This window comes from Bradyrhizobium sp. BLXBL-01 (assembly GCF_051853025.1).
GTDB lineage: Bacteria > Pseudomonadota > Alphaproteobacteria > Rhizobiales > Xanthobacteraceae > Bradyrhizobium.
This window is the reverse complement of record NZ_CP182471.1, coordinates 6,554,768-6,610,918: the sequence shown is the minus strand read 5'-3', so window position 1 is coordinate 6,610,918 and position 56,151 is coordinate 6,554,768. Positions and strand designations below refer to the sequence as shown.

The 56,151-nt window shown below is 61.2% G+C and carries 54 protein-coding genes, 1 tRNA gene and 2 pseudogenes (1 of these 57 running past the window's edge); 45 read left to right on the top strand and 12 right to left on the bottom strand.

Annotated features, from left to right (window positions below):
- From ACNJYA_RS30730 to ACNJYA_RS30715, 4 genes are all read left to right on the top strand, one after another.
- Window positions 1-92 carry the end of a 2-isopropylmalate synthase gene (locus ACNJYA_RS30730; RefSeq protein WP_439364251.1) on the top strand. 1,471 nt of this gene lie to the left of the window's left edge, so 92 of the gene's 1,563 nt are visible here — the last part of the coding sequence; the start codon falls outside the window, past its left edge; it ends in the stop codon at window positions 90-92.
- Between the two features lie 196 nt (window positions 93-288).
- Window positions 289-1,293 carry a TRAP transporter substrate-binding protein gene (locus ACNJYA_RS30725; protein WP_172787382.1) on the top strand — a complete coding sequence of 335 codons (1,005 nt, stop codon included), beginning with the start codon at window positions 289-291 and terminating at the stop codon, window positions 1,291-1,293.
- A gap of 195 nt (window positions 1,294-1,488) precedes the next feature.
- On the top strand, window positions 1,489-2,097 hold the full coding sequence (locus ACNJYA_RS30720) for a Spy/CpxP family protein refolding chaperone (RefSeq protein ID WP_439367537.1): 609 nt from the start codon (window positions 1,489-1,491) through the stop codon (window positions 2,095-2,097).
- Between the two features lie 166 nt (window positions 2,098-2,263).
- Window positions 2,264-2,339, top strand: a tRNA-Lys gene (locus ACNJYA_RS30715).
- A 312-nt stretch (window positions 2,340-2,651) separates the two neighbouring features.
- Here the strand turns inward: ACNJYA_RS30715 and ACNJYA_RS30710 are convergent.
- Entirely contained in the window at window positions 2,652-4,178 is a 1,527-nt protein-coding gene (locus ACNJYA_RS30710; protein WP_439401231.1) for a hypothetical protein, read from the bottom strand.
- Window positions 4,179-4,348: 170 nt separating this feature from the next.
- On the opposite strand from ACNJYA_RS30710, the gene ACNJYA_RS30705 reads away from it, so the two are divergent.
- The 4 genes from ACNJYA_RS30705 to ACNJYA_RS30690 all read left to right on the top strand — a co-directional run bounded on the left by ACNJYA_RS30705 (window position 4,349) and on the right by ACNJYA_RS30690 (window position 6,852).
- Window positions 4,349-4,672, top strand: a complete 324-nt coding sequence (locus tag ACNJYA_RS30705) for a hypothetical protein (protein WP_439401230.1) — start codon at window positions 4,349-4,351, stop codon at window positions 4,670-4,672.
- Window positions 4,673-4,994: 322 nt separating this feature from the next.
- On the top strand, window positions 4,995-5,774 hold the full coding sequence (locus ACNJYA_RS30700; RefSeq protein ID WP_439401229.1) for a patatin-like phospholipase family protein: 780 nt from the start codon (window positions 4,995-4,997) through the stop codon (window positions 5,772-5,774).
- A 1-nt stretch (window position 5,775) separates the two neighbouring features.
- A complete protein-coding gene (locus tag ACNJYA_RS30695; protein WP_439401228.1) occupies window positions 5,776-6,273 on the top strand; it encodes a hypothetical protein in 498 nt (165 codons plus the stop codon).
- A gap of 42 nt (window positions 6,274-6,315) precedes the next feature.
- The gene (locus tag ACNJYA_RS30690; RefSeq protein WP_439401227.1) at window positions 6,316-6,852 is read left to right on the top strand and encodes a hypothetical protein; all 537 of its coding nucleotides are present in this window, start codon (window positions 6,316-6,318) and stop codon (window positions 6,850-6,852) included.
- Here the strand turns inward: ACNJYA_RS30690 and ACNJYA_RS30685 are convergent.
- Window positions 6,818-7,120: a hypothetical protein gene (locus tag ACNJYA_RS30685; RefSeq protein ID WP_439401226.1), complete on the bottom strand. Its 303-nt coding sequence runs from the start codon at window positions 7,118-7,120 to the stop codon at window positions 6,818-6,820. The two genes, ACNJYA_RS30690 and ACNJYA_RS30685, sit on opposite strands and share 35 nt — an antisense overlap.
- Window positions 7,121-7,773: 653 nt before the next feature.
- Here ACNJYA_RS30685 and ACNJYA_RS30680 point away from each other — a divergent pair.
- Window positions 7,774-8,631 carry a hypothetical protein gene (locus ACNJYA_RS30680; RefSeq protein ID WP_439401225.1) on the top strand — a complete coding sequence of 286 codons (858 nt, stop codon included), beginning with the start codon at window positions 7,774-7,776 and terminating at the stop codon, window positions 8,629-8,631.
- Here the strand turns inward: ACNJYA_RS30680 and ACNJYA_RS30675 are convergent.
- From ACNJYA_RS30675 to ACNJYA_RS30665, 3 genes and pseudogenes are all read right to left on the bottom strand, one after another.
- A complete protein-coding gene (locus tag ACNJYA_RS30675) occupies window positions 8,628-8,867 on the bottom strand; it encodes a hypothetical protein (RefSeq protein WP_439401224.1) in 240 nt (79 codons plus the stop codon). The two genes, ACNJYA_RS30680 and ACNJYA_RS30675, sit on opposite strands and share 4 nt — an antisense overlap.
- Complete coding sequence (locus ACNJYA_RS30670) at window positions 8,848-9,198, bottom strand: hypothetical protein (protein ID WP_439401223.1); 351 nt, start codon at window positions 9,196-9,198, stop codon at window positions 8,848-8,850. The genes ACNJYA_RS30675 and ACNJYA_RS30670 overlap by 20 nt, the downstream gene beginning before the upstream one ends.
- Before the next feature lie 55 nt (window positions 9,199-9,253).
- Window positions 9,254-9,817: pseudogene (locus ACNJYA_RS30665) on the bottom strand (ATP-dependent DNA ligase); the annotation flags it as partial.
- Window positions 9,818-9,922: 105 nt separating this feature from the next.
- Here ACNJYA_RS30665 and ACNJYA_RS30660 point away from each other — a divergent pair.
- Complete coding sequence (locus ACNJYA_RS30660; protein ID WP_439401222.1) at window positions 9,923-10,111, top strand: DUF3606 domain-containing protein; 189 nt, start codon at window positions 9,923-9,925, stop codon at window positions 10,109-10,111.
- Window positions 10,112-10,136: 25 nt separating this feature from the next.
- Here the strand turns inward: ACNJYA_RS30660 and ACNJYA_RS30655 are convergent, their stop codons facing one another.
- Window positions 10,137-10,415: a hypothetical protein gene (locus tag ACNJYA_RS30655; RefSeq protein WP_439401221.1), complete on the bottom strand. Its 279-nt coding sequence runs from the start codon at window positions 10,413-10,415 to the stop codon at window positions 10,137-10,139.
- 1,400 nt (window positions 10,416-11,815) lie between these two features.
- Between ACNJYA_RS30655 and ACNJYA_RS30650 the strand changes: the two genes are divergently transcribed.
- From ACNJYA_RS30650 to ACNJYA_RS30615, 8 genes and pseudogenes are all read left to right on the top strand, one after another.
- Window positions 11,816-12,778, top strand: a complete 963-nt coding sequence (locus tag ACNJYA_RS30650) for an ArdC family protein (RefSeq protein ID WP_439401220.1) — start codon at window positions 11,816-11,818, stop codon at window positions 12,776-12,778.
- Between the two features lie 97 nt (window positions 12,779-12,875).
- The gene (locus ACNJYA_RS30645; RefSeq protein WP_439401219.1) at window positions 12,876-14,993 is read left to right on the top strand and encodes a ParB/RepB/Spo0J family partition protein; all 2,118 of its coding nucleotides are present in this window, start codon (window positions 12,876-12,878) and stop codon (window positions 14,991-14,993) included.
- A 181-nt stretch (window positions 14,994-15,174) separates the two neighbouring features.
- Window positions 15,175-18,201 (top strand): strawberry notch-like NTP hydrolase domain-containing protein, encoded by a 3,027-nt coding sequence (locus ACNJYA_RS30640; RefSeq protein WP_439401218.1) that lies wholly within the window; start codon window positions 15,175-15,177, stop codon window positions 18,199-18,201.
- Complete coding sequence (locus ACNJYA_RS30635; RefSeq protein WP_439401217.1) at window positions 18,201-19,262, top strand: DUF7146 domain-containing protein; 1,062 nt, start codon at window positions 18,201-18,203, stop codon at window positions 19,260-19,262. Before ACNJYA_RS30640 ends, ACNJYA_RS30635 begins: the two co-directional genes overlap by 1 nt.
- Window positions 19,263-19,591: 329 nt before the next feature.
- Window positions 19,592-20,515, top strand: coding sequence for a DUF2493 domain-containing protein (locus ACNJYA_RS30630; RefSeq protein WP_439403494.1), 924 nt, complete (start codon window positions 19,592-19,594; stop codon window positions 20,513-20,515).
- Between the two features lie 139 nt (window positions 20,516-20,654).
- Window positions 20,655-21,185 (top strand): hypothetical protein, encoded by a 531-nt coding sequence (locus tag ACNJYA_RS30625; protein WP_439401216.1) that lies wholly within the window; start codon window positions 20,655-20,657, stop codon window positions 21,183-21,185.
- A 501-nt stretch (window positions 21,186-21,686) separates the two neighbouring features.
- On the top strand, window positions 21,687-22,007 hold the full coding sequence (locus tag ACNJYA_RS30620; RefSeq protein ID WP_036006807.1) for a DUF736 domain-containing protein: 321 nt from the start codon (window positions 21,687-21,689) through the stop codon (window positions 22,005-22,007).
- A 71-nt stretch (window positions 22,008-22,078) separates the two neighbouring features.
- A pseudogene (locus ACNJYA_RS30615) lies at window positions 22,079-22,190 on the top strand (DUF736 family protein); the annotation flags it as partial.
- Window positions 22,191-22,257: 67 nt separating this feature from the next.
- Here ACNJYA_RS30615 and ACNJYA_RS30610 read toward each other — a convergent pair.
- Complete coding sequence (locus tag ACNJYA_RS30610) at window positions 22,258-22,422, bottom strand: helix-turn-helix domain-containing protein (protein WP_439403493.1); 165 nt, start codon at window positions 22,420-22,422, stop codon at window positions 22,258-22,260.
- A 729-nt stretch (window positions 22,423-23,151) separates the two neighbouring features.
- Between ACNJYA_RS30610 and ACNJYA_RS30605 the strand changes: the two genes are divergently transcribed.
- The 21 genes from ACNJYA_RS30605 (at window position 23,152) to ACNJYA_RS30505 (ending at window position 42,250) form a co-directional block, all read left to right on the top strand.
- The gene (locus ACNJYA_RS30605) at window positions 23,152-23,433 is read left to right on the top strand and encodes a helix-turn-helix transcriptional regulator (RefSeq protein ID WP_036006809.1); all 282 of its coding nucleotides are present in this window, start codon (window positions 23,152-23,154) and stop codon (window positions 23,431-23,433) included.
- A 22-nt stretch (window positions 23,434-23,455) separates the two neighbouring features.
- Window positions 23,456-24,337: a replication initiator protein A gene (locus ACNJYA_RS30600; RefSeq protein WP_439401215.1), complete on the top strand. Its 882-nt coding sequence runs from the start codon at window positions 23,456-23,458 to the stop codon at window positions 24,335-24,337.
- Between the two features lie 286 nt (window positions 24,338-24,623).
- Window positions 24,624-25,088: a DUF2840 domain-containing protein gene (locus tag ACNJYA_RS30595; RefSeq protein ID WP_439401214.1), complete on the top strand. Its 465-nt coding sequence runs from the start codon at window positions 24,624-24,626 to the stop codon at window positions 25,086-25,088.
- Window positions 25,085-25,597 (top strand): S26 family signal peptidase, encoded by a 513-nt coding sequence (locus tag ACNJYA_RS30590; protein WP_439401213.1) that lies wholly within the window; start codon window positions 25,085-25,087, stop codon window positions 25,595-25,597. The genes ACNJYA_RS30595 and ACNJYA_RS30590 overlap by 4 nt, the downstream gene beginning before the upstream one ends.
- Window positions 25,594-26,430 carry a lytic transglycosylase domain-containing protein gene (locus ACNJYA_RS30585; protein WP_439401212.1) on the top strand — a complete coding sequence of 279 codons (837 nt, stop codon included), beginning with the start codon at window positions 25,594-25,596 and terminating at the stop codon, window positions 26,428-26,430. The genes ACNJYA_RS30590 and ACNJYA_RS30585 overlap by 4 nt, the downstream gene beginning before the upstream one ends.
- Window positions 26,427-26,819, top strand: coding sequence for a hypothetical protein (locus ACNJYA_RS30580; protein WP_439401211.1), 393 nt, complete (start codon window positions 26,427-26,429; stop codon window positions 26,817-26,819). Before ACNJYA_RS30585 ends, ACNJYA_RS30580 begins: the two co-directional genes overlap by 4 nt.
- On the top strand, window positions 26,816-28,579 hold the full coding sequence (locus tag ACNJYA_RS30575; protein ID WP_439401210.1) for a relaxase/mobilization nuclease domain-containing protein: 1,764 nt from the start codon (window positions 26,816-26,818) through the stop codon (window positions 28,577-28,579). Before ACNJYA_RS30580 ends, ACNJYA_RS30575 begins: the two co-directional genes overlap by 4 nt.
- Before the next feature lie 36 nt (window positions 28,580-28,615).
- Window positions 28,616-30,604 carry a conjugal transfer protein TraG gene (locus ACNJYA_RS30570; protein WP_439401209.1) on the top strand — a complete coding sequence of 663 codons (1,989 nt, stop codon included), beginning with the start codon at window positions 28,616-28,618 and terminating at the stop codon, window positions 30,602-30,604.
- 6 nt (window positions 30,605-30,610) lie between these two features.
- The gene (locus ACNJYA_RS30565) at window positions 30,611-31,036 is read left to right on the top strand and encodes a CopG family transcriptional regulator (RefSeq protein WP_109144858.1); all 426 of its coding nucleotides are present in this window, start codon (window positions 30,611-30,613) and stop codon (window positions 31,034-31,036) included.
- 134 nt (window positions 31,037-31,170) lie between these two features.
- On the top strand, window positions 31,171-32,499 hold the full coding sequence (locus tag ACNJYA_RS30560) for an MFS transporter (protein WP_439403492.1): 1,329 nt from the start codon (window positions 31,171-31,173) through the stop codon (window positions 32,497-32,499).
- Between the two features lie 229 nt (window positions 32,500-32,728).
- Window positions 32,729-33,643 (top strand): P-type conjugative transfer ATPase TrbB, encoded by a 915-nt coding sequence (gene trbB / locus ACNJYA_RS30555; RefSeq protein WP_370143078.1) that lies wholly within the window; start codon window positions 32,729-32,731, stop codon window positions 33,641-33,643.
- 55 nt (window positions 33,644-33,698) lie between these two features.
- Window positions 33,699-33,968 carry a TrbC/VirB2 family protein gene (locus ACNJYA_RS30550; RefSeq protein ID WP_244609116.1) on the top strand — a complete coding sequence of 90 codons (270 nt, stop codon included), beginning with the start codon at window positions 33,699-33,701 and terminating at the stop codon, window positions 33,966-33,968.
- A complete protein-coding gene (locus ACNJYA_RS30545) occupies window positions 33,968-34,231 on the top strand; it encodes a VirB3 family type IV secretion system protein (RefSeq protein ID WP_092295110.1) in 264 nt (87 codons plus the stop codon). Before ACNJYA_RS30550 ends, ACNJYA_RS30545 begins: the two co-directional genes overlap by 1 nt.
- 10 nt (window positions 34,232-34,241) lie before the next feature.
- Window positions 34,242-36,683, top strand: a complete 2,442-nt coding sequence (gene trbE / locus ACNJYA_RS30540) for a conjugal transfer protein TrbE (protein WP_439401208.1) — start codon at window positions 34,242-34,244, stop codon at window positions 36,681-36,683.
- Window positions 36,680-37,408: a P-type conjugative transfer protein TrbJ gene (trbJ, locus tag ACNJYA_RS30535; protein WP_439401207.1), complete on the top strand. Its 729-nt coding sequence runs from the start codon at window positions 36,680-36,682 to the stop codon at window positions 37,406-37,408. The genes trbE and trbJ overlap by 4 nt, the downstream gene beginning before the upstream one ends.
- Complete coding sequence (gene trbK-alt, locus ACNJYA_RS30530) at window positions 37,408-37,776, top strand: putative entry exclusion protein TrbK-alt (protein ID WP_439401206.1); 369 nt, start codon at window positions 37,408-37,410, stop codon at window positions 37,774-37,776. The genes trbJ and trbK-alt overlap by 1 nt, the downstream gene beginning before the upstream one ends.
- Window positions 37,773-38,999 carry a P-type conjugative transfer protein TrbL gene (gene trbL / locus ACNJYA_RS30525; protein ID WP_439401205.1) on the top strand — a complete coding sequence of 409 codons (1,227 nt, stop codon included), beginning with the start codon at window positions 37,773-37,775 and terminating at the stop codon, window positions 38,997-38,999. Before trbK-alt ends, trbL begins: the two co-directional genes overlap by 4 nt.
- Before the next feature lie 93 nt (window positions 39,000-39,092).
- Window positions 39,093-39,776 (top strand): conjugal transfer protein TrbF, encoded by a 684-nt coding sequence (trbF, locus tag ACNJYA_RS30520; protein WP_439401204.1) that lies wholly within the window; start codon window positions 39,093-39,095, stop codon window positions 39,774-39,776.
- Entirely contained in the window at window positions 39,773-40,807 is a 1,035-nt protein-coding gene (trbG, locus tag ACNJYA_RS30515; protein WP_439401203.1) for a P-type conjugative transfer protein TrbG, read from the top strand. Before trbF ends, trbG begins: the two co-directional genes overlap by 4 nt.
- Window positions 40,804-42,015, top strand: coding sequence for a TrbI/VirB10 family protein (locus tag ACNJYA_RS30510; RefSeq protein ID WP_439401202.1), 1,212 nt, complete (start codon window positions 40,804-40,806; stop codon window positions 42,013-42,015). Before trbG ends, ACNJYA_RS30510 begins: the two co-directional genes overlap by 4 nt.
- A 4-nt stretch (window positions 42,016-42,019) precedes the next feature.
- Complete coding sequence (locus ACNJYA_RS30505) at window positions 42,020-42,250, top strand: DUF2274 domain-containing protein (RefSeq protein WP_036030461.1); 231 nt, start codon at window positions 42,020-42,022, stop codon at window positions 42,248-42,250.
- A gap of 189 nt (window positions 42,251-42,439) precedes the next feature.
- Here ACNJYA_RS30505 and ACNJYA_RS30500 read toward each other — a convergent pair whose 3' ends face one another.
- A complete protein-coding gene (locus ACNJYA_RS30500; protein WP_439403491.1) occupies window positions 42,440-43,345 on the bottom strand; it encodes a TauD/TfdA dioxygenase family protein in 906 nt (301 codons plus the stop codon).
- Between the two features lie 1,566 nt (window positions 43,346-44,911).
- A complete protein-coding gene (locus ACNJYA_RS30495) occupies window positions 44,912-45,298 on the bottom strand; it encodes a hypothetical protein (RefSeq protein WP_439401201.1) in 387 nt (128 codons plus the stop codon).
- Between the two features lie 694 nt (window positions 45,299-45,992).
- Between ACNJYA_RS30495 and ACNJYA_RS30490 the strand changes: the two genes are divergently transcribed.
- Window positions 45,993-46,445 (top strand): hypothetical protein, encoded by a 453-nt coding sequence (locus ACNJYA_RS30490; protein ID WP_439364190.1) that lies wholly within the window; start codon window positions 45,993-45,995, stop codon window positions 46,443-46,445.
- Between the two features lie 95 nt (window positions 46,446-46,540).
- Here the strand turns inward: ACNJYA_RS30490 and ACNJYA_RS30485 are convergent, their stop codons facing one another.
- Window positions 46,541-47,239: a hypothetical protein gene (locus tag ACNJYA_RS30485; protein ID WP_439364189.1), complete on the bottom strand. Its 699-nt coding sequence runs from the start codon at window positions 47,237-47,239 to the stop codon at window positions 46,541-46,543.
- Between the two features lie 866 nt (window positions 47,240-48,105).
- Entirely contained in the window at window positions 48,106-48,246 is a 141-nt protein-coding gene (locus ACNJYA_RS30480) for a hypothetical protein (protein ID WP_439364188.1), read from the bottom strand.
- 57 nt (window positions 48,247-48,303) lie between these two features.
- Here ACNJYA_RS30480 and ACNJYA_RS30475 point away from each other — a divergent pair, with 57 nt between their 5' ends.
- The 5 genes from ACNJYA_RS30475 (at window position 48,304) to ACNJYA_RS30455 (ending at window position 55,191) form a co-directional block, all read left to right on the top strand.
- A complete protein-coding gene (locus ACNJYA_RS30475) occupies window positions 48,304-49,854 on the top strand; it encodes a tetratricopeptide repeat protein (RefSeq protein ID WP_439364187.1) in 1,551 nt (516 codons plus the stop codon).
- 215 nt (window positions 49,855-50,069) lie between these two features.
- Window positions 50,070-51,575: a glucan biosynthesis protein G gene (locus ACNJYA_RS30470; protein ID WP_439364186.1), complete on the top strand. Its 1,506-nt coding sequence runs from the start codon at window positions 50,070-50,072 to the stop codon at window positions 51,573-51,575.
- A complete protein-coding gene (mdoH, locus tag ACNJYA_RS30465; protein WP_212254886.1) occupies window positions 51,563-53,683 on the top strand; it encodes a glucans biosynthesis glucosyltransferase MdoH in 2,121 nt (706 codons plus the stop codon). The genes ACNJYA_RS30470 and mdoH overlap by 13 nt, the downstream gene beginning before the upstream one ends.
- A 208-nt stretch (window positions 53,684-53,891) precedes the next feature.
- The gene (locus ACNJYA_RS30460) at window positions 53,892-54,200 is read left to right on the top strand and encodes a hypothetical protein (protein ID WP_212254354.1); all 309 of its coding nucleotides are present in this window, start codon (window positions 53,892-53,894) and stop codon (window positions 54,198-54,200) included.
- Window positions 54,201-54,600: 400 nt separating this feature from the next.
- Window positions 54,601-55,191 (top strand): hypothetical protein, encoded by a 591-nt coding sequence (locus tag ACNJYA_RS30455; protein ID WP_246570590.1) that lies wholly within the window; start codon window positions 54,601-54,603, stop codon window positions 55,189-55,191.
- Window positions 55,192-55,248: 57 nt separating this feature from the next.
- Here the strand turns inward: ACNJYA_RS30455 and ACNJYA_RS30450 are convergent, their stop codons facing one another.
- Window positions 55,249-55,971: a response regulator transcription factor gene (locus ACNJYA_RS30450; protein WP_212254355.1), complete on the bottom strand. Its 723-nt coding sequence runs from the start codon at window positions 55,969-55,971 to the stop codon at window positions 55,249-55,251.
- Window positions 55,972-56,151: the final 180 nt, after the last annotated feature.

The window sequence follows — 56,151 nt, the reverse complement described above, 5'->3', positions numbered from 1 at the left end:
TGGTGGCTTCGGCCAAGGCCTATCTCGGCGCGCTCAACAAGATCGTCATGAAGCGCCAGCGCGACACGGTGACGACGGCCGCGGCGAGCTGACGAACGAAGCTGCGAGTTGTTGCACCTCTCCCGCAAGCGGGAGAGGGGGCGCAGCGGTGCTCGCGGCGTGCACCATGAATGGCTGCCCTGCTAAGGGCCAATAGCGAGCGTGCAGGCGAGCCGCTATTGATGCAGCCGGCATAAGATTGGCTACCCGGCACCGCCGGGCGGCCCAAACAAACAACAGGGAGAAACTATGCGCACCTTGGCAATCGCTGCGTCCATCGCGGCTCTGGCACTTGGCTTGAGCGGGCCGGCACTGGCCCAATCACCGATCATCATCAAATTCAGCCACGTCGTCGCCACCGACACGCCGAAGGGCAAGGGCGCGGAGAAGTTCAAGGAGCTCGCCGAGAAGTACACCGGCGGCAAGGTCAAGGTCGAGGTCTATCCGAACTCGACGCTCTACAAGGACAAGGAAGAGCTCGAGGCGCTGCAGCTCGGCAGCGTGCAGATGCTGGCGCCGTCCAACTCCAAGTTCGGGCCGCTCGGCATCCGCGAGTTCGAGGTGTTCGATCTGCCCTACATCCTTCCGGACCTGAAGACGCTGCGAAAGGTGACGGAAGGGCCGCTCGGCACCAAGCTGCTCAAGCTGCTGGATGCCAAGGGCATCACCGGCCTTGCCTATTGGGACAACGGCTTCAAGCAGATGAGCGCGAACAAGAAGCTGATCACGCCCGCGGACTACCAGGGCGTCAAATTCCGCATCCAATCCTCGCGCGTGATCCAGGCCCAGTTCAAGGCGCTCGGCTCGCTGCCGCAGGTGATGGCATTCTCGGAAGTGTACCAGGCGCTGCAGACCGGCGTGGTCGACGGCCAGGAGAACACCTGGTCGAACATCTATACCCAGAAGATGCACGAGGTGCAGAAATACATCACCGAGACCAATCACGGCTACATCGGCTACGTCGTGATCGTGAACAAGAAGTTCTGGGACGATCTCCCGGCCGACATCCGTGGCCAGCTGTCGAAGGCGATGAAGGAAGCGACCGATTTCAGCAACGCGCAGTCGCAGAAGGAGAACGACGACGCGCTGGCCGAGATCAAGAAGAGCGGCAAGAGCGAGATCATCAAGCTCACGGCCGAGCAGGACGAGGCGATGCGCAAGGCGATGGAGCCGGTCTACAAGGATGCCGCCGGCCGCGTCGGCCAGGCGCTGATCGACGAGTTCGTGAAGGAAGCCAAAAGCACGACGAACTGACCGCCACCGGCGGCCAGGGAGGGCTTCCGCGCACCGCACGGAAGCCCTTTTTTGTTGCAAATCGTTTCAGTTTGCATCTGAACGGGCATTCACGGCGGTACATTTCTACAAGAGCGCGCTTCCTGTCCAAGTTGTAAGTTGCGCGACAGCCTGCTCGCGCTCATCCTCGCGGGCATCCTTCCGGAGGAGGCCAAGATGAAGAAATTCACCATTGCCGCCATCGCCGTGCTCAGCATCGCCGGCTCGGGCGCGGTCTATGCCCAATTTCATCGCCCGTGGATGGAGCACGTCCGCCACATCCGCATGAACCCCGAGGACCGCGCCGCCTTCGTCGATGCGCGGATTGCCGCCGTCCATGCCGGCTTGAGGCTCAACCCCGAACAGGAGAAGCTGTGGCCGCCGGTCGAGGCGGCCGTGCGGGAGTTCGCCAAGCTGCGCATCGACCGTGCCAATGCGCGGATGAATACCGCACCCGGCGACGCGTCGAGGGATGCCGATAGACCGGAGGATCCGATCGCCCGCCTGCGCCAGCGCGCCGAGGACATGGGGGCCAGCTCCGCCGCCTTGAAGAAGATCGCCGATGCCGCCGATCCGCTCTACAAGACCCTCGACGAGGGCCAGAAACGGCGCCTCGCCGTGCTGACCCGGCACCGCGGCCCGTTCGGCGGCGGCGAGGACGGCCCGCGCCACCACCACTTCATGGACCGCATGGACCGCATGATGGAACGGGGCGTGGACCATTTCCATCATGACCGCTTCGACCGTGACCGCGGTCCCGACCGGGACCGGGAGGGCCGGCTCTGAACGGACCGGCTCTCGCGCCGTGAACCCTGGCGAAGCCGCTGGAATTTAGCGGCTTTTCGCATTTCCGGTCCTCTGGACGAGACCTTGGAAAACTTGCGTCCGATCGCTTGCCAGACCCGGATCGCTTTGCTAAACGACCGGCCTCGCAAGGCTTTGACCGCCTTTCGGGCGCATAGCTCAGTTGGTAGAGCAGCTGACTCTTAATCAGCGGGTCCCAGGTTCGAGCCCTGGTGCGCCCACCACTCTCAAGGCATTGGCCCGCAAGGGCTTTTTTAATTTGCGCGACGGAACAAACGGGGGCTCGTGCGACGCTTTTGGTGGTCGTACGTCGCACGCCGTGCGACGAGTCGGATAATTGGGAGCGTTCTTGCAGGGCGCGGGCGATCGTAGATGGCAAACCCCGCGCGTTTCACAGATGACCCAGTGCCGAAGCGCTTGGCTCGTTGAAGGAATGAGTCGAAACACAGAATGCGAGATTGGCCGCGCGCTGCGCGACCTTAGGCCGGAGCCCATGCTCCGCTGAAACACCAGCCATGAGGTCTACTGGTCTCTGTTCAGCCTTTCATGCCTTCCTTACGCACTTGCAATTCAAGTCTGTCGATGCCGGAATCGGCGCGAGCCGCATTCCGGGCGCGGTAGTGCTTCACGATGGTCTGCGCGCTTCGGTATGAATGCCCAGTGATGTCGCAAATCGTCAGCAAGTCGCAGCCAGCTCGATCGAGAAGCATGACGCAGGTATCGCGCAGATCCTGGTCGTGCTTTTGGTCGAGTTCGCCGGCGCCGCTTACAAACATCAGCGCAGGACAGGGCTTCAGGCGCCATGCCGTCTCATCGCTATTGCTGTCGCGTGCGGTCTGCGCACCCAGCCATTCCGCTAATGCGCTCTTGCGCTGGTCGACTGCTCGAGCGCGCTGCGCCTTATTCTCCTCGTCGAGAGGAAAAGGGGCGAACAGCCTATCGACATCTTTAATCAGTTCGGCGCTCAGTCGCTCTGCGCGTACAACTGCCTGGCGCGCGCTGTCGCGCGCGAGAAAGCCAAAGATCGCGACGGCCCGGGCGGTCGACACCCAATGGCGATAGGTGCTCTCGTCATAAGGCTCGCCATTGTCCTCATTGACCACGAGTTCAGGTGGCACCTTATCCAGTTGAAGCCGAAGCTTGAGCTCTTTTACGCGTGCACGCGAGGCATTCAGCCGTGCGCTGAGTTGTGGCGCCTCTTTGATGTCGACAAGTTCGCCAGTCTTGCTCTGCCGGAACGCGTGACGGCCCTCAACGTCGCTCTCATTGCGCATAATTAGACGGTCAGTCTGGCGCTGCCCGGTGAACAACGCCAGATGAAAGCTATCGCCGACCGAATGCCGTTCGATCGCATCGGCTGCGGCGACCCATGCGGAGAATTCGGGCATCGTAACCTGCACTATGCGTCCCTCTGGATGATCGAACTCCATGCCTTCTCGCGGGTTGGGTCCGAGACGCCACAGGATGCTTTCTTGCCCCCAAGTGAACGCCGCTGAGAGCGTCGCTATCATCGAGAGCGCCATATGATGGCCGCGAGCCGATTTCGCATAGTTATAGAAGGCGCGGAATTCCGGTTTGCCGATTGACGTCGGAGTGGCAGTCGCGATCGCCTCGAGTTCTCGTACGGGCGCGGCCAAGCCGAGCAGCCTGGCGGCACGGATTTCGGCGCGCATCTTCGCCGCGGATTCGCGTGATTGCGGTCGGTACAAGATAGCGGAGATACACTTGCGATAGGAAGATTGCGAGGCGGCCGACAAGGATTTGAACTCAACCGACTTGCTCCAATCGTCCAGAAGATCTTCGATCGTACAACGCTTCCGGATGGTAATTTTCTTCGGTAGCTTGCCGGCGCGGCGCGCCGCCTCGATCTCCGACTTTCGCTTGTCTGAAAAGTCTGAGGCTTCTTGGAGATTGAACCAAGCACCGACCGGACGGCCTTTTTCATCGTACGGCGCATGGCGCAAGTCGGCATCGACAAAGCCGAGAGCTCTGGCATAAGAGCCGTGCGACGAGCGAGGACGGCCATTACGCCACTTCACATGGGGAAATTTGGGATCGGCCATAAAAAGCCTCAGTGCCAGTAAGAGATGGCACCCATTGGAATCTAGCGCGATCTAGTCTGTCAAGAGTCGTACTGGCCGTAAGCTCTCCGCAGCCGCTCGCGGTGATCCTCGTCACTTGCTGCTGGCGGCGGCGCGAATGCGTCATTAGCAATTGTCTTTGGGCGCATAGGATGATGTCGGGTAAGCCAAGCATCGAAGCCGGTGCGTTCCCATTTCAGCGGTCCTCGCTCGCTGATCGGCGAAGGCAGGCTATCACGCTCGTGCCTGAGGCGGCGCGTGCGATAGAACGTATCCAGAGAAACGCCAATCGCCGCGGCGACGTCGGTCGCAGAATAGGGTGGCTGTATGCTCTCAGCGCGCAAATGCATAATGCCTCGCCGCTCTTGGCCTTTTTGGCCAAAGATTTGATGAAGCAAAATGAGCAGACGGGAGTACAGACGGAAAGCATTCCCAACCTGCGTGTAGGGAATTTGGCTTCTTTGGAGTGCGAATAGGACGCCCGGGTGTTAACATGCCAGACGTTCGTCCGCCGCTCCAGCATCAGACGCTCTTTTCTGGACCTATTGACTCTTAATCAGCGGTTCCAGGTTCGAGCCCTGGGGCGCCCACCACTTTAAGACATTGGCCCTCCGAGGCTTTTTTAATTGCCTCGTTGCCCCAAGTCCGCCGCCCAAAGCGGGCGTGGCACCGATTTGGCACCTCCAACCTGCTGACAAAGTCCCTATTAGAAACTGCCGTCCATGCGCAGCTGGGGTTGCGCGAAACGTGGTGGAACCCCAACTTACAGAATGGAGAGCGCGCAAACCGGGGGCCAGAATGGCCGAATTTTCTGCGGCCAAGCCGTGCCGGATACTGAGCTTAGACGGCGGGGGTGCCAAGGGCTTCTACACCATCGGAGTGCTTAAAGGCCTCGAAGGCTTGCTGGGTGCGCCGCTGCACAAGCACTTTGACTTGGTCTTCGGCACCAGCACCGGCTCAATCATCGCCGCACTAATCTGCTTGGGTCACCCGGTCGACGAGGTGCATCAGCTCTATCGCGACCATGTAGTTAAGGTGATGAGCAAGTGGTTTCCTTGGACGAAGTCCAAGGCATTGCGCGAACTTGCCGTCGAGGTGTTCGGAGATAAAGACTTCTCTGCTATTCAAACCCACATCGGCATCGTTGCCACGCGATGGCATTTTGAGACCCCGATGATCTTCAAGACTGCGGTCTCTCAAGCGCACGGCGACCACGGTAACTTTGTTCCGGGATTTGGCTGCAAGATTGGGGATGCGGTCCAAGCCTCATGCTCGGCCTATCCGTTCTTTCAACGCAAGCTGATTGTTACCGCCGACAAGCAGAAGATACTTACGGCGGACGGCGGCTTCTGCGCCAACAATCCAACCCTGTATGCTCTCGCGGACGCGACCGAAGCTTTCAAGGTGTCGCGAGAGTATATCCGCGTTGTCAGCGTGGGCGTGGGTAATTACGCGATCGTGCCGCTCGCCCCGAGCCGAGATATGAAGCAGGCCTATCGCGTCGGTTGGCTGCGATCGTTTAGGGCGCGATACCAAGCGATGTTGGATGCTGCCTGGCCTGAGAAGGGCGCGGGCTAGCATGTGGCAGATGGTCGGGCTCATTCTGCTGCCGTTCGCGCTGCTCCTCCTAGCGGGGGTCAATAAGGCGCACAAGGAAGAGACCGGCGTATCGATGCCGTCTCGCGGCGCCCTCAAGTCGATGCGCCGTCGCGCGCGCAAGAATGGCGTCGGCGAAGCTGAGTATTACGCGGGCTGGGTGGAGCGGAAGCAGAAACGGGAAGGCGTGCTCCCTATGGCCCCGGCGAGCCCGATCTCAGCGGCGAGGCCGCCGCCTTTGATGCCGCCAAAGCTGCTGAAGCCCGAACGGCTCAGGGCTCCTCCCCATGAGCCCTTTGACGTTGAGCACTTGTCCATGATGGCGGCTGGGTTCGGATGGACGCTCCGGCGGCAGGCGTTCGGCATGTACTATCTGCTAGACGGAAAGGGGGCTGCGGTCGCCAATCCGTATGCAGCAGCTAACGACATCGGGACCGATTTCTCCCGCGAAGACCTGGAAGACTTCCTGCTTACTTGTTAGGGCGAATTGTAGCATCACTTTTGAGAGCGGAGATTGAAGCAAATGAAGGACAAAGACGCCCGCGGCGTCGTTCTCCGCGCCCTTTACGAAGTTCGCCATACGCAGCGACACCCCGGCATTCCGTCTGACGTTCCCGGGCTTGAGCAGTTGGAGCCTGCGGTCCTGATGAACATCCTCCGCCAGCTGAAAGAGCAGGGCCTCATCGACTTCACTCCCCTGTCCGGCGGCGATAGCTTTTTCGGGCGCGGTAATATCAGTTCCTATGGAGTGGACGTCGTCGAGGGTGAGAGCACCCCGCCGATCGCGATCACGGTCGACAACAGTGTAAACGTTCACGCGTCTCAGAACGTGATGGTCGGCGGTTCCAGCAATACCCAAACCGTTACTATGAATGTTGAGAAGCTCTTAAATGCGGTTGATCAAGCTCAGGCGAGCGCCACTGAGAAGGCTGAAGCGAAGTCGCTGTTGCAGAAGGTGTTTGATAACCCGCTGGCTAGAAAAATATTGGAATGGTTTACCAGGGGGAATTCGGGGGATGAGTCTGCTATTCGCGCGCTAACGCCGCTTCCTCCATCTTAGCGGCTTTTGCCTTCAAAGCGGCTTCGGCTTCGTTCATGAGCGGCGTGTTGAGAAAGCCAATGGGAAAGCAGGTCACTTCCGTAAGGTAGCTGTGTATCAGCTTAATCTCAGCCTCTAGCGGATGGCCATGCTGATTACCATACGAGGCGGCGCCGAGCGTATATCCGTTCGCATTTCCCAAAATGCGGACCGTTGTGTACGTGCGAGTATCGATGGCGAGGCAGATTTGGGTCGGGTCGTCGCGGTTAGGGCGCTTGCTGCGGGCCATTCTGTTTCCAAGCCAACTAGTCTTCATATGCTTGAGCGACGAACTGTACGGCTCCATTGGCCTTTTTCATACTTATCTTCATCTGTATCGGGCTTGGGCCAAGCATTGATTTCCCTGCGCATGCAGAAATAAAGTGGAAATGTGGCTCTTCCAGCATCGACCGTATTGATAGATTACCTAGAGTGTCAAAGTGCACATCCATCTCTGAGCCTTTCTCTCTGCAAGAACAAAGATGCGCTTGCACAGCCCTGTCAGAGTGTCGATCGTCATTTCACCCATGGGACAATAGATAGACCTAGCGGGGGCTGGGTACAAAGAAAGCCCACTTGCCCCCGCAGGAGGGCTTCTTTGTTGATGGGGGATTGCGTAGGAAGTTCGCAGCCTCTGGCTGCCGCGTATCTCCGACCTTGCTCTCGTCGCGCGCGTGGTTGTTGTAGAGCTTGAGGCGCCTGAGCTGCTTGTTGCGCCAGGCGGGGTCGTCGCAGAGCTTGCTCTCCCTCGACCTGCCGGAGGAGGTCTTCAAGGCGCTCGGCCTCGGCTTTGGTCTCTTCTTCGGTAGCAGTGGTGTCGGCGGCGCGGTCCTCAGTGGCGGCTTCCATATCCGGAATATAGCACCTATAAGTAGCGTACAGCCTCAATGTGTCGGAAACAGCATGTCCTACCAAGCCACAGTGTTCAACGTGATGATTGCTTCCCCGAGTGACGTGGACATCGAGCGCGGGCTCGCTCGCGAGATCATCCATGAATGGAATGCCGTTAATTCGTCGACGCGGAGCATCGCGCTGATGCCTATCGGATGGGAGACACATTCCCACCCATCTATGGAAGACCGCCCGCAAGGAGTATTGAACAAGCAGATTTTGGACGATGCGGACCTGCTTGTCGCGATATTTTGGACGCGCATCGGCACCCCGACAGGCGAGGCGGTCAGCGGATCGGTCGAAGAGATCGAGAGGCACGTCAATGCCGGCAAGCCCGCGATGATCTACTTCTCCTCGGCGCCCGTCCGGGCCGAAAGCGTCGTGGACGCGCAGTACAAGGCGCTCTTAGAATTCAAAGCCAAGCTGAAGGACCGCGGCCTGTACGTGCCTTACGAGTCCACGGGCGACTTTGCCGCCAAATTCCGGAACCAGCTGGCGCTGAAGATCAACAACGACATCTTCTTCCACGTCGAAGGCGTGGGCGCCGACCGCACGGCATTTGTCGACCAGACCCTCACGGAAGCCTTCGAGAAGGTCCCGCCGATGACCGACGAGGCGCGGACGCTGTTGCTGGAAGCCGCCTCGGACCCTGGCGGCCAAATCCTCCATATGAAGCTGATGGATGGGGAGCGTATCCAGACGAACGGAAAGCAGTTCATCGCGGACAATTCCGCGCGCACGGCCGCGATCTGGGGTGGCGCGCTGAACGAGCTTGTGGACTTGGGCTTAGTCCAGGGGACGGGGCTTAGACACCAGATCTATAAGGTCACTCGCGAGGGCTATGAAATGGCCGAGGCGATAAAGTCCTAGGCGTAGACGTCGAAGTCCTTCCGCTGCCCTTGGCTTACTGAGGTGTGGATATCCTCCTTGACGGGTTTCGGAGCGTGGTGGCGCATCTGCCACGCGATGGCTGCGGCGATGAGCAGATCAAAGTTCCTGGTGGTGAGCCGCACGTCCTCGTCCCGGTCCATCGGGTCGTCGCGGGTGTAGGCTCTCAGCTCCGCTATGAGGTCGGGGTCGGATAGCTCAAGGTGCCCGTCTTCCACCGCCTTGCGCAAGTCCATGAGCATGGTGGGCTTGGTGGCCGGTGGTCTGCCAGCCGTACGTCTTGTCCTTGCACTCCACGCGGTGCGCGGTGCCCGCGAACTGCTCCATGACGAAGATGTTCTCGTATATCTGCTTGAGCCGGCCGAGCGTCGCCGCGCCGTAGTTGTTGGCCTCGGGAGCGATCAGGCACTCGCCGAACATAGCGGCCTGCCGGGCTTTCTCGTCGCCGAAGATGTCAGGCTTGATGGTGCTGTTAGCGTAGGTCGCCACGACCTTGTTAGGCAGGGTGGCATAGTCGATAAAGACGGACGTTGAGCTATCCAGCCCCACGCCCCCGCCGATGTCGTGCCCCGAGCCGTAGCGATGGCTCGGGTTGAACTCTGGAATAGGCGCTGCCCCGGACCTTCGAGACGACGCCTTCGAGGCCGAGCTTGCAGGCGTGCGCGAACATCTCACGGCCGTCTATCTCGAAGCTTTCGCTGAACTGGATGTCGGTGCCGCTTAAAATCTTCTTGAGTTCGGCTTTGCGCTGAAGGAGCGGTAGCTTCCGGATATCTCGGCCGTTCAGATAGAGCAGATCGAACGCGACGAGCACGATGCTCTTCGACTTGCCCTTGAACTCGTTCTGCAGAACCGAGAAGTCGGTCGTGCCGTCGGCGGCAGGTACCACGATCTCGCCGTCCACCACCGCCGAGTTCGCCTTGATCCGCCAGGCGTCATGAGCGACCTTCTTGAAGCGATGCGTCCGATCGTGGCCGCGCCGAGTGAAGATCTTCGCCGTCTCGTTGGCCAGATGGGCCTGAACACGGTAGCCATCGAACTTGATTTCGTGAATCCAGCGCTCTCCGGATGGCACCTTCTCGATCGAGGTGGCCAGGGCCGGTTCGATAAAGCCGGGGAAGGGCGCCTTGACGCCGATAGCCGCCGGCATCTTACGCTGAAACGCCACTGAAGAACTCCACGCTACAGCCGATTCAAATTGGCACAGATCGAATGATTCCGGAACCGGCGAATCCTTGTTGCGTTGCCTCGCCGCCACGAACAGGAGGTATCCATGGCGGCAGCGAAGAAGTCGAAGACGTCCCGCGGACGCAAGCAGGACCGGGCACGGGTGGCCGGCGGGCAGGACTACGAGGTGCAGTACGAGGCGAAGAAGACCGGAAGGTCGACACCGGCGGTGAAAAAGGCTGTCAAAAAGGTCGGCAACGCGCGAAAGCGCGTGGAGAAACGGCTAGGCCGCTGAGCAGGAGACGGGCTGGCGTCGATGTTTAGCGTCGGTCCTCCTCGTCAGGGGCGCATTCGGGGCAGGTATCACCAATCGAGTCCAGCACGTCGCGAATTGCGGCCTCCGCTGCTTGAGGGGAGACGTCTGCTGGCGGGTCCTGACGGGCGATATCGAAGGCGCGCTCTCGTGCATGCGGATCGGCGCGGTCTTGCATCCAGCCGTGCTCCTGGCACTCGCGGATGGCGCCGGCTTCGTTCAGCACGTTGATCGCCCAATCGCGCAGGGTGCGGATCGCCGGCCGTCTCTGCTTGGTCATCAGCATTGAAAGGTTCTCCCACGCTGAGACGAATCGTTTTGTCCCGCAGACGTTCCCCGATCGCTAACACACGCCTGGGATTCGGGATCGCGGGATCTCGTGGTTTTTCGAAGGCTGAATTTTCCGCACGGCCAGGTGCTAGGGTGGGCAAGAACGAACTAGAGAAACCGTTTTCCGATCCTTCAGACGTCCGAGCTCAGGTGGTTGCTCCTTGTCCGTTTAGCGCATACGGCTGTCGCCGCACCGGGCTCTCGTGAACCGAGCCGCGCAGCGTCTCGGCCTTGCGGCTTCGATCCCTCGCGCACGAACAAATCACGCCCTCGCGGGGCAGAAATGAAAAACCGGACCTTTAAGCAGCCACCTGCACAAAGGTCCGGCCTTATCTCAGCGTGCCGCGATACCAAACGGCTGCAAAGGACGCTTCATATCCTTTGGGAGGTCTCGCTTTTTATCCGGGTTGCGACCCGAAGGCGGCAATAGATCAGTAGCCGATATGACTACTTCTTTTTCTTTGACGTCTTCTTTGCCACCTTCTTGGTAGCTGCCTTCGCGGTCTTCTTTGCCTTCTTCGCTTTCTTGGCCATGTCGTCCTCTGTAAGAATTGGCTCTCAGTGAACATGCCCACGCCGTGCATAGACATGCGCACGAGTGAGACGATATCACAAAAGCAAAATTGATACCAAGCAGACGTGAATCCGCATTGAGTCGCTCGCCGGAGGCACTCGCCCTCGGGCCCGCCGTCATTGCATTCCGGCGTTGCTATCACTGCCCTTCGGGTCGGGTGCCTTCTTAACCGGTCTCGCGACTGCACTCGGTCCCGGGTCCCGCCGCTACGCGTCGGCGCTATGCTGACCCTCCTGCGGGTGCCTCTTAGCCGGGTCTCGCGACCCTTGGTGGTCTCCGCTTCGCTGCGCCCACAGGCTCTCTTCCAGAATTGTGAGACTCTGTGAAAATGTCGGGCGGTTCTCGTATCATTGCCTGCATCACGTTCGCTCAGGTTTTGGCGCGTGCGGCCAGGGCCGCACCGGGCTCTCGTGGAACCGAGCCGCGCAGCGTCTCGGCCTTGCGGCTTCGATCACTCGCGCAAGAGCTTTGGTGCTCCTCGCCGGGGGCACTCGGGAAAGGGGCTCGCCTGCGGCGATCGCTATCACTGCCCCGTTCCCGGGTGCCGCTATTGAACCGGTCTCGTCGCTGCACTCGGACCCGCGTGCCCCTTCGGGTCGCTATGCTCACGCTCTCCGGGTGCCATTTTCCGTTGCCGCGATGCGCCCTTGGGCGCACGCCTGATCACGAATGAGGCTCTCGGTAGATGGCGCAAGGGCTGAGAGTAAGAGTGCAGGCTGGTTTTTCCGTGACGGGTTAGAAGTTGCGAGAGAGGCTCGCGGCGCCCGTCGCGGAGACCCGCGATGTCAAACACTACTGCTCGCGCGCGCGCCGGCCAGGACCGGGCAACCCTCTATAACGAAATTACCGACAAGATCATTGCCGAGCTTGAGGCCGGACGCATCCCCTGGGTTCAGCCCTGGGGTACGTCCGCGGCGAAAGCGCCGCTGGCCATGCCGAAAAATGCGTCGACTAACCGGCAATACAGCGGCGTTAACATCCTCATACTCTGGGGCACCGTGATTGAGCGCGGATTTGCCGTTCAAAGTTGGCTCACCTTCCGTCAGGCGCTCTCGCTTGGCGGCCACGTTCGAAAGGGAGAGCTCGGCACCACAGTTGTCTACGCGGATCGTTTTGTGCCGAATGACGAAAAGCGACGCGCAGCCGAGACCGGCGAAGATGCGCAGGCAATTACATTCCTCAAACGATTCACCGTCTTCAACACCGATCAGTGCGAGGAGCTGCCCGACGAGATCGCAAACGCGGCGCCGCCACCGCCGGCCGGCCTAATTGAACCCACGGTCGACGCTCTGATCAAGGGCAGCGGAATTCCATTTCGGATTGGTGGAGATCGTGCATTCTATGCAACCGCCGAAGACTACGTGCAGGTCCCGCCGCCGCAGGCCTATTTCGAACCCATCAACTGGCACCGCACGGCCTTGCATGAACTCGGTCATGCAACTGGGCATCCCTCGCGCCTCAACCGCGACCAGAGCGGATCCTACGGTACGAAGAAGTATGCCTTCGAAGAACTGGTCGCCGAGTTGAGTTCCGCGTTCAGCTGCGCGTCGCTCGGGATCGTCCCGACCGTGCGCCATGCCGACTATATCGGCTCCTGGCTTGAAGTCCTGCGCGAAGATAATCGGGCCATCGTGCGGGCCGCCTCGCAGGCGAGCAAGGCCGCAGACTATTTGCTCGACTTCATTCCCAAGTCCGTTGAGCCCGCGTCGCTGGATTCGGCTGTCGCCGATCCCGAGCCGGCGTGATGCTCGGCCTCGCGCGAGAGTGAGAGGAGGGAAGGCTGTTCGCGACGGGTTGGAAGCCGAGAGAGAGTCTCACGGCCGCCCGTCGTGGAGAGCCGAAATGACGAAAGCCGTACAAAAGATCACGCTGTCGCCTTCCCGGGACATTCCGTTTAACAAGCTCGTGCTCAGCCAGTCGAACGTTCGCCGCGTCGAGGCCGGTGTCTCGATCGAGCAGCTAGCCGAGAGCATCGCGCAGCGTACGCTCCTGCAAAGTCTGAGCGTCCGGGCCGTCGTTGATGCAGATGGCAACGAGACCGGCATGTTCGAGGTGCCGGCAGGCGGCAGGCGCTATCGGGCTCTCGAGCTCCTGGTGAAACAGAAGCGGATGTCCAAGACGCAGGCGGTGCCGTGCGTCGTCCGCGAAGGGGGCATCGCCGAGGATGACTCGGTGGCGGAGAACGACGAGCGGGTCGGTCTGCATCCGCTCGATCAGTTTCGGGCCTTCCAGACGCTCCGCGACCTCGGCATGAGCGAGGAAGACATCGCCGCCCGGCACTTCGTGAACCCTGCGATCGTGAAGCAGCGGCTGCGGCTGGCGTCGGTGTCGCCGAAGCTGCATGAGGTCTATGCCGAAGACGGCATGACGCTCGAGCAGCTCATGGCGTTCTCGGTCACAGCCGATCACGCCCACCAGGAGCAAGTCTGGCAGAACGTAAGCCGTTCCGGTTATGACGAGCCTTACCAGATCCGCCGGCTGCTCACTGAAAAGACCGTACGCGGGTCCGATCGCCGGGCGCAGTTTGTGGGCCTCGATACCTATCAGCACGCGGGTGGCGGCGTTCTGCGGGATTTGTTCGAGCACGACGACGGCGGCTGGCTTCAGGACGTCGTGTTGCTCGACCGCCTCGTGACCGAAAAGCTCAAGGCCGAAGCTGAGACGATCGGGGCCGAAGGCTGGAAGTGGATATCGGTCGCCGTAGAGTTCCCCTACGGTCACACTCAAGGGCTGCGAGAAATCGAGGGCAAACCTGTCGATCTCTCGCCTGAGGAGCAGGCCACCATCGATGCCCTGAACGCCGAGCAAGCCAAGCTGGAAACCGATTATCAGGATGTCGACGAGCTGCCCGACGAAATCGACCAGCGTCTCGGCGAAATCGAGGCGGCACTGTCGGCATTCGAAAACCGGCCGATGCACTACGATCCGACCGAGATCGCCCGAGCTGGTGTCTTCATCAGTATCGATTCCGAGGGGCGCCTCTCCGTGGACCGGGGTTACGTCCGGCCAGAGGACGAGGTGCCGGCAACTGATTGCGACGTCGGGCAGGACGCCGGTGCGTTGTCGACCGAAGGTCAAGAAGAGGGCGCTTCCGTTCAACGGACGGTGATCGCGGTCGCGGGTAGTGCTCCCGATGCTGAAGAAGATGATGAGGATGCGGCCAGGACTCTGCCGGATCGGCTGATCACCGAGCTGACGGCGCATCGAACGCTGGCATTGCGGGATGCACTGGCAGAAAATCCTGCGATCGCGTTCCAGGCGGTGCTGCATAATTTCGTGCTGACGGCTTTTTACCGGTTCGCGTCATCCGGAAGCTGTCTCGAGATCGGCCTTCGCACGCCGAACTTTCCAACTCAAGCTCCGGGGCTGAGAGAAAGCGTCTCCGCCAAGGCCGTCGAGGCGCGGCATGAGGCCTGGAAGGCACGGTTGCCGAAGAGCGAGAACGATCTCTGGGATGCGCTGACGGCGCTCGATGGTGGTGCACAGGCGTCGCTGTTCGCCCACTGTGCATCATTTGCGATCAATGCCGTCTATGAGCCGTCCAACCGCTACAATCAGGGCCGTGTCTCCGCTCACGGTGTCCGCACCCGTCTCGACCAAGCGGATGTGCTGGCGCGCGCGATCGGGCTCGACATGGTGCAGGCTGGCTGGCGGCCGACCGTCGACAACTATCTCGGCCGGGTCACCAAGCCGCGAATTCTGGAGGCGGTGCGGGAAGCCAAGGGCGAGTCGTCGGCGCAACTGATCGACCATCTGAAGAAGGCCGACATGGCCAAGGAGGCCGAGCGCCTTCTGGATGGCTCAGGCTGGCTGCCGGAGCCGCTGCGTCTCGTCGATCCCGATGCAGCGCCAATGGGGCAGGAGGGCGAAGCGGCCCAGCTGCCCGAATTCCTCGCCGACGATGAGGATCAGGAAAACGCCAGCGACGATGATCCGCAACAGCTCGACGGGGCTGAATGACATTAAGGTGCGGGACGGCACGGCCGTCCCGCTGTAGCGCGGGGACCGGCGTGCAGCGCCGGTCCCTATTTTTATGCCCGGTCTGAGAGGGAGAGCGGGCCGGGAAGGGTTTGAGCCGTCCAGGTCAGAGGAGAGCGCCTGGCGGTTCGACCCCTTCCTGCTCTCCGAAAGAATTCCTGCCATGACCGAATCTCTCCCCGGCGGCGCCGCCGCCGCGCCGCTCTCGATGCGTGCCGCTGCTACTCTCACCTCTGCTGCTATCAAGGCCGCCCGGCAGCTCCTAACCGAGCTCGAACGCGGCAGGCGCATCGATGCCGCTGTTCTGCGTAGCGCCATGGAGGCTGCCTTCGGTGCCTCCGATGCGGCCGGCGCCTGGAACTGGAAGACCGCCTATGACGTCTGCGAGGCGGCAACCGTTCTCTTCCTGCGCAAGTTCGGTCCGGCAATCCGGTCCAAGGCAGGCTCGGCGGCCGCCATGCTGCCGATGCTCGCGACAATCGCGAGCTGTCTGCCGACCCATACGCGGCGTTCCGAAGACAGTCAGGCGCTTCAGCAATTCTCGACGCCCATTCCGCTGGGACTGGTCGCATGCACTGCAGCCGGCATTACAGCAGTCGATCGCGTTCTGGAGCCTTCTGCGGGGACGGGCTTGCTCGCCGTCTTTGCAGAACTCGCCGGCGGCGCCTTGATATTGAATGAGTTGGCCGAGACCCGGGCAGGGCTGCTCGAGCATCTCTTCGCCAACGTTAAAGTCACGCGGCTTGACGCAGCTCAGATTGATGACCACCTCGATGCGAGTGTAGTACCCAGCGTCGTTCTGATGAACCCCCCGTTCTCCGCGGTGGCGAATGTCGATCGACGGATGGCAGACGCCGCTTTCCGGCACATCGCTTCGGCGCTCGCGCACCTTTGCGACGGTGGACGCCTCGTCGCCATCGCTGGCGCGGGCCTTGCGCCGGATAACCCAGCGTGGACCGGCTCCTTTGTTCGCCTCCAGGAGCGCGGACGGGTCGTGTTTTCTGCCGCGATCGACGGCGCCGTCTACGCCAAGCACGGCACTCAGACGGACACGCGGCTGCTTGTGATCGACAAGCTGCCTGCTGCCGATCCGAAGGCTTTTCCTGCCTCGCAAGGCATGGCCGGCGATGTCGGCACCTTGCTCAAGTGGGTGACGCAGTATGTGCCAGCGAGGCTGCCCGTCGCGGTGCCGGTCGTGGCCGACATCGTTAGGCGCCCTGCGATGCTCCAATCGGCCGGCACCATTGCACCAAGCCACTCGTCGACTTCGCGGAACGCGCCGGAAGGTGTGGAACTTGCGTACGAGACCGTCAAATGGTCGCCGCCGGAAGGCGTCCGCCTCACCGATGCGCTCTATGAGGAGTACGGATTGCAGTCGATCCGTATTCCCGGATCGTGCACACATCCGACCAAGCTCGTGCAGTCGGCGGCGATGGCATCCGTTGCGCCGCCGAAGCCGTCCTACCGTCCGCATCTGCCTTCAAGTCTGGTGGCAGATGAAGTTCTGTCGGACGCCCAGATCGAGAGCGTCATTTATGCCGGCGAGGCGCATTCCCAATTCCTGGCGGGCTCCTGGACGGTCGATACGACGTTTGATGTTGTGGCCGCCGCGCGCGACGAGGCCGAGAATGCCGTCCGCTTTCGCCGCGGCTGGTTCTTGGGCGATGGTACGGGCGCGGGCAAGGGACGGCAGGTCGCCGGGATCCTTCTCGACAATTGGCTCAAGGGCCGCCGCCGTGCGGTCTGGATCAGCAAATCCGACAAGCTGATCGAAGATGCCCAGCGCGACTGGTCCGCGCTCGGCATGGAGCGACTGCTCGTCACGCCTCTGTCCCGGTTTCGTCAGGGCACACCGATCCGGCTTTCGGAAGGCATCCTTTTTGCCACCTACGCCACGCTACGCACCGACGAGCGTGGCGAGAAGCTTTCACGCGTCAGGCAGATCGTTGAATGGTTGGGCTCCGACTTCGACGGAGTGATCGTCTTCGACGAGAGCCATGCCATGCAGAATGCGGCCGGCGGCAAAGGCGAGCGCGGCGACCAGGCGGCCTCCCAGCAGGGGCGCGCGGGCCTGAGGCTCCAGCATGCCTTGCCCAATTCTCGCGTGGTTTATGTGTCGGCGACGGGCGCCACCACGGTCCACAACCTCGCTTATGCGCAACGCCTTGGTCTATGGGCCGGCGCAGATGCCAATGGGCTCAGGGATGACCTGCCACCGATCACGACGTTCCTGAACAGGCTGTTGGCGCTCACCATCGGCCTGCAGAATGTCCTGTTCACTGCCTTCGAGCAGCTTTTGACCGCTCGGATCGAGGGCGCTGTTTCGTCCGGCACCTACGACCTCGGTCTGGAAACGCTTCGCGCCGAAAGCTTCGTCGTCACTGACCGGCGGACGATCTATGTCCATCCGCGCACAGGTGCCGAGACGCGGCTGCTCACCATCGTGCAGCGCGAGCGTAACCATCCTGTTGGTTTGGATGACGCCCTTGCTCGTCGTTCTAATCATGCTGTCCTGCTGATCAACGAGCGTTCGGGAAGGGCCGCCGTGCAGATTCCGGCCCCGAGCATCATGCTCGACAACGGCGAGATCGAGCGCCGCATCCGTCTGATCCGGCCTATGGAGCAGCACCAGGTCCCCTTGAACATGATGGCGGAGAGCCATTGGGTTGAAGCGGATCGCAAACGTTTTGCCGCGGCGTGGCTGGCGGAGCTTGCCGAGGTGCCCGAGTTCACGGAGAGCACGATCCACGTCGCTGCGGGATTGCTGTTACCCATCTGGAAACGGTTGCCGAACGAATCGACCCGCGTCTATCGGCTCCAGAACGATGCGGGCGAACGCGTCATCGGACGCAAGGTTTCTGCCACGTGGGTCGTAAACGTCCTTGCGGCGGACGCGCCTTCGCTCACGCCGGACGCTGCCTTTGCCGCGCTGATGGACGGACGAACCGTCCTCGACCTCGGGGAGGATCTCCAGCTTCGCCGCGTTAGGGTGATGGGGGCCTACCGCATCGAGCTGTCGGGCTTCAACGACACGATGCGCGATCGCCTGCGGGCTTACGGCCTCTTTGGGGAGATCATCTCTTGGAAGCTGCGCATGTTCGTGCCCACGGACACGAGCGGCGTGGAGGTCCTGTCCAGGGTGCTCGACACGTATCCGGTAGCGCGCATCAGCGAGCGGGAGGCCGCCTGATGTCCCGCGATGCTTCCGAACTGGCACGCCGCCTCTCGCGCGAGGCTGAGGCGGTGTGCCGACACTATCTCTCGAATGGCAAACGGGCGGGGCGGTACTGGCTGGTCGGCGACGTCCACAACACGCCGGGCCGCTCGTTGTTCGTACGGCTGCACGAATCGGCGAAGGGCGCCGCCGGCAAGTGGACCGATGCTGCAACCGGCGAACATGGTGATCTCCTCGACATCATCCGCGAAAGTATGACCTTGCGAGACTTTCGTGAGGTCGCCGAGGAAGCGAGGCGGTTTCTAAAGCTGCCTCGTTCAGAAAAGCAATTCGCTCAGAAACCCGTTCGTTCAGTCGCGCCGGTCGGATCGCGGGAAACCGCTCGTCGGCTCTTTGCGATATCCAGCCCGATTGAAGGGACATTAGCCGAAGCGTACTTGCAGCGTCGCGGAATTACTTGCATCAACCATGGTGGCAGCTTGCGCTTCCATCCTCGCTGCTACTATAGACCGGACGAGCATTCGTCGACCGAAACGTGGCCGGCGATGATAGCCTCTGTCACGGACCTCGATGGACGGATCACCGGCGTGCATCGCACCTGGCTAGATCCACACGGCTTTGATCGCGTGCGGCTCGGCAAGGCCCCGATCGATACGCCACGACGGGCCATGGGCGACCTGCTTGGTAACGCCGTTCGCTTCGGCGTGGTGGACGACGTGCTCGCTGCGGGCGAGGGGATCGAGACCATGCTTTCATTGCGCTACGTGCTGCCGACTATGCCCATGGCTGCGGCGCTCTCGGCCAATCACCTCTCAGCCATGTTGCTGCCGTCTGGCCTGCGTCGGCTCTATATCGCCCGCGACGCCGATGCGGCCGGAGATGCCGTACAGGCTATCCTCACCCAGCGCGCGCAAGAAGCCGGCGTTGAAGCGATCACATTGTCGCCCCGGCTGGGCGACTTCAACGAAGATCTGCACATCTTCGGTCTCGAGACCCTCCGAGCAGCATTGCGGCTTCAACTCGTGCCAGAGGACGTCGTCCGTTTCCTGCATTCGTCGATGGTCGCCGCAGAATAGGCTGGTGCTTCGATCGACGTTGATAGCTCGGTCATAACGAAGGCCATCGCCCGGAAGAGGCGCGACCTCGGCCTTCTAGAGGGCGATCGGACGGCAAGCGGACCGGGCCGGCAATGGCTACGCCCGGCTATTTTCCGCCGCGCGCCGGCGATAAGCATACGTAACAGCCATCAAACCGGCGCGCTTTGCATCGCGAAGCAAAATAGCCGGCCTCCGCCATCCTCCGCTGCCGCTACGGCCCTTGCGGGTTCTGGCCCGCTCCGCCCGCCGTCTGAGTGATCGCCACGAAGGCCGCGATGGGCGCGGCCGATCCGGCAAAGGGTCCTTCCATGACCGACCACGACGACATTGAACCGCAGCACGGCTCTTCTCCAACTGACCACGTCCTCACCGAACTACAGCTCTTCGGCTACCGTCCCTTCGACGATCAGCCCGATCCACGGCTACTTCCCGAGGCTAAGATCATCGCGGGCGCCGTCGCCGACATCTTCGACGCCCTGGTCGCAACACTGAGCGACACGCGGCTCGAGCCGGACCTGGGCGATCTGCTCTGGTCGACAGTCAACCTGTTCCATCGAGCCGTCGATCGCGTCGAGCGCGATCTCGACGACAACGAACAGGCGCAGCAAAAGAGCCAACGCGAGCAGAATGGCTCCGAGGTTCGATCAGTCGAACTCGAGCGCTTGACGGCCGAAGGCATCACCTTGATCGAGCGACGCAATTGCCTGGAGCTCTTCCGCGACCAGGCCATCGAACGCTTCGAGACGCACACCGGCTCGCCCTGGCGCCCTCGATCGGGATCGCTGGTGAATCACCGCACGCTGACCGCCGCGATGATCGACTCACGCGACTTCATCGCAGCCAAGCGTCGCGCTGAAACCGAGGTCTTGTTACCGGCAGGACCGAAAATCGCACTTACCGGCGGGCTCGACTTCAATGACCACCACCTCATCTGGGACCGCCTCGACAAGGTCTACGCCAAGCATCCCGACATGGTCCTGCTCCATGGCGGCTCGCCCAAAGGTGCGGAGCTTATCGCCTCGAAATGGGCAAGCAACCGCAAGGTGCCTCAGATCGCATTCAAGCCTGACTGGACAAAGCACGCCAAGGCAGCCCCATTCAAGCGCAACGACGCCATGCTCGAACTCCTGCCGATCGGCGTCATGCACTTCCCGGGCACGGGAATCCAGGACAACCTGGCAGACAAAGCGAAGCGGCTCGGCATCCCCGTCTGGAGGTTCGGCGGCGCGTGAGCGCTGCCTTCTCGCCTCCGGCGTGAACGCGGAGTTGCATGCGCCGCAACTCTGCCTCGTTTCGGCTCCATATCGAAAATTGCGCCGTGGTGGTGGTGGAAGGCGCGACTGTCAGATCTATGCATATGGAGCCACCACTATGCTTGCCCTTGGGCTTGTTCTCAACACACTCGGCATCGGCTTCTTCTGCTGGGCGATCTTTGCGCTCGCTGTGTATGCCCTGCCGTTTTTCGTCGCTCTCAGTATCGGAATAACAGCGTTTCAGAATGGTGCCGGCGTGGTCGGTGCGCTGCTTATCGGAACGGCCGGTGGGGCGTTGACGCTTGCCTTCGGTCAGGCCGCCGTCGCGATTACCCGGTCCTTGGCTTTGCGCATCGCGATCGCAACAGCATTTGCTGTTCCCGCCGCCGTGGCCGGCTATCATGTGGTGTTCGCCGTGTCCCAGATCGGGGGGCCTTCGTTGGCTTGGCGTGAGGTCTTCGTTTGCCTGGGCGCGGTTTGCATTGGGGTCACGTCATGGACGCGCTTGATCGTTCTGGCGAAGACCCGCCCGCTCGAGCCGGGTGGAGTGATGGAGAGTCCGTCTAACCAGTTCTTACGGCCGGAAGGCCCGAGGGATGACCGTTTACCGCCTTCGTCGTCGACAGGTTCGCATAAATCGGCGCGCTGAACGGGGGATGATCGAGCCCTGAGCGCGGGAGAGGCAGTCCTCCTCGGAACTACTCGATCAAAGCCGCCGGCATTTGGGTCTGGCCCACGCAGCCGCGGCGGAGCCGTGTTGCCTAGCTCCGTTGCTGGGAGACGATACCGCCCTTTGCAGCAAATTGTTTCTCTATCTGCGCTGAATCGTTCCAACCTCTTGTTCAGCAAAACCGAGATAAGCCATGTCTTCTCCCGAGATTGCGGTTCAGCACGCGGACGCACGTGGCCTCGTTGATGGCTTGATCTGGCCGAAGACCGGCTTCGCCTCGATCGTCTGAGCCGCAACGCCGTTGATGCGACTTTCTTCCCCTGGGCTTCGCCCATTCCTCGCGAGACAAGAAAGTCGCCACAACGGCGTCCTCCGCTCCGCTCCGGCCCGCGAGCGGGTGCGTCGCCGATCGTCTTCGGCCTGCAGATCGCCATCGAGGCCGCGGTGGTCGCGGGCTCGAAACACAACAGGAGAAGTGACATGGCTAACATCGGTTCCTTCAAGAAGGTCGGCAACGATTTCCAGGGCGAGATCGTCACCCTGAGCCTGCAGGCCAAGGGCGTCCGCATCGTCGCCGAGACCAACCGCTCCAACGACAACGCTCCCAGCCACCGCATCTATGTGGGTCGCGCGGAGATCGGCGCGGCCTGGTCGAAGCGCTCCGAGGAGGGCCGGGACTACCTCTCACTCAAGCTCGACGATCCTTCCTTCAACGCTCCGATCTACGCCAACCTGTTCGATGACGAGAGCGGTGAAGGTTACACCCTCCTCTGGTCGCGGCCGCGCAAGAGCGGCGAGTAAGAGCGCCTCACCAAGCCCCGTCCGGTCCGCCGGGCGGGGTCTTCGCGGCTGGCCTGAGGCAGCTTGCGATTTACCTCTCAGTCAGGCTCAACGATCCGAACCTACCGGCCCCCAATCTACGCCTCGCTCGTCAAGATCGAAGGCCACGAGGGCTTCACCCTGATTTGGTCCCGCCGCAGCGGCGTCTGGTCCCTCCGGGATCATCAGCCCGCCTCCCGGAGGCGAGGCCGGAATCCAGCGAGTATGAGTTTTACTCTCCGATCTTAGCCGAGAATCTCACGGTACTCAGATCTCGGCCCGGCGGCTGCCCCATATACTTCTTGAACATTGCCGAGAAGGCAGCGGCGGATTCATATCCAAGTTTATCGGCCAAAGCTTTGATAGGACGCCCGGATCGCAATTCCCTCGACGCCATGCCAACTGGAACTGTCGGACCCATCTGCCGAACATTCCTGTCTCACGCTCAACATGGCGATTCAAACCGTGGTTGCTCATCACGACGACCTCTGCTCAATCGGTAGAGCGCAGCGAAACCCATCGTATCCCCGCGCGAACGGAATTGATCCTCGTCAAATAGACCTATCTAAAAAGGAAGCCCGACCATGCCGCGTGTGTTCGCCGGTTTCCGGGGGCTTCGAGCACGATGTAGGCGATCCGTTTCAGCTGCGGATCCGCCGCCAGTTGCCATATAGAGGCGATCCATTATCGCCTCGCTCAATTCCTCAATCAGCAAGTCGGCAACGCGGCAATGTCGAGTCCCCGCCGCGTAGTCACCTCCAAGATCGTGAAGATGAACCAAAAGAGAAGTCTGTCGATCAGTCCAGCCGTTTACTCTCGATGAAATGGGCTTCAGGATAGGCTCAAATTCGGCGAACCTCGTGTCACCAATTGCAAATCCGCGCAAATTTTCCTGCACGATTTCCTTGCCGAGTAGTTCTCGAATTCGCTTCTCCAATCCTCAAGGCAAAAGCAGAAGCAAGTGCTGCTCCTGGGCCGGCGCAGGGATGACTAGCGCTGTCCCCGAGGGTGCCGAAAATCGCACCCCCAACATTCGGCATCCCCCTCCGAGGTCTTGCTCCTCCATGATGACCGCACACACGCCGGCCTAGCCAAGCGTAGTGCGCTGTCCTCCTGGAGTTCTCAAATGCCCGATCCGATGGCCGGTCTTCCCCCGCGCTTCCTGCGTACGCCTGAGGCCGCCCGCTATCTTGGCCTGTCCGGTCGCACGCTCGAGAAGCACCGCACGTACGGTACGGGACCGACGTATCGGAAGATCGGCGGACGTGTTGTCTACGCCGTCGATGACCTGAAAGCGTGGGCCGATCTCGGCGCCAAGACGTCGACATCGGATCCCGGCAAGGGGACCGTGCTGCCCGCCAAGAAGCATCCGGCCCTGCGTCCCTATGCAGGTCAGGAACGTCGCTGATAGCCGCGTGAGAGCAGTGACTATGCGGCGCAAACACCATGCAGAGCGCGAGCTGCTTGAGCTCTGTCGGGCGCTGCCCGGCGATCTCGCGCCGCGCGATGCGCAGGATCTGATGGCCTATCCGTTCTTCTCGCTCTCAAAGACCAAGCGGATTGTGCCGATCGATTTTCGTGCCGGTGCGATCTCAATTCTTGTCGAAGCTGTTCCGGAACACGGCATGGCGACCATTTGGGATGCAGACGTTCTGATTTGGGCCGCGTCCCAGATCGTCGAAGCACGTGACGCCGGCTTGAAGACATCGCGCCTGATGGCTGCAACGCCTTACGAGATTCTGACGTTCGTCGGCCGGGGCACCAGCGCGCGCGATTATGACCGGCTGAAGGCTGGTCTCGACAGACTTCAGTCAACAACTGTGCTGACATCGATCCGCCAGCCGGCAGAACGGCGACGGCATCGCTTCTCCTGGATCAATGAGTGGAAGGAGACGGCCGATGCAAATGGCCGTCCATTTGGGATCGAGCTGATCCTGCCGGATTGGTTCTACGCGGGCGTCATCGATGACGCGCTCGTGCTGACGATTGATCGAGCCTATTTCGATCTGACCGGCGGGCTTGAACGGTGGCTCTACCGCCTAGTGCGCAAGCACGGTGGGCGCCAGGACGGCGGCTGGAGTTTTGACCTTGTGCACCTCCATGCCAAGTCCGGCATCCTCTCGCCGCTCAAGCATTTTGCCTACGACGTACGTCAGATCGTTCAGCGCCAGACATTGCCCGGCTATCAGCTCGTGCTCACACGGGATCCTGATGGCACCGAGCGGCTGAACTTCGCGCCAACGCCTGTTGATCCCTTAACGGCACGCCTGCGCCGGCGCGGTCTCATTCCATATTCGGAGGACAACCTGTGAATCAGCCCGTGCTATCGAGGACCGCAACCCTCGTGCTATCGGGGACCGGATCCTCGTGCTATCGGGGACCGGAATCGAGCTTAAGAGCTTGTTTCTCCGCGCTTTCCGGCCGCTCTAACTTTACTAACCAGAAATCCTTCGGATTTCTTCTAACGGATCAGGCCGCAAAGTGCGTTGGAGGCGACCGGCCGCAGGTTGCCAGTCCTGTTTGGCCTTCCAAGTCGCATACGCTTTTCGCCGGACTCCATGCTCACGGCTGCCACCCCCAGCGTCAGGGAGCCGCGGCATGAGCGATCTCACGGAAGTGGAAGTTCTGTGGCTCGAGAAGCGTATCGAAAACCGCATTCGGTTCGGTCGTATCGTCAAGGAGCGGAAGCTTGATCGCCATCGGCGCGTCCTGTCATTTGCGCCCGGCAGCATCTTTGCTTTCGTCCGTTGGACCTCCAACGACTTTGGCACAATCATTTCGCGTATCGACATCTTGCGCGCGGTCGCTCCGGGACAGCGCTGCTCGACCGTCCCTTATGTGACACCCGGCGGAGAGATTTTGCTGCGTCTGTCCGGCTGGCCGAAGGTCGAGGGCGTGCTGCAAATGACCGATGCCGTTGAGGCACTCGGCATCGATCCAGCTGATGTCGCTCCTGATCATTGGCATCACGTTCATAACCGCCTGTCCGTCAACGAAAGCCCGCGCTCGTATACGAAAGCGCGCCATCAGGCCTGGCTTCATCGCCAAAAGGTGATGCGATGACGGGCCGCCTAATGATGCTGGCCGTGACGATTGGGATCGCTACTGCGCTCATCGCGACGATCGTCCTGGAGCCGCTTCCGCTTTACATCTGGAACGCGTCCGCGAGCGTGCCGATCGGTCTCTACAGCCTCCGACCGGCGGACAAATTCCAAGTCACTGAATTGGTCGCTGTGCAGCCGCCGGAGCCGCTCGCGACCTTCCTCGACCTTAACGGCTATTTGCCCATCGGCGTCCCCATGCTGAAGCGCGTGCTTGCCCTTCCCGGGCAAACCGTTTGCAGAACCGGCCTCGTGATTTCGGTCGACGACGTCGCGGTGGGCGAGGCGAAGGATCACGACAGACGAGGCAGGCCGCTGCCGAAATGGCAGGGCTGTCGCGTCGTCGGCGACGGCGAACTGTTTCTGATGAATTGGCAGTCGGACGACTCTCTTGATGGCCGATATTTTGGATTTCTTCCGGCATCTAGCGTGATCGGCCGTGCGATGCCGGTGTGGACGTGGGAGGAGTGATCGTGTGTATTCGACGTGTCCTCCTCGCCATTCCCCTGTTCGATCGTTTGCGGGATCAGTCGTCCGCCTCGACCGATGTCTGCAAGGCTGGCGCGAGCCCGACCGCGTGCTTGGCCCGGTTGGGCACGCGCGTTTGTGCTGTCGTGCCCCTGATACTTCTTCTGACCGTGGGTGGCAGTGCTGCTTTGGCCCAGAGCGAATCAGCCGCCCAGCCGGCGATCAGTCAGACCGCTCACTCATTTGCCGGCTTCATCAATGAAGCCTCACAACGCTTTGCGATTGCGCCGAACTGGATCCGATCAATCCTAAGCGTCGAGAGTGCTGGGGACGTGCACGCCAGATCGCCAAAAAGCGCAATGGGCTTGATGCAAATCATGCCGGCGACTTGGGCGGAACTTCGCGAGCGCTACAATCTCGGGAACGATCCCTACGATCCGCACGACAACATTCTGGCCGGCACGGCGTACTTGCGCGAACTGCTCGACCGGTATGGCTCGCCTGGCGTGTTTGCCGCGTACAACGCGGGACCATCTCGCTATGAAGAGCATCTCGCAGGTGGTTCCTTGCCAGACGAGACGCGGGCGTACGTCGCAAAGCTTGCAAATCTGCTTGCGATTGAACTGCCGCCGGGGTGGACGTCCAGCCGACAATCATCAGCGGCTGCGACGCTATTCGTCACGCGATCCGATCTCATGAAAACGCGCGATCGATTGCCGGTGCTCATGCTGTCGAGCGGTGTCACGACCGCAATTTCGGCGCCCGATGTTTCGCGTTTGGTCGCTCGGCCTATTGGCGTGTTCGTCCATCGATCAGATTCGGGAGAATCGCGATGACCAACTGTGCTGGTTCGCAAGCTGATGGCGTATGGGCGATGCCTTCGGCCCGCGCTCTACTCGTCGCTTCGCTCCTCACCGAGCCACCCTACGGGTGTCTCGGCCCTTCGGGTAACGATCGCTATCGCAAGCGCTCGGAAGCAGTGGCGGCTTCGCGAGTTGGCTGCCAGGTTGCGGCGGCTTTTTCGGGAACCGGCGACCGGGAGACCACGGCGGCAGGACGGCGAGATAAAAGAGGCTCGCCGGTCGAACCGCAAGCCATTGACATGGCTTGGGTTCCGGCGTGCCGGTCGGTCGGGGCGCGTGCCGCGGTTTGTATTTTTACGAATGCCATCAAACGCGTCTTCGGCACCATGTGCGATTTTGATCGTTGGGAGGCCCTGCCGTGAGCGTGGGCGACAGCGATCTGCGTGTTCGGCCTGGGCGCATTCGCAGCACCCGCGCGCCGAAACAAAAGAGCTTCATCAACCAGGTGCTGCGGGCGGCGAAGAAATTGGGACACACCTCGGATCTGGCTGTGGCGGGCAGGCGTTCGACGGCGTATGGGCGCTCGACGTTTGGCCGCGGCCGTCTGTCCTTTGGCCGCGCCAGATTGTTCAGCCCGACCCGGCGTGTGGTGGTGAAAGCGCGCGTGGTCCGGCACAAAGGGCGAGCCTTCCGTTCAGCGCCACTGACCGCCCACCTCTCATATCTGAAGCGCGATGGCGTGACCCGGAGCGGCGAGCGTGCCGAGATGTTCGATGCCGGCAGCGACCGAGCCGATAGCGCGGCTTTCGCAGAACGGTGCAAGGACGACCGGCATCATTTCCGGTTCATCATCTCGCCCGAGGATGCCGGCGACATGACCGATCTGAAGGCCTTCACCCGCGATCTCGCCAGGCAGATGGAGACCGATCTCGGCACGCGGCTCGATTGGGTGGCTGTCGATCATTGGAACACCGACAACCCTCACGTCCACCTTCTCGTTCGGGGAGTAGATCAGGAAGGAGCGGACCTCGTGATCTCCCGCGACTATATCAGCCAAGGTCTGCGTTCACGCGCCGAGGAACTGGTCGCCATCGAACTGGGTCCGAGACCGGAGCACGAGATCCGCAATTCGCTGGAGCGGGAAGTCACGGCAGACCGCTGGACGCGGCTCGACCGGGAGATCCGGTTGGCGGCAGATGAGACTGGCTACATCGATCTTCGGCCGGAGAATCGCGGCAAGTCCGATCCCGAGATCAGGCGGCTGATGGTTGGCCGCCTTCAGCACTTGGAGAAAATGGGCGTTGCCGCACCCGCCGCATCAGGGGAATGGATGGTCGGACTTGAGGCGGAGCGTAGCTTGCGCGACCTCGGCATGCGCGGCGACATCATCAAGACCATGCACCGCGCCTTTACCGAGCGTGGGGGATCGCGCGGCGTTGCCGACTTCGTCATCGAGGCTGGACAGCCCACGTCTCAGATTATCGGACGGCTGGTCGACCGGGGATTGCATGACGAACTGACCGGCGAGGCCTACGCCCTCATCGACGGAACGGACGGGCGCGCTCACCACGTGCGCTTCCGAGGTCTCGAGGCCTTCGAGCACGCACCACCGATCGGCGGCATCGTCGAAGTGCGACGCTTCGGTCAAACCGGCGATCCGCGGCCGACCTTGGTGCTGGCGACCCGTTCCGATCTCGATCTTACCGGTCAAGTCGCTGCTAAAGGAGCAACCTGGCTCGACCACAGGCTAGTCGAACGCGACTCCATGCCGCTCGCCATGGGCGGATTCGGCCGCGAGACCCGCGACGCCTTGGAAGCCCGTACCGAGCACCTGATCCAGCATGGCCTGGCGCGGCGGCAGGGCCAGCGCATCATCCTGCAGCGCGATCTCCTGGACACGTTGCGCAGACGCGAACTGGACGAGGTGGCAGCAAAGCTTTCGGCCGACACCGGTCTGCCTCGCGTGAAGGCCGCCTCCGGGGAGCATGTGGCGGGCACGTATCGCCAGCGGCTGACGCTCACCTCGGGACGCTTCGCCATGATCGATAGTGGGCTCGGCTTCCAACTCGTGCCCTGGTCGCGCGAACTCGAAAAGAAGCTCGGCCAACACGTCACCGGCGTCGTGAAGGACGGCGGGGGCATCGAATGGGGCTTTGGCCGGAAGCGCGACCTCGGCCTCTAGGTATCTCGCCAATTCAGCTGCGGAAGGACGCTCGGAATGTCCGGAACCAAAATACTCTGGGGGCAGGTGATCGTTGTCGGCCTGATCGTCTTGCTCGCCATCTGGGGAGCAACCGAGTGGACGGCATGGCGACTGGCCTACCAGCCCGAGCTTGGGCGGCCCTGGTTCGAACTGTTGGGCTTCAAGATCTATTATCCGCCGATCTTCTTCTGGTGGTGGTTCGTCTACGATGCCTATGCGCCGCAGGTCTTTGTCGAGGGCGCCTTCATCGCAGCAGCAGGGACCGTCGTTTCGATCGCGGCGGCGATCGGCATGTCGGTCTGGCGGGCGCGTGAAGCCAAGAATGTCGAGACCTATGGTTCGGCGCGCTGGGCTGACGCGGAAGAGGTTCGAGCGGCCGGACTTCTCGGTCCGGATGGTGTGGTGCTGGGCAAGCTCGGCCGCGACTACCTCCGCCATGATGGGCCGGAGCACGTGTTGTGTTTTGCTCCCACCCGGTCCGGAAAGGGCGTCGGGCTCGTCGTTCCCTCGTTGTTGGCATGGCCCGGCTCGGCCATCGTGCACGACATCAAGGGTGAGAACTGGCAGCTGACCGCGGGCTTTCGCTCGCGGCATGGCCGTGTCCTGTTGTTCGACCCGACCAACCCTAAATCCTCGGCTTACAATCCGCTGCTCGAGGTCCGACGCGGGGAATGGGAGGTTCGCGATGTGCAGAACGTCGCCGACGTCCTGGTCGACCCCGAAGGCTCACTCGACAAGCGGAACCATTGGGAGAAGACCAGTCATTCACTCCTGGTCGGCGCCATCCTCCATGTGCTCTATGCCGAGGTGGACAAGACCCTGGCCGGTGTCGCCGCCTTCCTGTCTGATCCGAAGCGGCCGATCGAGGCGACGCTGAAGGCAATGATGACGACGCCGCATCTTGGCGAGCAGGGTGCCCATCCAGTGGTCGCCTCGACCGCGCGCGAACTCCTGAACAAGTCGGAGAATGAACGTTCCGGCGTCCTGTCCACCGCGATGTCGTTCCTCGGGTTGTACCGCGATCCCGTCGTAGCCCAGGTGACCCGCCGCTGCGACTGGAGGATTGCCGATCTGACCGCAGACAACAGTGCCACGACGCTTTATCTCGTGGTACCGCCCTCCGATATCTCGCGGACCAAGCCTTTGATCCGGCTGGTGCTGAACCAGATTGGCCGGCGCCTGACCGAGGACTTGCACGCCCGCGAACGCCGGCATCGAGTGCTGATGATGCTTGACGAGTTCCCGGCGCTGGGGCGTCTGGATTTCTTCGAGTCCGCGCTCGCCTTCATGGCGGGGTATGGCATCAAGAGCTTCTTGATCGCGCAGTCGCTCAATCAAATCGAGAAGGCCTACGGGCCGAACAACGCGATCCTCGACAACTGCCATGTCCGCGTCAGCTTCGCGACCAATGACGAGCGGACGGCCAAGCGGGTGTCCGATGCGCTGGGCACGGCGACGGAGATGCGGGCAATGAAGAACTACGCAGGTCATAGGTTGAATCCCTGGCTGGGGCACCTGATGGTCTCGCGCCAGGAGACCGCAAGGCCGCTGCTGACCCCTGGCGAAGTCATGCAGCTTCCGCCGATGGACGAGATCGTCATGGTGGCAGGGACGGCGCCGATCAGGGCGAAGAAGGTCCGCTATTACGAGGATCGCCGGTTCACCGAGCGGGTTTTGTCACCGCCCGATCCCGCGAGCGCCGGCCGATCGCCGCGAACGGACGGATGGTCAGCGCTCGGACCGTTGAAGCCGACGGCAGGTCCAACTGACGGAGCCACGGAGGCCGTGGAAGACACAGCGAATAGCGGGCTTCGTCGTGAGCCCGAACTTCCCGACCACGTCGCGATCGCCAAGGAAACGACCGAACCAACGCCGGCAGAGGAATTTGCCTCCGTTCTTGACGACGACGAGGACGCGGTCCGCCAGTCCCGGCTCATACGCCAGCAGATGCGTGGCGTCGCGCGTCAAGTCGCCATGGATCCCAATGACGGTATGGAGTTCTGAGGCAATATGCGCGACCGGATGAACGTCTATTTCCCGCCAGAGCTTCTGAAACAGATCTCGGAGCTTGCCGATCGCAAGAAGCTTTCTCGGTCTGCGATCGTGGAAGCTGCGGTCGCTTCGTTTCTATCGCCGGACGGCGCTGACCGGCGAGAGGCCGCGTTTACCCGGCGCCTCGACCGGCTGTCGCGTCAGATGCAGAGGCTCGAGCGCGACCTTGGGTTGACGGCGGAGACCTTGGCTCTGTTCATTCGGTTCTGGCTGACTATTACGCCACCGTTGCCCAACGATGCACAGGCGGCCGCGCAGGCAAAGGGCAGGGAGCGCTTCGAGGGATTTGTCGAGGCGCTTGGGCGTCGCTTGCAAAAGGGCCAAAGCTTTCTGCGCGAGATTCCGGAAGATATCCGCAGTCAGGAGCCGGTTGAAGAAACCTGATTGAACTACGCAGGCACACCATTTCGCCGGTCCTTCTTTTTCTTCGCTAGCCTACGCCCGCAGCGATTTAGCTGAACTCACGAAAAGCTGGTCACGCTATCGGCTTGCGCGAGCTGACAGCAACAGGGGCCAGCATGCAGATTTCAGGGGCATGGCGCCTCACCGCGCGCATATTTCTCCCGTTTGCGGTTGGATACTATCTTTCGTACCTGTTTCGAACGATTAATGCTTTGATCGCCAGTCATCTCAGCTCCGACACCGGGCTTGGGACTGCCGACCTCGGGTTGCTTACCTCGGTCTATTTCCTCGTTTTCGCGGCGGCGCAGATCCCAGTCGGCATATTGCTGGACCGCTTTGGTCCGCGCCGCGTCCAGAGTGTTCTGCTATTGCTCGCAGCATTGGGCGCCGGACTGTTCGCGGTATCGACCGGTTTCCTGTCGCTTCTGATCGCGCGTGCAATGATCGGGCTTGGCGTGGCCGCGGCGCTGACGGCAGGGCTGAAGTCCATCGTCCTTTGGTTCCCCAGGGATCGAGTTGCCTTGCTGAACGGCTACATGATCATGCTGGGATCACTTGGAGCGGTGACTGCTACGGCTCCCGTCGAACACCTACTCGCTTGGATGGGGTGGCGGCAGCTCTTTGAGATTCTGGCGGCCGCCACCGGTGCGACGGCCATTCTCATCTATGTCGTGGTGCCCGAACGAGGCATTGTTCCATCAACAACGCGCGCTACCCTTGGCTCCGTTTTCGCCGATCGTCGCTTCTGGCGAGTGGCCCCATTTTCGGCGACTTGCATTGGATCATCCTGGTCTCTGCAAGGACTGTGGGCATCACCATGGCTGACCGACGTGGAGGGGCTTGATCGCGCAAGTCTCGTAAGACAGCTGTTCATAATGTCGATCGTTTTGAGCTGCGGCGCCTTGTTGTTCGGGATGACCGTCCATTACGTCAAACGAAGGGGCATCGGGGCGGAGACGGTATTAGCGACGGTTGCGGTGCTGTTTGTCGCAGCCGAGCTAGCTTTGATCCTGCGAGTGCCTCTGCCGTCCATCTTGCCCTGGTCCGTTGTCGCAATTGCCGGAACGGCAACGGTGGTCAGCTTCGCGGTAATAGCAGATTACTTTCCGCCGGAGCTTGCCGGTCGTGCCAACGGCGCCCTAAACGTCTTGCACTTTGCTTGGGCGTTCCTGGCGCAATACGTGACAGGCCTGATCCTTGAGCAATGGACCGCGATCGATGGTCATCGACCGGTCCAGGCCTATCAAGTCGCTTTCGGTCTCAACGTAGCGCTGCAGATCGCGGCGTTGGTCTGGTTCGCGCTGCCCGGGCGCCGATCCATCACTCCGCGGATGAGTTCAATCCTCTTCTTCAAGCCGGCCCATGTTTCCTGCGCCGTCGACTCAGTTGGGTTGTATGAGGATTCGGTCATCCTCCTGCCTGCGGAGGACGATGCGGAGTGGTGAGCTGTAGCCCGCCGATTATGATACAATTGAGTAGGCCTCAAACATCAGTTCTCAGTCTTTCTTTTTCTACGCCAGCCTACGATGACGGAAAGCGCTTGTTGCGCCAAGACCATTGGTGCCTTTTCTAATCATCTCCATCTGAGGACGCTCGCTGAACGTTCTCGTTTGATGGGGGCGAACGTTGGCAATCCATTCCATTCAATCGGAGGCGAGGTCGCGCGGTGCGCGAATGCTGCGCAGCGCGCTCGGCTCGGCGATTGCCGGCTACCTCGAAGACGAAGAGATCATCGAGGTGATGCTCAATCCCGATGGGCGGCTGTGGATCGACCGGTTGTCGATCGGCCTGATCGACACTGGCGAAACTCTGTCGGCCGCGGATGGCGAACGGATCGTTCGCCTGGTTGCGCATCATGTGGGGGCCGAAGTGCACGCCGGCGCGCCACGGGTTTCGGCCGAACTGCCTGGGACAGGCGAGCGCTTCGAAGGTCTCTTGCCTCCGGTCGTTGCAGCACCGGTCTTTGCTATCCGCAAGCCCGCCGTTGCCGTGTTTACGCTCGACGACTACGCCGCCAAGAAGATCATGACCTCAGAGCAGGCCAGGATCCTGAAGAACGCGGTCGGAGCACGGAAGAACATCCTCGTTGCCGGTGGGACATCGACCGGCAAGACAACATTGACAAATGCACTCCTGGCCGAGGTGGCGAAGACCTCCGATCGGGTCGTGTTGATCGAAGACACCCGCGAGCTACAGTGCAGGGCGCCCAATCTCGTTGCGCTGCGGACCAAGGACGGTGTGGCGACGCTGTCGGATCTTGTCCGCTCGTCCCTCCGACTGCGTCCTGATCGCATCCCGATCGGCGAAGTCCGAGGTGCCGAAGCACTCGACCTCCTCAAGGCCTGGGGCACCGGCCATCCCGGCGGCATTGGTACCATCCATGCTGGGACTGCGCTCGGCGCGCTGCGGCGGCTCGAGCAGCTCATCCAGGAAGCTGTCATCACGGTTCCCCGCGCCCTGATCGCCGAGACCATCGACCTCGTCGCCGTGCTGGTGGGACGCGGTGCTGACCGCCGCCTCGCTGAGCTCGCCACCGTCTCAGGGCTCGGTGCCACTGGCGACTACAGCCTTACAACAGCAGGAGACTGACATGCGTCAGCAATTTCGCTTTCGTCGAGGTGCACCGTTGGCCGCCTACGGCACCATGCTTTTGGCAGTTCGGCCCGCGTGGGCGGCTGGCTCGAACATGCCGTGGGAGCAGCCGCTCAATCAGATCTTGCAGTCTGTGGAGGGGCCGGTCGCAAAGATCATCGCGGTCATCATCATCGTCGTGACGGGCCTAACGCTCGCATTCGGGGATTCCTCGGGCGGTTTCCGCAGACTGATCCAGATCGTGTTCGGTCTGTCGATCGCGTTTGCGGCCTCAAGCTTCTTCCTGTCGTTCTTCTCCTTCGGCGGTGGCGTGGTGATCTGATGGATGAACCTGTCACAGGCTTTGTTGTGCCAGTTCATCGCGCACTTACCGAGCCCATCCTGATGGGCGGTGCGCCACGCTCGGTCGCAATCGTCAACGGCACGCTTGCGGCAGCCTTAGGGCTCGGACTTCGGCTCTGGATCGCGGGTCTTGTTCTCTGGTTCATCGGCCACATGGCCGCTGTCTGGGCCGCCAAGCGCGACCCCGCTTTTGTCGATGTGGTGCGCCGACATCTGCGCATCCCCGGTCATCTCAACACCTGAGCTCTCGGTCATGATGAACCTTGCCGAATATCGCCATTCCAATGCGCGGCTCGCCGACTTCCTGCCCTGGGCAGCCCTGGTCGACGAGGGAATCATCCTGAATAAGGACGGCTCGTTCCAGCGGACGGCGAAGTTCCGGGGGCCTGACCTCGATAGCGCAGTGCCGGCTGAGCTTGTCGCCGTCGCCGGCCGTCTGAACAATGCCCTCCGCCGCCTGGGATCCGGCTGGGCCGTGTTCGTTGAGGCGCAGCGCCATTTTGCAGGAGCCTATCCTCCGAGCACCTTTCCGGATGTCGCATCCGCGCTGGTCGACGCGGAGCGCAGAGCTCTGTTTGAAGAGGCGGGCACCCACTATGAGTCGAGTTATTTCCTGACCTTCCTCTATTTGCCACCGGAGGAGGGGGCTGCCAAGGCAGAACGACTTCTCTATGAGGGCCGGGATCGCACCGTTGGAGCAGATGCGCGCGAGGTTCTTCGCGGATTTATCGACCAAACCAACCGCGTGCTGCAACTCGTCGAAGGGTTCATGCCGGAATGCGCCTGGCTCGATGATCAGGACACGCTGACCTATCTGCACTCGACGATCTCGACCAAGCGTCATCGCGTTCGGGTTCCTGAAATCCCGATGTACATCGATGCGCTGTTGGCCGACCAGCCGCTGACCGGCGGGCTAGAGCCGATGTTGGGCTCAGCCAATCTTCGAGTCCTGACGATAGTTGGCTTTCCGGGCGCTACGACCCCGGGAATTCTGGATGACCTGAATCGCCTGGCGTTCTCGTATCGCTGGTCGACCAGGGCGATCATGCTCGACAAGACTGATGCAACCAAACTGATCACCAAGATCCGCCGTCAGTGGTTTGCCAAGCGGAAGTCCATCGGCGCCATCCTCAAGGAGGTCATGACCAACGAGGCGTCGACGCTGCTCGATACCGACGCGCACAACAAGGCGCTTGATGCCGACGCGGCGTTGCAGGAACTGGGGACCGATCAGATCGGACAAGCCTTTGTCACGGCGACCATTACTGTCTGGGACCGGGATCCCAATGCTGCCGATGAAAAGCTGCGCCTGGTCGAGAAAGTCATTCAGGGGCACGATTTCACCTGCATGATCGAGACGGTGAATGCCGTCGAAGCCTGGCTCAGCAGTCTGCCCGGGCACGTCTACGCCAACGTGCGGCAGCCACCGGTGTCGACCCTCAACCTCGCCCACATGGTTCCGATGTCGGCCGTGTGGGCCGGCGAGATGAGGGATCTGCACTTCAAGGGTCCGCCGCTCCTGTTCGGGAAGACCGAGGGATCGACCCCATTCCGATTCTCCCTCCATGTCGGCGACATCGGCCATACCCTTGTGGTGGGCCCGACCGGTGCTGGCAAGTCGGTCCTCCTTGCGCTTATGGCGCTACAGTTCAGGCGTTACCCGAATTCTCAGGTCTTTGCGTTCGATTTTGGCGGTTCAATTCGTACGGCCGCGCTCGCCATGGGCGGCGACTGGCATGATCTCGGCGGTGCGCTGTCTGACGGGGACGAAAACCCAGTCGCGCTGCAGCCTTTGGCCTGGATCGACGATTCCGCCGAGCGCGGATGGGCTACGGAATGGATCGGCGCGATCCTGGCGCGGGAAAAGGTCGAGATCACGCCGGAGGTCAAGGATCATCTGTGGTCGGCGCTGACGTCTCTCGCTTCGGCGCCGAGAGAGGAGCGCACCCTGACGGGCCTGTCGGTCCTGCTTCAATTGAACTCCCTGAAGCGCGCCCTGCAACCATACTGCCTGGGCGGACCTTCCGGGCGCCTGCTCGATGCCGAATTCGAGCGCCTTGGCGAAGCTTCGGCTCAGGCGTTTGAGACTGAAGGGTTAATCGGAACGAGCGCCGCCCCAGCCGTTCTGGCTTACCTCTTTCATCGGATCGGAGACCGTCTCGACGGCCGGCCGACACTTCTCATTGTCGACGAAGGCTGGCTTGCCCTCGACGACGAGGACTTTGCCGGCCAGCTCCGCGAATGGCTGAAGACGCTTCGGAAGAAGAATGCGTCCGTCATCTTCGCCACCCAGTCGTTGTCGGATATCGACGGCTCCGCGATCGCGCCGGCGATCATCGAAAGCTGCCCAACCCGTCTGTTACTGCCGAATGAACGGGCGATCGAACCGCAGATCACCGCCATCTACCGCCGCTTCGGACTGAACGATCGCCAAATCGAACTTCTGAGCCGGGCAACGCCAAAGCGCGACTACTACTGCCAGTCGCGCCGGGGCAACCGCATGTTCGAACTTGGACTTGGTGAAGTCGCGCTCGCCTTTACGGCAGCTTCTTCCAAGACAGATCAGGCTGCCATAGCGCAACTCCTCGCCGAACATGGCCCTGACGGCTTTGTCCCGGCTTGGCTCCAACACCGTGGCGTCGCGTGGGCTCTCGACCTGATCCCCAATCTCGTCAATCTGGAGAAATCGCTATGAGGCGTCTTGGCCTGGCGGCTGCTGCTGCCATCGCGCTGATATTCGATGCCACGGTGCCGGCGCGAGCCCAATGGATCGTCTTCGATCCCAACAACTACGTCCAGAACGTCCTGACCGCCGCGCGAGAGCTCCAGCAGATCACCAATCAGATCACCTCGTTGCAGAACGAGGCGCAGATGCTGATCAATCAGGCCAAGAACCTGGCAAGCCTGCCATATTCGTCGCTGCAGCAACTGCAATCCTCGATCCAGCGGACTCAGCAATTGCTGGCCCAGGCGCAGCGCGTTGCCTATGACGTCCAGCAGATCGATCATGCCTTCTCGACGAGCTACGCGCCCGCCGCCAGCAGCCAGTCGGATCAGTTGCTGATCTCCAATGCTCAATCGCGCTGGCAGGATTCTTATGCCGCAACGCAGGACGCCCTTCGTGTCCAGGCCGGCATCGTTGGCAACCTCGATACTAATCGAATACAGATGTCTGCACTCGTGACGTCGAGTCAGAGCGCTAGCGGCGCCCTGCAGGCGACACAGGCCGGCAATCAGATTCTCGCACTGAATGCGCAGCAGCTGGCGGACCTGACGGCTCTCGTGGCGGCACATGGTAGGGCGCAGAGCCTTGAAGCAGCGCAACGCGCGGCGGCCAAGGACCAGGGCCGCGAACAGCTCCGGCGGTTTCTTACGCCGGGGCAGGGCTATCAATCCTCAAACGTGCAGATGTTCCACTGATGACCGACATCCGGGCATTCAAGGCATTGTCGCTGCTTACAACAATTGGAGTGTTGGTCGTCACTGCCTGCACGATTCAGCTTCGCGGCGGAGACGGTCCTCCGCCGCCGAAAGCAGAGCAGACCACAGACGCAACCAACTCAGACCTCGCGCGCTGCCGCAGCGTCACTGCGGAGCAAGCAGCGGGTTATTTGCGTTGCAAGCAAGTTTGGGCCGAAAATCGCCGTCGCTTCTTGGGCAAGAAAGACGGTGCAGCAGTTCCAGGACGCGACGATTCCGCCGGCGGCGGGGCGCTCCCTCCAAAGGATCAAAGCCGGATCCCGCAGGGATATCCGAACCTGATGACCCCTGAGGCGGGCAAGCCATGACTGGCACGGGGATCATTGATCAGTTCCTTGAAACGTTCACGCGTTATATTGACAACGGATTCGGATTGCTAGGAAGCGAGGTCGGATATCTCGCAACGACCCTTGCTGCGATCGACATTACGCTCGCCGCGTTGTTCTGGAGTTGGGTAACGGACGAGGACATCATCGTACGCCTCGTCAAGAAAACGCTCTTCGTAGGCGTCTTTGCCTACCTGATCGGCAACTGGAACAGCTTGGCGCGCGTCGTCTTCGAAAGCTTTGCGGGTCTTGGGTTGAAAGCGACCGGCACAAGCCTATCTGCGTCGGATTTCCTGCGGCCGGGAAAGATCGCCCAAGTCGGACTTGATGCCGGCCGACCGCTCCTCGATTCGATCTCGAACCTGATGGGGTACATCAGTTTCTTCGAGAATTTTGTCCAGATCGTTGTCCTCCTGTTCGCGTGGGCCGTGGTGCTGCTCGCCTTCTTCGTTCTGGCGATCCAGCTCTTTGTCACCCTGATCGAGTTCAAGCTCACGACGCTGGCGGGCTTTGTGCTCATTCCCTTTGGCTTGTTTGGCAAGACCGCCTTCGCGGCGGAGCGTGTCCTTGGCAACGTCATATCCTCTGGAATCAAGGTCCTGGTCCTGGCCGTTATCGTCGGCATTGGCTCGACCTTGTTCTCACAGTTCACCGCCGGTTTCGGCGGTGCACAGCCGACCATCGAAGACGCGATGACGCTGGTGCTTGCGGCGCTTTCCTTGCTGGGCCTCGGCATCTTCGGTCCGGGTATCGCAAACGGCCTAGTCTCGGGCGGACCTCAACTCGGCGCCGGAGCCGCGATTGGAACAGGGCTTGCTGCTGGCGGCATGGTTGCGGCGGGCGCAGGACTTGCCGCAGGCGGTGCTGGTCTCGCAGGCGGTGCGATTGCAGGCGCGGCGCGCGGTGGCGGCGCTGTCGTAACCGGAGCAACAGCCGCCTATCGAAGCGGCGGCCTTGCCGGCTTGGGGGAGGCGGGCAGCTCGGCTGCGACGAGTCCTTTGCGCCGAGCCGCGGCTGCCTTTGGACGTAGCCAAGCAAGCGAGCAGGGCGCGAGCTCCCCGGCCGAAGGGCAGCCTGATTGGGCTCGCCGCATGAAGCGTGCCGAGACCATTCGGCATGGTGCCTCGGCCGCTGGCCATGCCGTCCGCTCGGGGGATCACGGCGGCAGTGGCTCCTCCGTTGATTTGTCCGAAGGAGAACGCTGAGACGCACTCCTGTAACTCCGCCGCACAGCAGCGCCTCAAATCCATCTATCGCACAACTTGAAACCGATCACTCGATATCAGGGGCAACCATCGATGTTCAAACGACCATCAGTTCACTACGGGCGCATGCCCGAGCCGATTACACCCTATCAAAAGGCAGCCCAAGTTTGGGACGAACGCATTGGATCTGCCCGCGTGCAAGCCAAGAACTGGCGTCTGATGGCGTTCAGCTGCTTGGTGCTATCAGCCGGTCTCGCCGGCAGCCTTGTCTGGCAATCGAGCCAAGGCTCGATCACGCCCTGGGTGGTCGAAGTCGATCATCTCGGCCAAGCCCAAAGAGTTGCGCCCGCCAACATCGACTATCAGCCTACAGACGCTCAGATCGCGTACCATCTGGCGCGCTTCATTGAGGACGTCAGAGGCCTGCCGGCCGACGGCATAGTTCTGCGCCAAAACTGGCTCCGGGCCTATGATTTTACAACCGATCGCGGCGCCGCTGCGCTCAATGACTACGCACGCAACAACGATCCCTTTGCCAAGTTGGGCAAGGCCCAGATCTCCGTCGACGTATCGAGCGTCATTCGCGCCTCTTCGGAGAGCTTTCGCGTCGCGTGGACGCAGCGCACCTACGACAACGGTTCGTTGAGCTCAACTGAGCGCTGGACTGCAATTCTCTCGATCGTGATCGAAACGCCCCGCGACGCCGAACGCCTGCGCAAGAATCCGCTTGGCGTTTACGTCCGCGCCATCAACTGGTCAAAGGAGTTGAATCAGTGACCAAGACGCCGTCAGACGTTCATTCGAAACGTTGCTTCCAGCAAAGCAGGATCGATTCGGCTTGGCCCAAGTTCGTGAGCTCGAAGCGAGCATTGCTGTCCGCTCTCTTGCTTTGCTCGTCGGCGCTGGGTGGGTGCGCGACCTACTTTCCGCCAGAGATCAGCTATGACGCTGAAGTTCCTCCGCTGCCGGCAACGCCCGTGGCTCTCGACGACAGACCGCGACCACTTCACGTTCCGCCCCTCTGGAAGCCGGCTCTCGGCGGCAAATCGGGAGGGAAGGAAGACGCTGAACCCGTGAACCGGGTTGAGACCGCAAACAGCGCAGCCCGGGTCGAGCCGCGCAAGCGAGGGTATTTCAACGCGGCGCAAATCTACGCCTACAGTCCCGGGGCGCTTTATCAAATTTACGCCGCACCGGGGCAGATCACGGATATCGCGCTAGAGGAGGGAGAACAGTTGACGGGATCAGGGCCGATCGCGGCCGGAGATACCGTACGCTGGGTCGTGGGCGATACCGAGAGCGGGAGCGGCGACACACGGCGCGTCCATATCCTGGTCAAGCCGACCCGAGCTTCGATCGAGACTAACCTGGTCGTCAATACCGATCGGCGGACCTACCTGATCGAACTGCGCTCCCGCGAGCGGCCATATATGCCATCCGTTGCCTGGTACTATCCGGAAGCAGTGCGCGAGCAGTCGCGTTCAGTTGCTCTGAAACCCGTTCTTCCGGAGCCGGCGCGGCGCATCTCCCGCTATGTCATCGAAGGGGACAGTCCACCCTGGCGGCCGATCGCCGCATATGACGATGGCCGCAAGGTCTATGTCCAATTCCCGCAAGGCATCGTGCAGGGCGAGATGCCACCGCTCTTTGTCATCGGCCCGGAGGGCAAGACCGAGCTCGTCAATTATCGCGCCTACGGTAACGTATTGATCGTCGATCGGCTGTTTGCAGCCGCCGAACTCCGGCTCGGCGGTGAGCACCAGCAGAAGGTCCGTATTGTCCGGACCGACGGGAGGCCGTCGTCATGAACACCCGCAATGGAAACGATCACGAGAAAACAGTTCCACCGGAGACACAAGTGGAGCGGTCAGAAAGCTTCCGCTTGAGAGCAGAGCATCCGCGCGTGACGCGGTTGTCGCGGAAGCTCTTGGCCGGCGGGAGCGCGGTCGTCCTGCTTGTCATCGGTGGGGCTGTGTTGTGGTCGCTGCAGCATAATCGCTCCCGAAATCAGGCGGCGGAGGAGCTTTATAGCACAGACCACCACAATGTTGCCGACGGTATTACGACCCTGCCGAAGGATTATGCTGGCGTTCCGCGCCAGCCAATCCCGCAGCTTGGTCCGCCGCTCCCCGGGGACCTCGGTAGACCGATCCTTGCCGCTCAAGGCCAGTCGCCGGCGATTGGCGCTTATCCGGACCAGCAGCGCCGGGATCAAGAGACCGAGGCAGCCCGCATCAGTCATCTATTCGCTTCGACGAACGGACGTGAAGTACGTCCGCCCACCGCGCCGCTTGTTGGAAGCGATCGCGTCGTGCCATCGAATCCAGCGGTGACCGGGGATGACGCATCTGCACAAAGCGGTCAGGACCGAAAGCTTGCCTTCGTGAACGCCTCCGTGGACCGTCGTACGGTCAGCCCTGACCGCGTCACCAGGCCCGCCACACCATATATCGTGCAGGCCGGGACGGTGATTCCGGGAGCGCTGATCACAGGGATTAGATCAGATCTTCCAGGCCAAATCACCGCGCAGGTGACGGAAAACGTATACGATACGCCCACCGGTCGGTTCTTGTTGGTACCGCAGGGCGCGCGCCTGATCGGGGTATACGATAGCCAGGTCACTTTCGGCCAGTCCCGCGTCCTGCTCGTCTGGACACGGCTGATCATGCCGAATGGACGGTCGATCGTTCTCGAGCGGCAGCCTGGCGCTGACACTGCCGGATACGCAGGTCTCGAAGATCAGGTCGACAATCACTGGGGCGAGTTGTTCAAGGCTGCGGCACTATCGACGTTTCTGGCGATCGGGACCGAACTGGGCGCCGGCTCGGACACCAATAGCAACGACAGTGCAATCATCCAGGCATTGCGACACGGCGCGTCGGACTCACTAAACCAGACGGGGCAGCAGGTGGTTCGCCGCAGTCTCAGCGTCCAGCCCACTCTAACCGTGCGACCTGGCGTCCCGGTTCGTGTTCTTGTCAATCATGACCTCATACTTACACCCTATAAAGGGTAACAAAATGCCAAAACTAAAAATAGGAGAACTTCCAGACGACAAGCCGGTCAAAGTAAGTGCGGAGCTGCCTGCGGCGGTGCATCGTGATCTCATTGCATATGCAGAAGCGCTTACGCGTCAGGGTGGTCAAGTGGTCGATCCGACTAAACTCATCGCCCCCATGTTGGCGCGCTTTATGGCCACTGATCGAGGATTTTCTAAGCTGAAACGTGAAGCCGCTGGCGAAGGACAGTGATGCTCCAGTTTCCTCGAAGCCGTCGGTCGACGCTAAACAGCTTGCATGCATCAAGCTAGGCGCTGCCGAGTTGGCCTTAAGAGCTGAGATATCGCGTCCGAAAGTGTGTTTTCGCGTTTACCTTAAACAAGTCCGATTGCCAGATTTTCTCGATTTTCAGACGCGAGAGCGCTGGGCGTCGTCGTGCAGTCATTCGGTCACCTTCAGGCGCGTTACACTGCTCCGGCCATCGACGCTGACAGGCACCTCACCCTCGATCGTGGCCCGACGTACGACGCGATGCTGGTTCCCGTAATCGTTGACCGCATAATGCTGCGTTGCGCGGTTATCCCATATCGCAATATCCCCCTCTAACCAGTTCCAGCGCACAGTGTTTTCGGGCGCGGTGATGTGAGACTGAAATAGGTCGAACAGCTTTTGTCCGTCGTATTTGGGGACATCAACAAACTGCTTCACCAAGGCGCCGAGCACTAGCGTCCGCTCGCCTGTTTCGGGGTGGACGCGTACGACGGGATGCTCCGTCTCAAAAACGGCTTTGGTGAACACCTCGTCAAAGTGCTTCTTGTCGACCTCGCGGAGACGCGCGATCCCAGCGTAATCAAAAACGTTGCTGTGAACGGCCCATAGGCCCTCGGCGAGCCGTTGTAGGGGCGACGGCAAACCAAGATAAGCGGCAGCTGTGTTAGACCACACGGTGTCGCCTCCGAACGGTGGCATTACCACGGCCCGCAGGACCAAGATCCTGGGATAGGCGTCGGCAAAGGTCCCATCCGCATGCCAAACGTCGGCGCGACCGCCACCGCGAGTGGAATCCAGTTCGAGGAGCGACGCCCCCTTGGTAGCGCCGAGTATCGGATGTGGCACTAGCTTTCCCAGACGAGCGGAAAAGCGCTCCTGCTCGGCGTCATTGAGATGTCCTTGATTGCGGAAGAAGATCACCTTGTGCTCTAGCAATAAGCTGTTGATCGCAGCTATCGCGTGATCCGGTAGATCGCCTGATAGCTTGATATTTTTGACTTCGGCACCGATGCGCGCTGCACGTTTCACAATATCCGCGCTCGGAATGACGCCACCGATCAAAGTCATTGCGCTGATCTCGCTTTTCCAGGCCCTGGCAGGTCTCCCGCACCCCCTTTGGAGCGAATGATCTGCAGCAAGCATCGTGCCAGAAAGACCAACATGTCCTCGACAATAGGCACTGAACGAATCGTGGTATTTGCCGCGAGTCATCGAACGTCATCGTGCCATATCAACCTGTTCGAGAGTATTTGCTGGTCTACATGTCTCGGATGGTCATAGCGGGTATGTCCGCGATGTGAATCAGCTGACCGTTCCTCAAGGATGAAATGCGGGTGGAAAGCTGACTATTTGCTGCTTTGTGGCTCTGTTTCTTGATAGATCGTTTTAGGCAATGGCCATACCAGGCGGCGCTGGGCAAGCCATTACGCCGAATGGGCTTTTGGAGAGTTCGCTTACTACCCGCTGTACTCGACCTGACACGGGATTTGGGCTCTGTCGGAATACCGACAACTCTCCACATACTTTAGTAAGCTCAAGCTGACTGTTCCATTGGCGAATTCGCGAGTTAATTGAGGACCCGAGGTAATCTCCCGTAATGCCGCTGGAGCCCGTGAGAGTTGCAGATGTAAGATCGCGGCGGCAGTTATGCACATTATCGTCTCGGTCCTGAAGTAGGATAAAAGCTGCAATTTCCTGGTCCTGTGTCAGTTTGCTCGCCTAGGCCGGTGGAGAAACCAATGCGATCAGGCACGGGCGGTGGCTCATCTTGCGCTTGCCTTCCATCATGGTGATCGCGATGAAATCCGCCGGAGCATCGCTGACCGCCCACGGCGTCGCACGTCACGTCTCATGGGGATTCGTCAGTCGCGTCACGATCTGAAGCGGGCGATTGAGATCCTCGAAGAATTCAATCGGCCCATGGGCGTGGACCGCGATGTAAATTCCATGTCCGCACCATATGTTCGGCTTGTGGCCTGCTGGGAGACCAGGATGGCGTCTCGCAAGCCTCTGCGCCAGTAAAGATCGCCAGAGCGGTCCGATTGGGCAATGCGCGATTGCGGGTTGCTAAGTTCACTTCGCCTGCGGCTTGCCTGGCGTCTTTGTCTACTGGAACCATGGTGCGGAACGTCGTGGCACCGGCGGTAGGGCTGGTCCACAGCGGCTCCTGCGGTCGTTTGTTCCGTAATGCCCGGAAGCATCCCAATTTCCAGGAAACGGATGCTTTCTCGGGCACTTAAGCGCTGTTAGCGGAACGACCGTGCAGCTATTCGTTAGGCTGTGGGCACGGGTTGGCACATTGCTGCCTCACTTGGGCGCAGTTCTCTTGATCTTTCTCAAGCGATGCCCCTTCTGCAGCAGTGGAGCAGGCGCGCCTGCCGCGCAGCGCTGGCAAAGGCGTCGTGGTCGACGATTCTAAGACGGATCAGCTTCGGGCAAGGCCACGAAACTGAAATCGCATCCATCTTCCAGGGATCCGGCGAGTACCGTGGTTCAAGAGCCGCCCCTCCTCATTGCCTCGATACTAGCTCGGGCGAGCCCCCAATCGTCAGACTTCAGAAGGGCAACTTCCACACGAAATAGAGAAGCGCAGCGATTGCCACCCAGAAAAGTATGCCGCGGAAGATGAAAGCGAGCGCCATTTTAATCGCCATCTTGCCCAAGCCGCTGCGCCATGGCGATTCCATCGATCGCGTCTGCCAGCCCTTCCAAGAAAGTCCGATACCACGCGTCATCATCGGGAAGGTCCCATTCTTGTAGGCTGCCGACGTAACGCGTCAGAGCAATCACGCCTGCGATCGTGGTTGGGGTTGAACGGATGAGCACGTTCCCATGCTCCGCGAGAGCTTGGTTCCTTTGACAGCTGATTTCGTCGGCGGCATCAAACTCGGGTCCCGAATCGAGTTTCGCCGATACGGACAGGGCCGCATCGTAATGTGCCAACAGCTCGCGATGACGCTCGATCACAAGGAAGATTAGATCCCGATCGGCTGCAGCAGTCGACTGGGGAGAAATTTCCTGCGATGACAATGTTGGCCCCAAGCAAGTAGCAGGGCTACGTTAGCATGGTGCCCATGACGATAATCAGCGTAGAAGGTCCTTCATCTGCGGTATTTCTGCTCGATCGTCTTGGCATTCATGCGAGGTCAACGGCTCCATCTTGAGTTTGAGACGTTTCGCGCACGAGGGCGCGCCTTGCTCGCGGGAAAACGGGCCTGCTCGATCGTTTTGGCGTACATTACTGGCCTTTCAAGCGTCGTCATTTATGAATGCCACGCAGCGTACCAGGGCGGAGATCCTCGCACAGCCGGCTTGGGGGTGTCCTCGCACCGTTGGCGGAACTTCGTCCGCGTCGTGTGAAGGCGACACCACGACATCGGGTATTCGGCGGCAGGCCCATTCAGCCATCATTCACGGATCATCCGGTCTGAGCCGGAGTGACGACGCAGTTGAGGCGTCGACGCCCGCGGTGGGAGCTCTCCGCAAAAGTCTTACGCGGGCGGTTGGATAAGATATCGTAGGTTTGGTCGGTGTGGGGGTAGGCGGTAGCGCTCCCCCGCTACCAAAATCCAGCTAAGCAGCTGATGCTTTTTCAGAAGATCGAATGCACTCGGCCGATGCTAGCGGGTTGCGTTATGCTGGTCCCATAGTTCGGATGCCGGTTGCTGGCGGGCGGCGTCGCGCGCGCTGCATTGATCCGCAAACGGGCGCGGAGTGATGGGAAATGTCTGACCAGCTTGAACTTGTAGTGCTTCATCGGAGCGGTTGCGCAAGCCCGGCGAAGAAGGAGCGGTACACGTTCGATTTCGTCGTTAACGGGCGATCTCTCTTTGCCGTCACCGGCGCCGCCGGCTTCGATTTGTCCGGTTGTCTTTCGGTCCCTCACCGAGAGCCCGAGCTTGCCCTTCGGCTCAACGACAGGCTCGAGCGACTCTTGACATCGGATGTTCCGCTGGGCGGGGCACACCGTGTGGCTCTGTACGTATGTCCGGAATGTGGAGACCTCGCGTGCGGAGCCATCACCGCGATCGTATCGCGGAGCGACGGTATCGTGCGTTGGTCCGACTTTGCGTACGAGAATGGAGATGACAGCGAAACCAAGCTGTCGAAGGTCGGGCCCTTCGCGTTCGACTGGATATCCTACGTGACTGAAATCGAGCGAGCTTGCGCAGGCTGACGGACCGTAGGATGGGTAGAGCGCAGCGAAACCCATCATGTCTCCCCCTGGCAAACATCTCGATGGGTTTCGCTGCGCTCTACCCATCCTACGATCTAATCAAAGTATGTGATCGTTTTCTTCACCACGATTGGCTTCCCCTGATCGAACAGAAATTTGAAATCTCCGTCGCGGGATCGCAGCAACCAGAGTGCCTTGCTCAACGACACCACATAGCTATCAGGAGTGACGACTCTTTGCTGCAGGCAGACCAGCAAGGAGTCGTTCGCTGTGAGCCGAAGGATGTTCGGGAATACAATCCCCTGTTCTCCGAGTGGTTTACTCAGGAGCCCAAAGGTATATTTGAGGTCGCGAATGTCCGTAATTTCTCCTGGCTTTATTACAATCGATGAAAAATCGAACCGCGGATAAATTTTTGTGTCTGGTTCGCCCGCGTCGCAACTCTCGTCTGCCGGTGTCCTGGTGTCATTGTACTTGAGCGCGACCAGCCCAAGGTTGCTGATGCGAGCCTGCCGATTTCCTGAATTGATGTAGGTCAGGCTGATCGGCTGCGTAAATCCAACCCCGTCGGTTTCCGTTGTTATGAGGGGGGCGGAGGATGTGATGAGGACCCTCAGGTCGTCGGTCTGACGAAGCTTCGCCCAAAATCCAAATGCCGAAATGCCGAAGCCGAACACAGTAATTAGAAAGGTCACTATGCTGGCTAGTACGGCTGCCGACCATCGATTTGCCTGAGTTGCCGATGGCTGCGATCGATGACTTCTCAACAAAGCGCGCATCTGCTTGCGATGCATCTCGGCCTCTCCGGCTCGTATGCAAATCAATTGTCTCGTTCTGCAATTTATGGGTGCATTGAATTGAGTGTCAATGACGGTAGGGGGCCCCGCTTCGGCTTTCGCCGTGAGCTGTCAGTCCTGTTTCGCACCCCGTCAACCTCTCCCCACAAAAATATTCCCCTTTACCGAATTTCGGAAATATCGTATGTGTCAGCCCCTCCCGGCTCATCCTTGAGGGGCGATCGCGTCGTCGTCTTGATCGCGAGCCGGGCTTGCGGTGGACGCGGCAGCGTCGGGCGCGAAAGGTGCGGGCAGGGAGGGTAGTCCCCGGAGAGCTCGTGGCCGCGCGCGGACGAACGGCGCTGCTAGGTTCGTCTCGTCTGTAAGTTTCCGGCTTCGTCGACGGAGCGGGGAATACTGCGGGCGAAATGGCGGGCCGTGCGTACGGCAAAACCGTGTGGTCCTGGCCGTCGTTGCTACGGTCAAGCTCTTGCGGAGGCGGCATCTCGCGTCAACCGGCGCGGGTGCCGGTGTATTCCGTGAGCGCGAGGGAGGCCAGAAGGAACTCGGCTCCCGGGAGAGCGCGGCATAAGCCGTCCGACCATCGCGCAGGGAAGGCCGAGTGATCGGCACCACCTGTATGCTGCTGTGCGGTTTTCTGCGTGTGCATTTGCGCAGCAGACCGCGGGTGCGATGTCGGCACCCGGCCTTCCCTGTGCCCTCTTGGCTTTCAGAGGGACGAAACATCTGGCAAAGCTCGGGCGAAATCAGCCGCGGGGCTGCGAAGGCGTGTCTGCGATGAAACGCGCGTGGTGGCAGGCCGCACTCGGGAAGCAAGCGACCGGTTCTGTGATCACCATCACAGGCATGGCCGCCTTCCCCGTCTATACTGCCGGCTCTGAAGCAGGGTGGCGACCATGCGGAATTGGATTGCACTGGTTTTCAGTTTCTTTTTTTTCACTTTTCTGGCCGCCGCTGATGTTGCGGTCGCAGACGACCGGACAATCTGCGCGCAGCGCGGCCATGAGGACCGCATCGCCGCGTGTTCGCGGCTGATCGCAAAGAGCGGCGGGCGCGACGCCTTGGCGTTCGACAATCGCGGTGCCGAATATGGCGACAAGGGCGACTACGATCGCGCAATCTCCGATTTCAGCGAGGCCATCCGCATCGATCCGAAATACGCGCTTGCCTGGCAGCATCGCGGCGCCGCCCTGCTTCGCCGGAACGAGGTGGATCGGGCCATCGCCGACCTGACCGCCTCGATCCGGCTCGATGCAAACAATCTGAACGCCTTGAACGACCGCGGCATGGCCTATGCCGCTGCAGGTGATTCCGAGCGCGCGCTTTCGGATTACAATGCAGCGATCCGCATCAATCCGAGGTTCAAGTTCGCCTACTTCAATCGAGGGCGGCTCTATGCCGGCAAGGGCGACCACACCCGGGCGATCGCCGAATACTCCGAGGTCATTCGCATTGACCCGACCTACGGTTATGCGTTCAACAATCGCGGACTGTCCTATCAGCACACCGGCCAGTCCGAGCGTGCCGTGGCCGATTTCAGCGAGGCGATCCGGCTTTTGCCGAGGACGACGCTGGCCTACAACAACCGCGGCGACATCTACCTCCTTCAGGGCAGGTACGATCAAGCCCTCGCCGATTTCAACGAGTCGCTGCGCAATGATCCGCAACATCAGAGCGCGCTGGTAAACCGCGGAATGGTGTTCGAGAAGCTGGGCGAGGTCGCAAAGGCCCGCGCCGACTTCAACGCAGCTCTGGCTGCCCCGCAGAAGTACGACAGCGCGAAATGGTCGATGGACAAGGCACGCGAACGCCTCGCCGCGCTGGACGATACGTCCATCAAGACCGTTCCTCCCGCCACCACCACGTCGGTCATCGCGCTGCCGGGACCGTCAAGTAGAAATGACAGGCGCATCGCGCTCGTGGTCGGAAACTCCGCTTATGAGAATGTCGCAGCGCTCGCCAATCCGGCTCGCGATGCGGCGCTCGTCGCCGAAACGCTCAAGCTCACCGGATTCGATTCCGTCACGCTGCTGACCGATCTGCGCAAGGATGCGTTGACCGCGGCGCTGCGCGACTTTGCAAGGCAGGCGGAAATCGCCGACTGGGCGATGGTATATTACGCCGGTCACGGCATGGAGGTCGGCGGCGTCAACTATCTGATCCCGATCGACGCGAAGATCGCCTCCGACCGCGACGTCAGCTTCGAAGCCGTGGCGCTGGACCAGGTGTTGAACGCGGCGGAACGCGCCAAGCGGCTGCGCCTCATCATCCTCGATGCCTGCCGCGACAATCCGTTCGCCAACCAGATGAAGCGCACCATGACGCTCGCGTCGCGTTCGGTGTCGCGCGGCCTTGCGGCGATCGAGCCCGAGGCGGGCACGCTGGTGGTGTATGCCGCCAAGGACGGAGAGATGGCGCTCGACGGAGTGGGCAGGAACAGCCCGTTCGCCACGGCGTTCGTCGACAATATGCGCAAGCCCGGTCTCGAGGTGCGCCGGCTGTTCGACGTCGTGCGTGACGACGTCATGGAGGCGACCAATCGTGCACAAAAGCCGTTCAGCTACGGATCGGTCTCGGGCCGGCAGGATTTTTACTTCGTTGCCGGGAAATGAGACCTGAGGGGCCTTCCCTGTGCCCTCCTGGCTTTCAGAGGGTGGAGTGACGAAGTAAAGCTCGGGCGAAAGTCGTCGCGAGGATGCGAAACCGTGTCGCAATCAGCCGGCGACCTCACGCTAGCGGCGTGCGAGGGTGGAACTGGGCCGGCTGGAACTCGTGGGCGCGTCGGCCGTTGCTTGGCCGCGGCAATTGCAAGCGAGTAGGAGAGTACGTGAACCGACGCCAGCTTGTTCAAGGGTCGGCAGCGCTGCCGGCGCTGCTGCTTGCTTCCCGACGCAGTCTGGCCGCCCCTTCGGATGACATGTTCGGGCCGTCCACCGTGAGGGACCTGGCGCGGAGGTTGGCGAGCAAGCCGTACGAGGCGCCGGACGAGAAGCTGCCGAGTGGATTGAAGGACCTGGACTACGATCAGTATCGTTCGATCCGCTTTTTGCCCGAGCGGGCGCTCTGGCGCGGCAAGAATCTTCCGTTCGAGGCGCAGTTCTTCCACCGCGGCTTCTTTTACAAGAACAGGGTGAACATCTTCGAGGTCGCGGACGGAAAGGCGTCCGAACTCAAGTACCGCAAGGCGGACTTCTCCTTCGGCGAGAAGGTCCCGACGTTCGAGGACATCGATCTCGGGTTCGCAGGCTTCCGCATCCATGCGCCGATGAACCGTCCCGACTATTACGACGAGGTCTGCGTTTTCCTGGGGGCGAGCTACTTCCGCGCGGTGGCCAAGGGGCAGACCTACGGCCTTTCTGCCAGGGGGCTCTCGATCGATACGGGCGAAGCCAAGGGCGAGGAATTTCCGCTCTTCAAGACGTTCTGGCTCGAGCGGCCGGCGCCGGGTGCGACCTCGTTGGTGATTCATGCCCTGCTCGACAGCAAGAGCTGCGCCGCGAGCTATCGGTTCACCGTGCGTCCCGGGGAGACGACGGTCTTCGACGTCGAAATGTCGGTCTACCCGCGCGTCGAGATGCCGCGGGCCGGTCTCGCGCCCATGACCAGCATGTTCTTTTACGGTCCGAACGACCGCAACGACATCGACGATTTCCGCCCCTCAGTCCACGATTCCGATGGCCTTGGGATATTCAATGGGAAGGGCGAGAGCCTGTGGCGGCCGCTCAGCAATCCCCGCGATCTCCAGATCAGCACCTTCCAGGATCTCAATCCGCGTGGCTTCGGGCTGATGCAGCGGGAGAGAAACTTCTTCGCCTACCAGGACATCGAATCCAGCTTCGAAAAACGCCCAAGTCTCTGGATGGAGCCGATCGGGGATTGGGGCGAGGGCGGGGTCGTGCTGTTCGAGATCCCGACCAAGGAGGAGGTCCACGACAACATCGCCGCATTCTGGCGACCGAAAAACCCGCTGCAGGCCAAGGGCGAACACAACTACACCTATCGGCTGCATTGGGGGCCGGATAGCCCGAAGCCGCATTCGCTCGCCAGATTCACGCGAAGCGGGATCGGGGCGAGGGGTGAGGACGCGCGCCTGTTCGTACTCGATCTGCTCGGCGACAACCTCAAGGGCATCGATCCTGCCGGTGTCAAAGGCGTGGTGACGGCGGAGAAGTCCGAAGTGAAGAACATCGTCACGCAGCCCAATCCCCACACAGGTGGGTGGCGGCTCAGCTTCCAGTGCCAGGTGAAAAGCGAGCCGATCGAGCTGCGGGCGTTCCTGGCCCAAGGCGACAAGCCCTTGTCGGAAATCTGGGTCTACCGATGGGCGCCCTGAGCACGGCACCGCGGCCGATGGCCGGCGATATCGCGACCCAGCGCCTGCTGCCGGGCGAGTCCCCCCTTCCGATGGCTCCCGGCGATCTCGGAAAAAACCAGGTCGCCCACCGCATTCCTGCGCCGGTTGCTCCCGCGATGGCTTGGCGGCGCGGCCTCATCGTCGTCTCGACGGCGGCGCTCACGGCGGCCGGCGGATATGAGATGTATCGCGTGCTGCAGGTCGGCGGCGTCACCGTCCTTGAAGCCATGGTGCTGGCGCTCTTCCTGGTCCTGCTCGCCTGGGTCGCCTTCTCGTTCGCCTCCGCGCTGGCCGGCTTCTTCGTGCTGCTCGTCCATCGTCCGGGCGCCTTCGCGCCGGACGCGGAGCTGCCTGCGATCGCAAGCCGCACCGCCATGCTGCTTCCCACCTACAACGAAGACCCGCACCGATTGACGGCGCGGCTCCGCGCGATCATCGAATCCCTGGAGACGACCTCGCAAGGAAAGCTGTTCGACTGGTACGTTCTGAGCGACAGCACCGATCCGGACATCTGGGTCGCCGAAGAAAAAGCGCTCCTCGCGCTGCGACAGGCGGTGGGGACGCCACGGCTGTACTATCGACACCGAGGCGAGAATACGGCGCGCAAAGCCGGGAACATCTCCGAGTGGATCACGCGGTTCGGCGGCGCGTACGATTTCATGATCGTGCTCGATGCCGACAGTCTCATGAGCGGGCAGACCATCGTCCGACTGGTCCATGCCATGGAAAGCAATCCGAGCGCCGGGCTCGTCCAGACGCTCCCCATGGTCGTCAACGCGCGCAGCCTGTTCAGCCGGGTCCAGCAATTCGCGGGCCGCCTGTACGGACCGTTGATCGCCGCCGGCGTCGCCTGGTGGCACGGCTCCGAAGGCAATTACTGGGGCCACAACGCGATCATCCGCGTGAAGGCGTTCGCGGAATCGGCCGCGCTGCCGCAGCTGCGCGGGCGCAAGCCATTCGGCGGGCACATCCTGAGCCACGATTTCGTCGAAGCTGCGCTGATGCGGCGCGCGGGGTGGGGCATCTACATGCTGCCGACGCTCGGCGGAAGCTACGAAGAGGTGCCGCCCTCGCTGCTCGATTTCGCAGCGCGCGACCGACGCTGGTGCCAGGGCAATCTTCAGCATCTGGCTGTCGTGCCGGCGCGGGGTCTCCACTGGGTGTCGCGCCTGCATTTCATGGTGGGGATAGGGGCATATCTGACGGCACCGCTCTGGCTGCTGTTCCTCTTGCTGGGCATGCTGATCTCGTTGCAGGCCCGCTTCGTGCGGCCGGAGTATTTTCCGAAGGGTTTCTCGTTGTTTCCGACGTGGCCCGCCCAGGATCCCGTGCTCGCCATCTGGGTGTTCGTCGCCACGATGGGTCTGCTGCTGTTGCCGAAGCTGCTCAGCCTCGTCCTCGTTTGGATGCGGGGCTCGATGAGACGCCAGTTCGGCGGCGCGTTGCGAGCCTCGGCCGGAGTTCTCGCAGAGATCATAGTTTCCGCGCTGATGGCGCCGGTGATGATGATCTTTCAGTCGATCGCCGTGGTCGAGATTCTGGCCGGCCGCGATGCCGGCTGGCAGACGCAAAGGCGCGACGACGGTACGGTGGAGCGCCGCGAACTCTATCGGAAGTACGGCATTCCAACCATGTGCGGCGTCGCGATGGCCGCAAGCGCCTACGCCGTTTCGCTGCCCCTGCTGCTTTGGATGTCGCCGGTCATCGTTGGATTGCTGTTCGCCGTTCCCATAGGCGCGCTGACCGCCATGCCCGTCTCCGGAAGATTGTTTGTCACTCCCGAAGAGCGAGAGCCGCCTCCCGTCCTGCGGCGGGCGAACGAACTGAGCGCGTCGGCGGACGCAGGGGGCAACCCCGCGTTGCTGGAGCTGCGCCAAGACCCCGCGCTCCTGGCCTTCCACCTCGCTCAGCTGCCGCCGCCTCGCCCCACCAGGCCCGACACCGTCGACGCCAACCTGGCGGTCGGACGTGCCAAGATCGATGCCAGCGAGACTTTCGAGGAGGCCGCAGAGCATCTGTCCTCGCGGGAGATCTTCTCGATCTTGAACGACGGTTCGGCGCTCTCGACCGTGTTGCAGAAGCCATGAGGTTTCGGCCTGCCGGGCGCGCCCATCGGCGAGCGGCGAGCATTGGGCACGGAGCCCTTGCTTCGATGGGGCTGCCCTACAGCGCCGCCCGCCTTTCCGCGACCGCGCTGGACTATTGCGGACGCCTTCGAGGTGATGTTGATGCTCCGCCCCACGGAACCGGCGAGCTTGGTTCGCTGTTTGCATCCGGGAAGTACGGTGAACCGCGATGAAATGGATGCTGGTGGTTCTGGTCGGCGGCGTGACGCCGGTCAACACAGACTTGCTGTTTGACAAGTTCGCTGATTGCCTTTCGGCGGAAGAGCAGATGCGCAAGCACTATGCTGACGCTTTCGAGGCTTGGGACAAGTGGGCGGCAGTGAACATCGAGCGGCGTCGCGACTATTCCAAAGCCCGGGAGGCGCAAGCCAAGCGCTTGTTGAGCAATGTCGGAACGTGCGTGCCTCATGGTGACGGCGCCGTCGTGAAGCCGGAGGCCAGCCCTTCACCGACGCCTTCGCCCAAGCCCAGCCCATGACGAGCAAACGAAGCGACTGCGAGCATGCTGCGGGGCTGGCTCGGATGCCGAGGCCGCTTCGACGCAAGCCTGCGCGCACGCTGTGGCATCCGCGCGGCCAGGAGGACGGGGGTCCTGCTGGATTGGCGAGCAAGAGTCTATGCCAGGCAGCTGTCGCCTGACGCACCCGGTTCGACAACTCGGCCGTTCTGACATCTTTTGACTCAACATGCCGACGCGCAGAAACGTTCAGTCACACACGGCCCAATTTGGATCCAGGTGCCCGGATAACGAGCGCGGGTCAGGAGAAGGGCGGCGCTCGATTTCATCAACATCGGACGTTCGTCGGGCAGCTTTCCAAGAGCGGGAAAGCGGGGTCTGCCGCGTCGAAGGGCCTGATGTTCGCGCTGCAGTGCGCGGTATGCAGCTGACCAATGGATCGAAGCCTGGAGCGACGATCAATGTTCCAGAAGGAGGGCAGATGATTTTCGCAATGGTAAGCGCAATGAAAAGCCTGCCCATGTGCCGGTTGAAGATGTCACGGAGCCTCGGTTTTTCGGTGCTGATGGCCGTCGCCGTCGCATCGCCTGCATCAGCGCAGGCGAGCTTCAATAGCGTCGCCGGGTCATGGTCGGGCAGTGGTTGGATGAAGCCTAAGGACGGGCCCCGGGAGCGGGTCCGCTGTAAGGTCGACTACGTTCCCAAGAACGAAGGTCAATCCGTCAAGATGAATGTGCGCTGCGCGAGCGACGCGTACAAGATGGATCTGGGCGCTACAATCGAACAAAGCGGCTCGGAGCTTTCGGGAAACTGGTTCGAAAGCCAGTACCGCGTCGGGGGCAAGGTCTATGGGCAAAATCAGAATGGCGTGATCGATGCCCGCATCGAGGGCGACAAGATCACAGCGTTGCTCGTCGTTCGTACGAAAGGAAGCCGCCAATCCTTCGTCATGGAGTCGCCGGGAGCCTGGGTGTCCGAGGTCTCCATCGATCTTACGCGTGATGCGCGATGAAGCGAACAAAGCGCCGACATTCGCATTCAGACGACAGCCGATTGAGCGGCAACAGGCTTAGGAGTGCTCGTCCAGATAGCTGACCGTGGCCGCGAGCTGATAGCCGCCGTTGCGCACCGTCTTGAAGATGTGATTTGCGCCGCCCTCTGCAAGTTTGCGCCGCAGTCGACTGATCAGCACATCAATGGAGCGGTCTAGGACGTCTCCATCGCGCCCGCGGGTCAGATCGAGCAATTGGTCGCGAGACAGAACGCGACCGGGACGGTCGAGAAACGTCAAGAGAAGATCAAACTCCGCCCCGGTCAAATCGATCGAGTCGCCTTGCGGAGCGACCACCGACCGGGCGGACGGATCGGCGACGAACCCTTCGAAGAGGTAGCGCCCCTTCCGGCCGTGAGAGGGGCGGTCATCGTCGCCGCGTCGGAGCACAGCACGAATCCGGGCGATCAGCTCACGCGGGTTGAACGGTTTGCCGAGATAGTCGTCGGCGCCGATCTCCAGACCGATGATCCGATCCACGTCTTCCTTCAGAGCAGTGAGCAGGATGATCGGAATCCGCGACCGCGTGGACCGGAGATCGCGACAAAGATCGAGTCCGGACCCGTCCGGCAGCATCACGTCCAGCACGATCAGATCGATCTGATTCGTGGCGATCCGTTCACGTACTTCCACGCAGCGGGACGCGAGTTGAACCCGGAAGCCCTGCTCCTTGATGTAGCGAGCAAGGAGCTTGCGGATCTCTAAGTCGTCATCGACGACAAGGATTTGGGGAATGTGCATGGGCGCCGGTTTAGTCCGGTTGGAACAGGCTGAAGGGTAATATTTGTAACGAAGGCTGTCCTCAATTCGGGCTGGACATCTTTCGACACAAATGGCGGTCGGCCAGCAACATTAGGTCATCCGCAGCCAGATTCCGAGCCATGTAGCCCGTTTATCAAGAGCGCAGGGTTCACAATAAGG

Excerpts from the sequence above, each read along its gene's own strand:
- trbL (WP_439401205.1), top strand. The coding sequence starts at position 37,773 with ATGACTGGCACGGGGATCATTGATCAGTTCCTTGAAACGTTCACGCGT.
- ACNJYA_RS30545 (WP_092295110.1), top strand. The coding sequence starts at position 33,968 with ATGGATGAACCTGTCACAGGCTTTGTTGTGCCAGTTCATCGCGCACTT.
- mdoH (WP_212254886.1), top strand. The coding sequence starts at position 51,563 with ATGGGCGCCCTGAGCACGGCACCGCGGCCGATGGCCGGCGATATCGCG.
- ACNJYA_RS30485 (WP_439364189.1), bottom strand. The coding sequence starts at position 47,239 with ATGCATCGCAAGCAGATGCGCGCTTTGTTGAGAAGTCATCGATCGCAG.
- ACNJYA_RS30600 (WP_439401215.1), top strand. The coding sequence starts at position 23,456 with ATGCGGCGCAAACACCATGCAGAGCGCGAGCTGCTTGAGCTCTGTCGG.
- ACNJYA_RS30720 (WP_439367537.1), top strand. The coding sequence starts at position 1,489 with ATGAAGAAATTCACCATTGCCGCCATCGCCGTGCTCAGCATCGCCGGC.
- ACNJYA_RS30455 (WP_246570590.1), top strand. The coding sequence starts at position 54,601 with ATGCAGCTGACCAATGGATCGAAGCCTGGAGCGACGATCAATGTTCCA.
- ACNJYA_RS30505 (WP_036030461.1), top strand. The coding sequence starts at position 42,020 with ATGCCAAAACTAAAAATAGGAGAACTTCCAGACGACAAGCCGGTCAAA.
- ACNJYA_RS30570 (WP_439401209.1), top strand. The coding sequence starts at position 28,616 with ATGTCCGGAACCAAAATACTCTGGGGGCAGGTGATCGTTGTCGGCCTG.
- trbJ (WP_439401207.1), top strand. The coding sequence starts at position 36,680 with ATGAGGCGTCTTGGCCTGGCGGCTGCTGCTGCCATCGCGCTGATATTC.
- ACNJYA_RS30705 (WP_439401230.1), top strand. The coding sequence starts at position 4,349 with ATGATGTCGGGTAAGCCAAGCATCGAAGCCGGTGCGTTCCCATTTCAG.
- ACNJYA_RS30480 (WP_439364188.1), bottom strand. The coding sequence starts at position 48,246 with ATGGCCGCGCTGCGCGCAGATTGTCCGGTCGTCTGCGACCGCAACATC.
- ACNJYA_RS30550 (WP_244609116.1), top strand. The coding sequence starts at position 33,699 with ATGCTTTTGGCAGTTCGGCCCGCGTGGGCGGCTGGCTCGAACATGCCG.
- ACNJYA_RS30650 (WP_439401220.1), top strand. The coding sequence starts at position 11,816 with ATGTCAAACACTACTGCTCGCGCGCGCGCCGGCCAGGACCGGGCAACC.
- ACNJYA_RS30490 (WP_439364190.1), top strand. The coding sequence starts at position 45,993 with ATGTCTGACCAGCTTGAACTTGTAGTGCTTCATCGGAGCGGTTGCGCA.
- ACNJYA_RS30565 (WP_109144858.1), top strand. The coding sequence starts at position 30,611 with ATGCGCGACCGGATGAACGTCTATTTCCCGCCAGAGCTTCTGAAACAG.
- trbF (WP_439401204.1), top strand. The coding sequence starts at position 39,093 with ATGTTCAAACGACCATCAGTTCACTACGGGCGCATGCCCGAGCCGATT.
- ACNJYA_RS30620 (WP_036006807.1), top strand. The coding sequence starts at position 21,687 with ATGGCTAACATCGGTTCCTTCAAGAAGGTCGGCAACGATTTCCAGGGC.
- ACNJYA_RS30695 (WP_439401228.1), top strand. The coding sequence starts at position 5,776 with ATGTGGCAGATGGTCGGGCTCATTCTGCTGCCGTTCGCGCTGCTCCTC.
- ACNJYA_RS30685 (WP_439401226.1), bottom strand. The coding sequence starts at position 7,120 with ATGGCCCGCAGCAAGCGCCCTAACCGCGACGACCCGACCCAAATCTGC.
- ACNJYA_RS30655 (WP_439401221.1), bottom strand. The coding sequence starts at position 10,415 with ATGCTGATGACCAAGCAGAGACGGCCGGCGATCCGCACCCTGCGCGAT.
- ACNJYA_RS30680 (WP_439401225.1), top strand. The coding sequence starts at position 7,774 with ATGTCCTACCAAGCCACAGTGTTCAACGTGATGATTGCTTCCCCGAGT.
- ACNJYA_RS30605 (WP_036006809.1), top strand. The coding sequence starts at position 23,152 with ATGCCCGATCCGATGGCCGGTCTTCCCCCGCGCTTCCTGCGTACGCCT.
- ACNJYA_RS30635 (WP_439401217.1), top strand. The coding sequence starts at position 18,201 with ATGTCCCGCGATGCTTCCGAACTGGCACGCCGCCTCTCGCGCGAGGCT.
- ACNJYA_RS30510 (WP_439401202.1), top strand. The coding sequence starts at position 40,804 with ATGAACACCCGCAATGGAAACGATCACGAGAAAACAGTTCCACCGGAG.
- ACNJYA_RS30645 (WP_439401219.1), top strand. The coding sequence starts at position 12,876 with ATGACGAAAGCCGTACAAAAGATCACGCTGTCGCCTTCCCGGGACATT.
- ACNJYA_RS30710 (WP_439401231.1), bottom strand. The coding sequence starts at position 4,178 with ATGGCCGATCCCAAATTTCCCCATGTGAAGTGGCGTAATGGCCGTCCT.
- trbK-alt (WP_439401206.1), top strand. The coding sequence starts at position 37,408 with ATGACCGACATCCGGGCATTCAAGGCATTGTCGCTGCTTACAACAATT.
- trbE (WP_439401208.1), top strand. The coding sequence starts at position 34,242 with ATGATGAACCTTGCCGAATATCGCCATTCCAATGCGCGGCTCGCCGAC.
- ACNJYA_RS30590 (WP_439401213.1), top strand. The coding sequence starts at position 25,085 with ATGACGGGCCGCCTAATGATGCTGGCCGTGACGATTGGGATCGCTACT.
- ACNJYA_RS30700 (WP_439401229.1), top strand. The coding sequence starts at position 4,995 with ATGGCCGAATTTTCTGCGGCCAAGCCGTGCCGGATACTGAGCTTAGAC.
- ACNJYA_RS30450 (WP_212254355.1), bottom strand. The coding sequence starts at position 55,971 with ATGCACATTCCCCAAATCCTTGTCGTCGATGACGACTTAGAGATCCGC.
- ACNJYA_RS30690 (WP_439401227.1), top strand. The coding sequence starts at position 6,316 with ATGAAGGACAAAGACGCCCGCGGCGTCGTTCTCCGCGCCCTTTACGAA.
- ACNJYA_RS30640 (WP_439401218.1), top strand. The coding sequence starts at position 15,175 with ATGACCGAATCTCTCCCCGGCGGCGCCGCCGCCGCGCCGCTCTCGATG.
- ACNJYA_RS30595 (WP_439401214.1), top strand. The coding sequence starts at position 24,624 with ATGAGCGATCTCACGGAAGTGGAAGTTCTGTGGCTCGAGAAGCGTATC.
- ACNJYA_RS30560 (WP_439403492.1), top strand. The coding sequence starts at position 31,171 with ATGCAGATTTCAGGGGCATGGCGCCTCACCGCGCGCATATTTCTCCCG.
- trbB (WP_370143078.1), top strand. The coding sequence starts at position 32,729 with ATGCTGCGCAGCGCGCTCGGCTCGGCGATTGCCGGCTACCTCGAAGAC.
- ACNJYA_RS30725 (WP_172787382.1), top strand. The coding sequence starts at position 289 with ATGCGCACCTTGGCAATCGCTGCGTCCATCGCGGCTCTGGCACTTGGC.
- ACNJYA_RS30460 (WP_212254354.1), top strand. The coding sequence starts at position 53,892 with ATGAAATGGATGCTGGTGGTTCTGGTCGGCGGCGTGACGCCGGTCAAC.
- ACNJYA_RS30660 (WP_439401222.1), top strand. The coding sequence starts at position 9,923 with ATGGCGGCAGCGAAGAAGTCGAAGACGTCCCGCGGACGCAAGCAGGAC.
- ACNJYA_RS30580 (WP_439401211.1), top strand. The coding sequence starts at position 26,427 with ATGACCAACTGTGCTGGTTCGCAAGCTGATGGCGTATGGGCGATGCCT.
- ACNJYA_RS30625 (WP_439401216.1), top strand. The coding sequence starts at position 20,655 with ATGCTTGCCCTTGGGCTTGTTCTCAACACACTCGGCATCGGCTTCTTC.
- ACNJYA_RS30630 (WP_439403494.1), top strand. The coding sequence starts at position 19,592 with ATGACCGACCACGACGACATTGAACCGCAGCACGGCTCTTCTCCAACT.
- ACNJYA_RS30610 (WP_439403493.1), bottom strand. The coding sequence starts at position 22,422 with ATGGCGTCGAGGGAATTGCGATCCGGGCGTCCTATCAAAGCTTTGGCC.